The organism is Mesorhizobium sp. B2-4-17, assembly GCF_006441275.1.
Taxonomy (GTDB): Bacteria; Pseudomonadota; Alphaproteobacteria; order Rhizobiales; family Rhizobiaceae; genus Mesorhizobium.
Window position 1 is genome coordinate 110,370 of the sequence record NZ_VFUX01000008.1, and the last position, 54,009, is coordinate 164,378.

The 54,009-nt window shown below is 62.6% G+C and carries 41 protein-coding genes, 1 tRNA gene and 1 pseudogene (1 of these 43 cut by a window edge); 15 read left to right on the plus strand and 28 right to left on the minus strand.

Annotated features, from left to right (window positions below):
* The 4 genes from FJ548_RS08685 to FJ548_RS08700 all read left to right on the plus strand — a co-directional run.
* Positions 1-429, plus strand: the end of a protein-coding gene (locus FJ548_RS08685) for an ABC transporter ATP-binding protein (RefSeq protein WP_140766513.1). Its footprint begins 636 nt before the window's first position; only the last 429 of its 1,065 coding nucleotides appear in the window; its start codon lies off the left edge, out of view; it ends in the stop codon at positions 427-429.
* A 342-nt stretch (positions 430-771) separates the two neighbouring features.
* Positions 772-2,325 (plus strand): sodium:proton antiporter, encoded by a 1,554-nt coding sequence (locus tag FJ548_RS08690; protein ID WP_140609691.1) that lies wholly within the window; start codon positions 772-774, stop codon positions 2,323-2,325.
* A 189-nt stretch (positions 2,326-2,514) separates the two neighbouring features.
* Complete coding sequence (locus FJ548_RS08695) at positions 2,515-3,429, plus strand: endonuclease/exonuclease/phosphatase family protein (protein WP_140766514.1); 915 nt, start codon at positions 2,515-2,517, stop codon at positions 3,427-3,429.
* A gap of 1 nt (position 3,430) precedes the next feature.
* On the plus strand, positions 3,431-4,276 hold the full coding sequence (locus FJ548_RS08700) for an EamA family transporter (RefSeq protein WP_140609695.1): 846 nt from the start codon (positions 3,431-3,433) through the stop codon (positions 4,274-4,276).
* Between the two features lie 7 nt (positions 4,277-4,283).
* Here the strand turns inward: FJ548_RS08700 and FJ548_RS08705 are convergent, their stop codons facing one another.
* The 14 genes from FJ548_RS08705 to FJ548_RS08770 all read right to left on the minus strand — a co-directional run bounded on the left by FJ548_RS08705 (position 4,284) and on the right by FJ548_RS08770 (position 20,483).
* A complete protein-coding gene (locus tag FJ548_RS08705) occupies positions 4,284-5,501 on the minus strand; it encodes an MFS transporter (protein WP_181165584.1) in 1,218 nt (405 codons plus the stop codon).
* Positions 5,502-5,591: 90 nt separating this feature from the next.
* Positions 5,592-5,909, minus strand: coding sequence for a Dabb family protein (locus FJ548_RS08710; RefSeq protein ID WP_140777661.1), 318 nt, complete (start codon positions 5,907-5,909; stop codon positions 5,592-5,594).
* Between the two features lie 22 nt (positions 5,910-5,931).
* Positions 5,932-7,560, minus strand: a complete 1,629-nt coding sequence (locus tag FJ548_RS08715) for a choline dehydrogenase (RefSeq protein WP_140777662.1) — start codon at positions 7,558-7,560, stop codon at positions 5,932-5,934.
* Positions 7,561-7,572: 12 nt separating this feature from the next.
* Positions 7,573-8,334: a 3-ketoacyl-ACP reductase gene (locus tag FJ548_RS08720; RefSeq protein WP_140690512.1), complete on the minus strand. Its 762-nt coding sequence runs from the start codon at positions 8,332-8,334 to the stop codon at positions 7,573-7,575.
* A 267-nt stretch (positions 8,335-8,601) separates the two neighbouring features.
* Positions 8,602-10,113: a GMC family oxidoreductase gene (locus tag FJ548_RS08725; protein WP_140777663.1), complete on the minus strand. Its 1,512-nt coding sequence runs from the start codon at positions 10,111-10,113 to the stop codon at positions 8,602-8,604.
* 4 nt (positions 10,114-10,117) lie between these two features.
* On the minus strand, positions 10,118-11,233 hold the full coding sequence (locus tag FJ548_RS08730; protein WP_140609706.1) for an ABC transporter ATP-binding protein: 1,116 nt from the start codon (positions 11,231-11,233) through the stop codon (positions 10,118-10,120).
* 4 nt (positions 11,234-11,237) lie between these two features.
* Complete coding sequence (locus FJ548_RS08735; RefSeq protein ID WP_140690506.1) at positions 11,238-12,182, minus strand: carbohydrate ABC transporter permease; 945 nt, start codon at positions 12,180-12,182, stop codon at positions 11,238-11,240.
* Positions 12,179-13,135 carry a sugar ABC transporter permease gene (locus FJ548_RS08740; protein ID WP_140609710.1) on the minus strand — a complete coding sequence of 319 codons (957 nt, stop codon included), beginning with the start codon at positions 13,133-13,135 and terminating at the stop codon, positions 12,179-12,181. The genes FJ548_RS08735 and FJ548_RS08740 overlap by 4 nt, the downstream gene beginning before the upstream one ends.
* 69 nt (positions 13,136-13,204) lie before the next feature.
* A complete protein-coding gene (locus tag FJ548_RS08745) occupies positions 13,205-14,458 on the minus strand; it encodes an ABC transporter substrate-binding protein (protein WP_140690504.1) in 1,254 nt (417 codons plus the stop codon).
* A 59-nt stretch (positions 14,459-14,517) separates the two neighbouring features.
* Positions 14,518-16,029 carry an aldehyde dehydrogenase family protein gene (locus FJ548_RS08750; protein ID WP_140690501.1) on the minus strand — a complete coding sequence of 504 codons (1,512 nt, stop codon included), beginning with the start codon at positions 16,027-16,029 and terminating at the stop codon, positions 14,518-14,520.
* Between the two features lie 15 nt (positions 16,030-16,044).
* On the minus strand, positions 16,045-16,821 hold the full coding sequence (locus FJ548_RS08755) for an enoyl-CoA hydratase/isomerase family protein (protein ID WP_140690498.1): 777 nt from the start codon (positions 16,819-16,821) through the stop codon (positions 16,045-16,047).
* The gene (locus FJ548_RS08760; RefSeq protein WP_140690495.1) at positions 16,814-18,415 is read right to left on the minus strand and encodes an acyl CoA:acetate/3-ketoacid CoA transferase; all 1,602 of its coding nucleotides are present in this window, start codon (positions 18,413-18,415) and stop codon (positions 16,814-16,816) included. Before FJ548_RS08760 ends, FJ548_RS08755 begins: the two co-directional genes overlap by 8 nt.
* Positions 18,412-19,428, minus strand: a complete 1,017-nt coding sequence (locus FJ548_RS08765; protein ID WP_140690492.1) for a Gfo/Idh/MocA family oxidoreductase — start codon at positions 19,426-19,428, stop codon at positions 18,412-18,414. Before FJ548_RS08765 ends, FJ548_RS08760 begins: the two co-directional genes overlap by 4 nt.
* Entirely contained in the window at positions 19,425-20,483 is a 1,059-nt protein-coding gene (locus FJ548_RS08770) for a LacI family DNA-binding transcriptional regulator (protein ID WP_140766524.1), read from the minus strand. The genes FJ548_RS08765 and FJ548_RS08770 overlap by 4 nt, the downstream gene beginning before the upstream one ends.
* A gap of 234 nt (positions 20,484-20,717) precedes the next feature.
* On the opposite strand from FJ548_RS08770, the gene FJ548_RS08775 reads away from it, so the two are divergent.
* The gene (locus FJ548_RS08775) at positions 20,718-21,875 is read left to right on the plus strand and encodes a dihydrodipicolinate synthase family protein (RefSeq protein WP_140777664.1); all 1,158 of its coding nucleotides are present in this window, start codon (positions 20,718-20,720) and stop codon (positions 21,873-21,875) included.
* A gap of 1,439 nt (positions 21,876-23,314) precedes the next feature.
* Here FJ548_RS08775 and FJ548_RS30345 read toward each other — a convergent pair.
* Positions 23,315-23,758: a sterol desaturase family protein gene (locus tag FJ548_RS30345; protein ID WP_246678595.1), complete on the minus strand. Its 444-nt coding sequence runs from the start codon at positions 23,756-23,758 to the stop codon at positions 23,315-23,317.
* A gap of 61 nt (positions 23,759-23,819) precedes the next feature.
* Between FJ548_RS30345 and FJ548_RS30355 the strand changes: the two genes are divergently transcribed.
* The 3 genes and pseudogenes from FJ548_RS30355 to FJ548_RS08805 all read left to right on the plus strand — a co-directional run.
* Entirely contained in the window at positions 23,820-24,320 is a 501-nt protein-coding gene (locus FJ548_RS30355; protein WP_246678598.1) for a hypothetical protein, read from the plus strand.
* A gap of 874 nt (positions 24,321-25,194) precedes the next feature.
* A complete protein-coding gene (locus FJ548_RS08800; protein ID WP_140777666.1) occupies positions 25,195-27,087 on the plus strand; it encodes an adenylate/guanylate cyclase domain-containing protein in 1,893 nt (630 codons plus the stop codon).
* 176 nt (positions 27,088-27,263) lie between these two features.
* Positions 27,264-27,431, plus strand: a pseudogene (locus FJ548_RS08805) (helix-turn-helix transcriptional regulator); the annotation flags it as partial.
* Positions 27,432-27,476: 45 nt separating this feature from the next.
* Here FJ548_RS08805 and FJ548_RS08810 read toward each other — a convergent pair.
* The 3 genes from FJ548_RS08810 to FJ548_RS08820 all read right to left on the minus strand — a co-directional run bounded on the left by FJ548_RS08810 (position 27,477) and on the right by FJ548_RS08820 (position 28,445).
* Complete coding sequence (locus FJ548_RS08810; protein WP_140609728.1) at positions 27,477-27,677, minus strand: hypothetical protein; 201 nt, start codon at positions 27,675-27,677, stop codon at positions 27,477-27,479.
* Positions 27,678-27,891: 214 nt separating this feature from the next.
* Positions 27,892-27,966 (minus strand) — tRNA-Val (locus FJ548_RS08815).
* Between the two features lie 116 nt (positions 27,967-28,082).
* Positions 28,083-28,445: a response regulator gene (locus tag FJ548_RS08820; RefSeq protein WP_006199474.1), complete on the minus strand. Its 363-nt coding sequence runs from the start codon at positions 28,443-28,445 to the stop codon at positions 28,083-28,085.
* 163 nt (positions 28,446-28,608) lie between these two features.
* Between FJ548_RS08820 and FJ548_RS08825 the strand changes: the two genes are divergently transcribed.
* Complete coding sequence (locus FJ548_RS08825) at positions 28,609-29,550, plus strand: N-formylglutamate amidohydrolase (protein ID WP_140690481.1); 942 nt, start codon at positions 28,609-28,611, stop codon at positions 29,548-29,550.
* Positions 29,551-29,861: 311 nt separating this feature from the next.
* On the plus strand, positions 29,862-30,635 hold the full coding sequence (gene hisN / locus FJ548_RS08830) for a histidinol-phosphatase (protein ID WP_140777667.1): 774 nt from the start codon (positions 29,862-29,864) through the stop codon (positions 30,633-30,635).
* A gap of 76 nt (positions 30,636-30,711) precedes the next feature.
* Here the strand turns inward: hisN and FJ548_RS08835 are convergent, their stop codons facing one another.
* On the minus strand, positions 30,712-31,689 hold the full coding sequence (locus tag FJ548_RS08835) for an alpha/beta hydrolase (protein ID WP_140777668.1): 978 nt from the start codon (positions 31,687-31,689) through the stop codon (positions 30,712-30,714).
* 481 nt (positions 31,690-32,170) lie between these two features.
* Between FJ548_RS08835 and FJ548_RS08840 the strand changes: the two genes are divergently transcribed.
* A complete protein-coding gene (locus tag FJ548_RS08840; RefSeq protein ID WP_140690472.1) occupies positions 32,171-32,638 on the plus strand; it encodes an Hsp20 family protein in 468 nt (155 codons plus the stop codon).
* A 124-nt stretch (positions 32,639-32,762) separates the two neighbouring features.
* Here FJ548_RS08840 and FJ548_RS08845 read toward each other — a convergent pair whose 3' ends face one another.
* Complete coding sequence (locus tag FJ548_RS08845; protein ID WP_140777669.1) at positions 32,763-33,815, minus strand: low specificity L-threonine aldolase; 1,053 nt, start codon at positions 33,813-33,815, stop codon at positions 32,763-32,765.
* A 468-nt stretch (positions 33,816-34,283) separates the two neighbouring features.
* On the opposite strand from FJ548_RS08845, the gene gltB reads away from it, so the two are divergent.
* Together gltB and FJ548_RS08855 are read left to right on the plus strand one after the other, a co-directional pair.
* Positions 34,284-39,020 carry a glutamate synthase large subunit gene (gltB, locus tag FJ548_RS08850; RefSeq protein ID WP_140777670.1) on the plus strand — a complete coding sequence of 1,579 codons (4,737 nt, stop codon included), beginning with the start codon at positions 34,284-34,286 and terminating at the stop codon, positions 39,018-39,020.
* Between the two features lie 141 nt (positions 39,021-39,161).
* Complete coding sequence (locus FJ548_RS08855; protein ID WP_140609735.1) at positions 39,162-40,616, plus strand: glutamate synthase subunit beta; 1,455 nt, start codon at positions 39,162-39,164, stop codon at positions 40,614-40,616.
* A 66-nt stretch (positions 40,617-40,682) separates the two neighbouring features.
* On the opposite strand, the gene FJ548_RS08860 is transcribed toward FJ548_RS08855, so the two are convergent.
* Together FJ548_RS08860 and FJ548_RS08865 are read right to left on the minus strand one after the other, a co-directional pair.
* Entirely contained in the window at positions 40,683-41,918 is a 1,236-nt protein-coding gene (locus FJ548_RS08860; protein WP_140777671.1) for a DUF459 domain-containing protein, read from the minus strand.
* Positions 41,919-42,040: 122 nt separating this feature from the next.
* On the minus strand, positions 42,041-43,264 hold the full coding sequence (locus FJ548_RS08865; protein ID WP_140777672.1) for a lytic murein transglycosylase: 1,224 nt from the start codon (positions 43,262-43,264) through the stop codon (positions 42,041-42,043).
* 199 nt (positions 43,265-43,463) lie between these two features.
* On the opposite strand from FJ548_RS08865, the gene galU reads away from it, so the two are divergent.
* On the plus strand, positions 43,464-44,378 hold the full coding sequence (gene galU / locus FJ548_RS08870; protein WP_181165503.1) for a UTP--glucose-1-phosphate uridylyltransferase GalU: 915 nt from the start codon (positions 43,464-43,466) through the stop codon (positions 44,376-44,378).
* A 111-nt stretch (positions 44,379-44,489) separates the two neighbouring features.
* Here galU and FJ548_RS08875 read toward each other — a convergent pair whose 3' ends face one another.
* Complete coding sequence (locus FJ548_RS08875; protein WP_181168740.1) at positions 44,490-46,274, minus strand: outer membrane beta-barrel protein; 1,785 nt, start codon at positions 46,272-46,274, stop codon at positions 44,490-44,492.
* Positions 46,275-46,481: 207 nt separating this feature from the next.
* On the opposite strand from FJ548_RS08875, the gene FJ548_RS08880 reads away from it, so the two are divergent.
* Positions 46,482-47,483 carry a KpsF/GutQ family sugar-phosphate isomerase gene (locus tag FJ548_RS08880; protein WP_140777674.1) on the plus strand — a complete coding sequence of 334 codons (1,002 nt, stop codon included), beginning with the start codon at positions 46,482-46,484 and terminating at the stop codon, positions 47,481-47,483.
* A gap of 160 nt (positions 47,484-47,643) precedes the next feature.
* Here the strand turns inward: FJ548_RS08880 and FJ548_RS08885 are convergent, their stop codons facing one another.
* From FJ548_RS08885 to FJ548_RS08905, 5 genes are all read right to left on the minus strand, one after another.
* The gene (locus tag FJ548_RS08885) at positions 47,644-48,108 is read right to left on the minus strand and encodes an NfeD family protein (RefSeq protein WP_140607267.1); all 465 of its coding nucleotides are present in this window, start codon (positions 48,106-48,108) and stop codon (positions 47,644-47,646) included.
* Positions 48,109-48,132: 24 nt separating this feature from the next.
* On the minus strand, positions 48,133-49,083 hold the full coding sequence (locus FJ548_RS08890; protein ID WP_140607266.1) for an SPFH domain-containing protein: 951 nt from the start codon (positions 49,081-49,083) through the stop codon (positions 48,133-48,135).
* 120 nt (positions 49,084-49,203) lie between these two features.
* Positions 49,204-50,415 (minus strand): FAD-binding oxidoreductase, encoded by a 1,212-nt coding sequence (locus FJ548_RS08895; protein ID WP_140777675.1) that lies wholly within the window; start codon positions 50,413-50,415, stop codon positions 49,204-49,206.
* Positions 50,416-50,467: 52 nt separating this feature from the next.
* Positions 50,468-51,529: a ferrochelatase gene (gene hemH, locus FJ548_RS08900; protein ID WP_140690452.1), complete on the minus strand. Its 1,062-nt coding sequence runs from the start codon at positions 51,527-51,529 to the stop codon at positions 50,468-50,470.
* Between the two features lie 145 nt (positions 51,530-51,674).
* On the minus strand, positions 51,675-53,807 hold the full coding sequence (locus FJ548_RS08905) for a 5'-nucleotidase C-terminal domain-containing protein (protein WP_140777676.1): 2,133 nt from the start codon (positions 53,805-53,807) through the stop codon (positions 51,675-51,677).
* Positions 53,808-54,009 lie beyond the last annotated feature (202 nt).

A 54,009-nucleotide genomic window follows, 5' to 3' on the forward strand; every position in this document is an offset into this window, starting at 1 on the left:
AAGGCCGAGCAGGTTGCCACGCCGTTCGAGATCTACAACCGGCCGGCGACCAAGTTCGTCGCCAACTTCGTCGGCACGCTCAACGTTCTCGAGGGCAAGGTTACCGATGCAGCGTCAGGCAAGGTGCAGGTCAACACGCAGGAAGTCGAGTTGAAGGGCAAGCTCAACGGCTCGAAGTCCGGCGATACGCTGGCGCTGGCGCTGCGGCCAGAGGCAATTTCGCTCGGCCGTCAGCCCGGCCGCGATTCCAGCCTGTCCGGCGAGATTTCCGAAGTGCATTTCCTCGGTTCGGTAATCCGGGTCCGCGTCGGTATCGGCGGCAACACGGTGTCGCTCGACACGTTCAACAACTCGGCGACGCCGCCGCCCGCCGTTGGCGAGAAGGCTGAGATTTCGTTCTCGTCGGGCGATATGCTGGTGTTGCATTAGCTCGATGGTATGAGCCTAAGCGAACGGGGTTAGCCCCAGATTTCGGCGGCAGCGTCGTCGGATTTGCGATGCTGTTCAATCCAGCCGGGATTACGGCGGCAACGATGCCAACACATGGTTGGACGCATTCATTATTCCCGCCCCTCTCAGGCGTCGGCAAGCGGCATCCGGCAAGCGGCGTCAAGCCGATGCGATGAACCGGCTGGGATAATCTCCTGGACAGCGGGCAAGGCTCCATCCGCGGCGATTTCAGGCGCATTGCTGGAGGGCTTGAGTTTGATGGCCAATCCACCGCATGCTGCATGCATATCTGCGCCAGCAATCCCACGGATGTAACAGCCCATGGCTCTTTTCGAACTGACGCTAGTCCTGCTTTTGACGGCCGTTGCATTGACGGCGCTGTCGCGACGGCTGGAGATCCCCTATCCGTCCCTGCTGGCCCTAGCTGGGGTTGCTATTGCCTTCGTGCCTGGCACACCGACCATCGAAATCGATCCGGAACTGGCGCTTGCGCTGTTCATCGCGCCGGTGCTTCTGGATTCCGCCTATGACACCTCGCTGCGCGACCTGAAGCGCTACAGGCTGTCGTTGGTGATGCTGGCGCTCGGCGCTGTCGTCTTCACCACCGCCGTCGTCGCCTTCGTCGGCTGGAAGATGGCCGGTCTGCCGATCGCGGCGGCGATCGCGCTCGGCGCCATCGTTGCTCCGCCGGATGCGGTGGCGGCAAGCGCGGTTCTCGGACAATTCAAGGTGCCGCACCGCATCACCGCCATTCTCCAGGGCGAGAGCCTGCTCAACGACGCCACCGCGCTGCTGATCTACCGGCTGGCGGTTTCGGCGGCGCTCGGCTCGATCACGCTGAGCAACGCCGTTCCAACGATCCTGCTGTCGACCATCGGCAGCCTCGTGGCGGGTTATCTGCTTGGCCGCTTCTCGCTGTTGACGCTGTCCCGGATCGAGGATGCGGCAAGCAGCACCGTGGTGCAGTTCGCCGGGACGTTCGGGGTGTGGATCCTGGCGGACAGGCTCGGGCTGTCCGCCATCATCACCATTGTCGTCTACGCCATCACCATCGCGCGCAGGGCGCCGCGCCATATGTCGGCGAGACGCCGCGTCAGCACGTATTCGGTCTGGGAGTCGGCGGTGTTCGTGCTCAACGTGCTGGCTTTCGTGCTGATGGGCCTGCAGGCACGATCGATCGTCGGCCGTCTCTCCGGCGATGGGCAAGGCGAAGCTTTTCTCTTTGCAGCGACGGTGCTGGCCGTTGTCATCGTGGCACGCCTTTTCTGGGTGGCGAGTTACGTTGCGATCATCCGATGGTTTGCCCGCTTCGGCGGCGAAGAGCGGAGGAGCGATGCGCCGACGTTTCGCGGCTCCGTGCTCGTCGGTTGGTGCGGCATGCGGGGGCTGGTGACGCTGGTGGTGGCCATTGCGCTGCCGGCCGGCTTTCCCGGTCGCGATCCGATCGTGCTTGCCGCCTTCGCGGTGGTCCTGGGCACGCTGGTATTGCAAGGGATGAGCCTGAAGCCGCTGCTGCGTATACTCGACTTCGAACGGGACACGACGATAGACCGCGAAGTGGCCCAGGCTCGCGTCGCCGTCATGCAGGCCGCGCTAGATGTGTTGAGCCGCAAGACATCGGTCGCGGCGGCCGTGGTGCGCGAGCAGTATGAGGCCCAACGCGTGATCGCGCAAAACCCTGATGACGCACAGGCGGCAACCGAATACGACCGGCTGCGCCTCTACGCCATCGACCGCCAACGCGACACGCTGGAGGAATTGCGCAGCAACGGCACGATCGGCGACGAAGCCTATCATCGCCTGGAAGAAGAGATCGACTGGTCGGAACTGGCGGCGTCTCCGGCTGGCCGTTTCCAGCCGTTGACGACGGATTAGGACGGTTCATCGCCAGAGGTGTCACACGCCGTTTCCGGCGTGTGGAGGATATCGGAACGGTCCGGAATCGGTGCATGATCGCACAACGGGCGGGGAGGCTTCTGGCACAAGCCGCATCCCATTCTCCTGCACATTGCAACCAATCCGCCGAACCGCTACTGCCACGATGGAAATTAAGCCGGATAAGCAATGAAACTGGTCAGCTACAACATCCAGTACGGATTCGGCAGCGACGAGCGCTACGATCTTTCGCGCGCGGCACGCATCGTCGACGGCGCCGACATCATTGCCCTGCAGGAGGTGGAGCGGCACTGGCAACGCAGCAATTTCGACGACCAGCCGGAACTGCTTTCACGCCTGCTGCCAGACTATTACTGGGTCTACGGGCCGGCCTTCGACATGGATGCCAGCGAGCGGCGCGACGGGCGCCTGGTCAACCGGCGGCGGCAGTTCGGCACCATGGTGCTGTCGAAGCTGCCGATCGTGTGGTCGCGGCTGCATGCGCTGCCGATGCGCCGCACGCTGCGGCCGCTCAACACCCGCAATGCCGCGCTGGAATGCATGATCCGTACGCCGGCCGGCCCGGTGCGCGTGCTGTCGTTGCATCTCGCGCACATCGCGGCTGAAGAACGGCTGGAGCAGATCGACCACCTGCTCGCCGAACATCGCCGGGCGCCCACCGACGGCGGGCCGTGGAGCGGCGTCGATGACGAGCCTTCGCGCAACTGGACCAGCGGCGAAGCCGAGCCGGAAAATCCGCCGGCGGCGATCTGGATGGGCGATTTCAACATGGAGCCGGGCAGCGCCGAATATCGCCGCATCGTCGGCAGCACGCCCTACCATCGGGGTGCCGCCTATCTCGATGGTTTCGTCGATGCCGCCGCCGTGGCGATCGAAGCGGCGGCTGATTTCCACACGCATGAGAAGATCATCGACGGCAGGCTGGCAAAGCGCCGGCTCGACCATTGTTTCATCGGCGGCATGTTCGCCGAGCGGGTGCGTTCGGTCGAATCCGATATAGGCGAGGTGGCATCCGATCATTTCCCCGTCCGCGTCGACATCGATCTCGAAACGCCGCTTGGCTTGGGAGGTCGACAAGCCTGAAATGACGTTTTTCGTCTTCTTCGCGGTGCTTGCCGCGGCTGCCATGCACGCCATCTGGAATGCGCTGGTCAAGGTCCATCTCGATCGCTTTCTGTCGATCACGCTGATGACGCTCGGCATGGGTGCGGCCGCGCTCGTGGTGTTGCCCTTCGTCGAGGTGCCAAAGGCGGACGTCTGGCCCTACATCATCGCGTCGGTGATCTTCCACATGGGCTACCGCACCTTCCTGATCGGCGCCTACCAGGCCGGCGATTTCGCCCAGACCTACCCGCTGGCGCGCGGCACGGCACCTTTGCTGGCCGCGATCGGCGGCATGTTCGTCGTTGCCGAAGTGCCGGCACCGCTCGCCATTGTCGGCATCCTGCTCTTGTCGGCCGGTACGCTTGTGATGTCGTTTCGCGGCGGCGCGCATCTGGAAAAGCTCAACCTGCGCGCGGTCGGTTTTGCATTCGGCACTTCGCTGTTCATCGCCAGCTACACGCTGTCCGACGGCAGCGGCGCACGGCTGGCGGCAACCGCGCAAAGCTACGCCGCCTGGCTGTTCATCTGCGATGCGCTGGGAGCCCTGGTGCTGTGCCTCGTCTTCCGCGGGCCCAAGGCGCTTCCCGTTCTGGCGCGCGACTGGAAGACCGGGCTGTTCACCGGCGTGCTCAGCGGTGTGGCCTACTGGATCGTGATGTGGGCCATGACCAAGGCGCCGATCGCCTCGGTCGCGTCGCTGCGCGAGACCTCGATCCTGTTCGCCATGCTGATCTCGGTCTACGCGCTCGGCGAGAAGATGACGGGCTGGCGCGGGGCGGCCGCGCTCAGCATTGTTGCCGGGGTCATCGCACTCCGGCTGGGTTAAGCCTCACTCAACCTAGCACGGTCATCACCTGGCCGCGCCGTTCCGGACTGAAGCGGATGACGACGATGATGCAGACGGCGACCACGCCGGCAAAAAGCGCCAGCGCGTAGCCATAGCTGCTCCCCGGTGCCTCCGCGATTCCCGCCTGATACGGACCGCCATAGGACGCCGCGAGATTGCCGGCCTGATAGATGAAGCCGGGCAAGGTGGCGCGTACGGCGCCCGGCGAAAGTTCATTGAGGTGCACCGGGATGACGCCCCAGGCGCCCTGGACTGCGATCTGCATGACGAAGGCGCCCATGGCGAGCATGAACGGCGTGGAGCTATAGGCCCATAGTGGAATCGCCGGCAGGGCGATCAGGCAGGCCAGGGTGATGGCGTTGACGCGGCCGATCCTCTCGGACAGCGCGCCAAAAGCCAGGCCGCCAACGATGGCGCCGATATTGGCGACGATGGTGATCCAGCTCACCGTGTGCGGATCGAAGCCATGCTGCTTCTTCAGAAAGGTCGGGTAGAGATCCTGTGTGCCATGGCTGAAGAAGTTGAAGAACATCATCAGCACGACGGCATAGAGCGCGACGCCCCAATGCTTCTGCAGCGTTTCCAGCATGCCGGGCCTTACGGTCTTCTGCGCCTCGACGAAGGCCGGCGATTCCGGCACATGCGAGCGGATGAACAGGACAATCAGCGCCGGGGCAAAGGAGAGCAGGAACATGGCACGCCAGCCGATCGTGTAGCCACCGATCGTCTGCTGATAGAGCAGGCCATAGACTACCGCCGCCAGAAGGTAGCCTGCCGGATAGCCGCATTGCAGGATGCCCGAGACCATGCCGCGCGCGCTGGGTGGGATGGACTCCATGGCAAGCGAACTGCCGAGCCCCCATTCGCCGCCCATGGCGATGCCGAACAGAGCGCGCAGGGCCAGGAAGATGCCGAGATTGGGCGAGAAGGCGGCCAGCGCGCCGATCACCGAGTAGCTGACGATGTTGAGCATGAGGATGGGCTTGCGCCCGTATTTGTCGGCGAGCATGCCGAAGAAGAACGCGCCGATGAAGCGCGTCGCTAAAGTCAGGAACAGTGCCTTTGAGACCGCCGGGACGTCTGTGTGGAATTCACTTGCAATATCGGTGAGCAGGAATGTCAAAAGGAAGAAATCAAAAGCATCCAACGTCCAGCCCAGGAATGAAGCCAGGACGGTTTTCTTCTGCTCGGCATTGAGATTCAAGGCGTCCTCCTTTGGTTCCCCCAAAGGAACGATATGTCGCCTAGTAAGAAAAAGAGAACAGCGATCGGCCGGCTTTCGAAGAGCCGGCGGTCACTTTTTCGTAAGATCGAGGTCGAAGACCATCAATCCGTCGGTGCTGCCCTCAAGGGCAGCCACCAGCCGGGCGCCGGCGCGCTGATGCGCTTCATGCACCAGATAGGCGTCACGCGCGGCGGCATCTCGGAAATCGATGGTGAAGCCATGGGTGAAGCCGCGCGCGAAAGGCTCCGGGCTGACATTGGCGCTGAAGTGCACCGTGTCCATGCCGTCGATCACCTGCCGCAGCGCCTCCAAGCCGGCATGGATTGCCTTGCGTTCGCCGTCGGGGACATCGTCGCGAAACCTGGCGAAGACACAGTGCCTGATCATCGGACAGCCCCCTTCTGAGCCGCTATGCGGCGCGATTGCCGGAAAACACGGCCGGCGGCAGCGGCTCGCGGCCAAGGACCAGATCGGCGCCCTTTTCGCCGACCATGATGGTCGGCGCATTGGTGTTGGAGGAGGGCACACGCGGCATCACCGAAGCGTCGCAGACACGCAGGCCTTCGATGCCGCGCAGACGCAGGTCCGGCGTCACCACGGCCATCTCGTCATGGCCCATGCGGCAGGTGCCGACCGGGTGATGGTCGGTCTTGGAGCTGCGGCAGGCATAGTCGATCAGCTCGTCATCGCTGGCGAGCGACGGACCGGGCAGCACTTCGCGCAGCACGTAAGGGGCAAGGGCCTTCTGCCGCATGATCTCGCGCGCCAGCCGCAGCCCCTTGAGCGACATGGCGCGGTCGTAGGGATCGGACCAGTAGTTCGGGTCGATCAGCGGATGGTCGGCCGGGTCGCCGCTCTTCAGCCGCACAGTGCCGCGCGAGCGCGGCCGCAGGAAGGCCGAGTTCAAGGTGACGCCGGGGTTATTCAGTTTTTCGACGCCGGCCTCGATGCCGGATCCCAAGCCCAGATGGAACTGGATGTCGGGCGAGGCGGCGGTCGGGTCGGCGTACCAGAAGCCGCCGGTCTCGAACAGGCTTGAGGCCACCGGCCCCTTTTTCAAGAGCAGATATTGAAGGCCGGCCCATGCCGTGCGGTGCAGCTTGGCGTAGTTGTCGTAGGTGTGGTCGCCGGTGCATTCGGCGATGACGAACAGGTCGAGATGGTCCTGCATGTTGGAGCCGACGCCGGGCAGGTCATGCACCGGCGTGACGCCGACCGATTTGAGGTGGTCGGCCGGTCCGATGCCGGATTGCATCAGGAGCTTTGGCGAGCCGATGGCGCCGGACGAGACGATGACCTCGCGGTCGGCGCGCAGGATTGTCTTCTGGCCACCCGGTCTGTCGACGATCTCGACGCCGACGGCGCGATGTTTCTCGACGACGATGCGGGTGACGAGCACATCGGTCTTTACGGTCAGATTCTTGCGGTTGCGGATTGGCTTGAGATAGGCGACGGAGGCCGAGGAGCGCCGGGCGTCCTTCTGGGTCAGCTGGTAGTAACCGACGCCTTCTTGGGCAGCGCCGTTGAAGTCCGGGTTGAAGGGAATGCCCATCTGCTGGCCGGCGCGGAAATAGGCCTCGCAGATCGGCAGCGGCGAAATCGGGTTCGACACGCCGAGCGGGCCTTGGTCGCCGTGGAAATCGTTGGCGTAGCGCTGGTTGTTCTCGGCGCGCTTGAAATAGGGCAGCACGTCTCGATAGGCCCAGCCGGCAAGGCCTTCTTCCTTCTCCCAGGCGTCGTAGTCGCGGGCGTTGCCGCGCGTGTAGATCTGGGCATTGATGGAGGAGCCGCCGCCGACCACCTTGGCCTGCGTGTACCAGAACACACGGTCGTTCATGTGCCTCTGCGGCACGGTCGACCAGCCCCAGGAGGCGATGCCCTTGGTCATCTTGGCAAAGCCAGCCGGCATATGGATATAGGGATGCCAGTCCTTGCCGCCGGCCTCGAGCAGCAGCACCGAATTGGAGGGATCCTCGCTCAACCGGTTGGCCAGAACGCAGCCGGCCGGGCCGGCGCCCACGATGATGTAGTCGGTCATGACACTATCCACTTACAGCCGCGGAACGGAGAGCGCGCCGTCGACATTGATGATCGAGCCGGTCGAAAAGCCGAGCTTGCCGGCGGCTAACGTCGCCACCACGGCGCCGATGTCGGAGGCCTCGCCCCAACGCCTTGACGGCACCAGCCCGCCGTCGATCAAGGCGTCGTATTTGGCGGTCACGCCTGCCGTCATATCGGTGCGGATGATGCCCGGCCGGACCTCGAACACGCCGATATTTTCCGGGGCAAGCCTGAGCGCCAGGTTTTTCACCCACATGGAAAGGCCGGCCTTCGAGATGCAGTAGTCGGCGCGCTCCGGCGAGGCCATGTCGGCGCTGACCGAGGTGATGGTGGTGATCGATTTTGGGAGGTCGCCCGGTGTGGCCAGCATCGCCTTGGCCACGGCCTGGCTCAGGAACACGGTGCCGCGCAGATTGATGCCCAGTGCGCGGTCGAAATTCTCCGGCTTCAGCTCGAGAAGATCGCCGCGCACGACGGCACCGATGCCGGCATTGTTGACCAGGCAATCGATGCGGCCGAAGGCGCGCATTGCGGCATTGACCAACGCCGTATGGGCGGAAAGGTTGGCTATGTCACAGTTGACATAGGCGAATTTCGCCCCGCGTGCGGTGATATTTTCCGAAAGTCCGTCAGCCGGGCTGTCGGCCAGGTCCGCAACGAGAATGTCGAAGCCTGCGTCCGCAAGCGCCTCGGCGCACGCGAGGCCAATGCCACGCGCACCGCCGGTGACTATGGCGGCCGGGCGGGTCATGTGAGCCTTATCCCAAGAAGGTTGGTGCCGCCCCTCATCGCCCTGCCGGACGTTCGTCTTTCGAAAAGCCAAGCAATTGGCTTTTTCGTCCGCTGCGCGGACCACTCCTCACCTCCCCGTATAGACACGGGGAGAAGGAGGCCGTCGCCGCCGCTTTCGCCAATGGCAATCGCTGCAGAAAGAGCGCCGGGGTTGCGGCCAAGTCCCTTCTCCCCGTTCCTCACGGGGAGAAGGTGCCGGCAGGCGGATGAGGGCGGCGCAAACCTGTCATTGCTCGCTCGTGCGAATATGCTCCGCCACCCGCAGCGCCTGCGCCGCGATCGACAGCGCCGGGTTCACCGCCGCCGAGTTCGGCAAGAAACTGCCATCGACGACGAACAGGTTGCGATGGTCGAACGACCGGCAGAACGGATCGAGCGGCGAGGTCGCCGGGTTGTCACCCATCTTCACCGTGCCGCACTGATGCGAGGGGGTGCGCTTGTCGAAGGGGCGCGACAGCACGATCGGATAACCGCAGGCGCGGAAGTTTTCGCGCATCACTTTGGTCAGGCCGTCGAGAGACTGCATGTTGGAACGCCGCCACTGCATGACGATATCCTTGCCGTCGACCGTGATGCGGCTTTCGGGATCGGGCAGGTCCTCGCATATCAGGTACCAGTCGACGGCGTGGCCGGCCATGAAATCGAGCGCAAATTTCGGCGCGAGCTTGACATTGGCTCTCAGCATGTTGCCGTCGATCTTGCCGAGCAGTTGCACATTGCCGAGCGGTTTGCCGCCCTTGCCGTCGGACAGGTAGTAGTCGTTGAGCATCAACGTCTTCTGGTAGACGGCATCGTTGCGGCGGCGCGGGTCGATCGCCAGCATGGCGCTGGAATTGTGGTTCATGAAATTGCGGCCGACCTGGTCCGAACTGTTGGCGAGGCCCTTCCCGCTCCCTTTGCCGTTATTGGGCGAGGGTGAGCGCAGCAGGATGACCGCGGAGTTGACCGCGCCGGCGGAGAGGATGACCAGCTTCGGCGTGACCTTCCTTGCCTCGCCATTCTGCTGGTAGTGAACGGCCGATATGGTTTTGCCGTCAGGGGCTGTTTCGAGATATTCGACGTAGGCACCGGTCTCAAGCCGAATGTTGCTGTCCTCGAGTGCGGCCGCCAGTGGTGCCGTCTGGGCGTCCATCTTGCCCTGGCCGGTGTTCGGGAAAGCGTCCCAGCCGGTCCTGCCCTCCTTCAGCCATGTCTCGATATCGACGCCGAGCGGCAGCGACGCCGGGTGCAGGCCGAGGCTCTTGAGTTCGGCGCGGGCGCGCGCGATCGGCGCCTCGTCGGGCACCGGCCTGAAGGCATAGGGGATCGAGTGGAAGGGTTCGGTCGGGTCCTCGCCGAGCGTGCCGCGCACGCGAAACAGCTGCTCGGCCTTGGAATACCAGGGCTCGAATTCGTCATAGGAGAACGGCCATGCCGGCGAGACGCCGCCGAAGTGCTCCATGGCGGAAAAGTCTTCCTTGCGGTAGCGGATCAGCACCGCGCCGAAGAATTTCGAATTGCCGCCGACATAGTAGTAGTTGCCGGGGTTGAAAGCGGCGCCGCCGGCCTCGCGCCACATCTCCTTTGGCCGGTAATGGCCGTCGAGGAAGATGGCGCGCGTGTCGCGTGCATGCGGCGTTGCCGGCAGCGGCTCGCCGCGCTCCAGAATCAGGATCGAGGCGCCGCTGCCGGCCAGGCCGGAGGCGATCGTGGCGCCGCCGATGCCGGAGCCGATGATGACGATGTCCGGATTTGTCATGGTGTCAGCGGATGCGGTTCTCGGTCGCCGGATCGAAGAACACTGCCTTGGTAAGGTTGAAGGCGAGCGGCGTGCTGGTGCCCGGCTGGATGTTGGCGTCGGCCCGCAGCCGCGCCACGACGCCCTTGCCGCCGAGGTTGGTGACGGCGAAGGTATCGGAGCCGGCCGGCTCCACCACCTCGATATGGCAATCGGCGGTGGCAATCTGTGAAGCGTTGCGCTCGGCACCTTCCGGATCGGTGAGCGCCTCGGGGCGGACACCAAAGATGACAGGCTTGCCCTTGAAGGCCGCCAGCCCGACCGGCGCATTGGCCATCGGCAGAGCAATCGGCTGCCGCGCTTCGCGGTCGAGCATGACAGCCAGCCCGCTGCCATTGTCGCCAATGGTCGCCGGGATCAGGTTCATCGCCGGCGAGCCCATGAAGTCGGCGACGAAGACGTTGGCGGGGTTGTTATAGATTTCGGCCGGCGTGCCGAATTGCTGCACCTCGCCGTCGCGCATCACGGCAATCTTGGTCGCCAGTGTCATCGCCTCGATCTGGTCATGGGTGACGTAGACGATGGTGGTGCCGGTGGTGGCGTGAAGGCGCTTGATCTCGATGCGCATGTCGACGCGCAGCTTGGCGTCGAGGTTGGACAGCGGCTCGTCGAACAGGAACAGTTTGGGGTCGCGCACCAGCGCCCGGCCCATGGCAACGCGCTGGCGCTGGCCGCCCGAAAGTTGGCTTGGCTTGCGCTTCAGGAGATGACCGATCTGCAGCACCTTGGCCACCTTGTCGATCGCCTTCTGGCGTTCGTCCGCCGGCACGCCGCGCATTTCCATGCCGAAGGAGATGTTCCCGGCCACCGTCATATTCGGATACAACGCATAGCTCTGGAATACCATGGCGATATCGCGCTTGGAGGGATGCAGATCGTTGATTGCCCGACCGTCGACGCGGATCTCGCCCGAGGTGATCGTCTCCAGTCCGGCAATGGTGTTGAGCAACGTGGACTTGCCGCAGCCGGACGGGCCGACCAGCACCAGGAAGCCGCCTTTTTCCAGTTCCAGATTGATCCCTTTCAGGATCTCGACCTGGCCGAAACGCTTCCTCAGACCATCAATTTCAAGAAAAGCCATTGGATTATCCTTTGACCGCGCCCGCCATCAGGCCACGCACGAAATAGCGGCCGGCAAGCACATAGACGAGAAGGGTGGGGAGGGCCGCGATCATCGCGGCCGCCATGTTGACGTTGTATTCGACGACGCCGGTCGAGGTGTTGACGACATTGTTGAGCGCCACCGTCATCGGCATGGAGTCACCCGTGCCGGCATAGGCGGAAGCGAACAGGAAGTCGTTCCAGATGTTGGTGAACTGGTAGATCACGGTGACGACGAAGATCGGCATCGAGTTGGGCAGCATGATGCGCCGGAAGATCTGGAAGAAGGAGGCGCCGTCGACCTGGGCGGCTCTCACCAGTTCGGTCGGGAAGGCCTCGTAATAGTTGCGGAAGAACAGCGTGGTGAAGCCGATGCCGTAGACGACGTGGACGAAGACGAGGTTGACCGTCGAATTGCCGAGGCCGAAGCTGGTTCCGACCGAGTTCTGCAGTGACGCGCCGAAACGGCCGACGCTGCCGAGGATCGTCGCCATCGGCAGCAGCACCGACTGGAACGGGATGAAGCAGGCAAACAGCATCAGCCCGAACACCAGCGTGTGGCCGCGGAAGCGCCATTTGGTCAGCACGTAGCCATTCAAGGCGCCGAGCAAGGTCGAAATGATGACCGCAGGGACCACCATCTTGATGGAGTTCCAGAAATAGCCTTTGATGCCGGCGCAGGTGAGGCCGACGCAGGTCTCGCCCCAAGCCTTCAGCCACGGATCGAAGGTCGGTGCCTTGGGCAGCGAAAGCATGTTGCCGTTCTGGATCTCGTCCATGGTCTTGAACGAGGTAACCAGCATGACGAACAGCGGCATCAGGTAGAACAGCGCGAACAGCGCCAAAAGCGCGTAGATGACGACGCGGTTGATGGTCTTGACATTAACCCCGCTGGACGGCAGGCGGACGCGAGTGGCCGCGGTGCTCATCGCGACTTCTCCCTGAGTTCCGAATAGAGATAGGGCACGATGATGGCGACGATGGTCATCAGCATGATCACCGCACTGGCCGAGCCGACCGCCATCTCATTGCGCTTGAAGGTGTACTCATACATGAAGTTGGACGGCAGCCACGCCGATCCGCCGGGGCCGCCGCTGGTCAGCGCCACGACAAGATCGTAGGACTTGATGGCGAGGTGGGCGAGCACGATGAACGCCGACAGGAAGATCGGCCGCAGCAGCGGAATGACGATGCGGCGGTAGAGCTGGAAGGTTGTGGCGCCATCGATCTGCGCCGCCTTCATGATCTCGCCGTCGATGCCGCGCAGGCCGGCCAGGAACATGGCCATGATGAAGCCCGACGCCTGCCAGACGCCGGCGATGACCACGGTGTAGATGACGAAATCCTTGTTCTTGATCCAGTCGAAATGGAAGCTCGTCCAGCCCCATTGATGCAGGGTCTGCTCAAGACCGAGGCCCGGATCGAGGAACCATTTCCAGGCGACGCCGGTGACGATGAAGGACAGCGCCATCGGATACAGGTAGATCGGGCGCAACACGCCTTCGCCACGGATCTTCTGGTCGAGCAGGATGGCCAGGAACAGGCCGAGCGCCAGGCAGATCAGGATATAGAGAAAGCCGAATATGCCCATGTTGGTGATCGAGGTGTACCAGCTTGATGGCGGGTCGGTGTCGAAGGTCCAGCCCCACAGCCGCTGATAGGCGCGAGGCCCTGTTATGGCGTAGGACGGGAAGGTCTTGGAATTGGTGAAGGACAGATAGATCGTCCACAGGATGAAGCCGTAGACGAAGATGACAGTGATGGCGAAGCTCGGCGCCAGCACGATCTTCGGCAAGGCATCCTGCAGGCGCGAGCGCACTGAGGCACGCGGTCGGGCATGCTCCGGCGTCAGCTTGATCTGGCTTGTCGCAACTGTGCTCATGAGATTCCTCCCGTCAGCGTTCGGGAACCTTCCCCGCCGAAGCGGGGAAGGTGTTTTGACGCGTAACGCCTACTTGGCGTCGTCGATCGCCTTGACCAACTCGGTCACGGCCTCGTCCGAGGTCTTGATCTGGCCGTGGACGAATTTCGAGACCACATCCTTGTAGGCATTGGCGACGGCTGGAGGCGCGCCATAGCCCTGGGCCAGCGAGCCGAACAGCGTGCCGCCTTCATTGGCCTTCTTCAGGTCGGCGATGCCCTTCTTGCCGCAGGCGTCGAAGTCGGTGTCCGGCACGTCGGTGCGTGCGGGAACCGAACCCTTCACCACATTGAAGGCCGACTGGAAGCTCTTCGACAGGGTGGCGGTGGCCAATGCGACCTGGGCGGCCTTGCGGTCTTCCGGAACATTGAACATGCCGAACATGTCGGAGTTGTAGATCACCGAGCCGTCGGTGCCCGGGAAGCGATAGCACAGGAAGTCGGTGCCCGGGGTCTTCTTGGCGGCGTGGAACTCACCCTTGGCCCAGTCACCCATGACCTGCACAAGGGCATCGCCCTTGATGACCATGGCGGTGGCAAGGTTCCAATCGCGGCCCGAGAAGTTCGGGTCGACATAGGTGACCAGTTTGGCGAGGTTGTCGAACGACTTCTTCATCGTGTCGGACTTGAGCGAAGCGTCGTCGAGGTCGTTGAAGGCCTTCTTGTAGAAGTCAGGTCCGCCGGTCGAGAGCACGACCGAGTCGAACATGGTTGCTTCCTGCCAGTTCTGGCCGCCCAGCGCGAGCGGGATGACACCGGCAGCCTTGGCCTTATCGAGCAGCGCGACGAATTCGTCGAAGGTCTTCGGCTCGGTGCCGCCGATCTTGTCCATCACCGCCTTGTTGATCCACAGCCAGTTGACCGAGTGGACGTTGACCGGAGCCGCGACCCACTTGCCTTCATAGACCGAGAATTTCTGCAGCGCCGCCGGAACTGATTTGTCCCAGCCTTCCTTCTTGGCCGTCTCGGTCAGGTCGCCCATGACGCCGGCTGCGGCATAGTCGAGCACGGTGTAGCCGAGCATCTGCGAAGCGGTCGGGTAATTGCCGGCCGCGACCATCGCCTTCAGCGCGGTCATTGCGGCGTCGCCGCCGCCGCCGGCCACCGGCACGTCCTTCCAGGCATAGCCTTCCTTGGCCAGGTCCTGCTTGAGCACGTTCAGAGCAGCCGCTTCGCCGCCCGACGTCCACCAATGCAGCATCTGCACTTCCTTGACGTCCGCGGCATGCGCCGAAAACGCAAAGCTCGTCGCAAGAGCCGTTCCGATAAGCAGTTTGCGCAACATGTACTTCCTCCCTTGTTGCAGTCATAGGACCGACGGAAACCCGCCGGGTTCTTCCAAACTCAGCCGACCCACCATCCGGTGCGCTGGCCGCGATGAAACTGGATTGTCTTTTCCTCGGTATAGTCCTCGACGGCGCGTTTGCCGAGTTCGCGTCCAAGGCCGGACTGTTTATAGCCTCCAAAAGGCAGCTCGGGATAACCTTCCATGAATGTGTTCACCCAAACGGTTCCCGAACGCACCCCACGCGCCACCGACATGCATGTGTCGATGTTGGCGCTCCACACGCCTGCCGACAGACCATAGGGCGTGTTGTTGGCGATGTGCAACGCCTTTTCAATCGTTTCAAAAGTCAGCACCGAGAGCACGGGGCCGAAGACTTCCTCGCGTGCGATGGCCATGTCCTCGGTGACGCCGCGGATGATGGTGGGATCGAGATATTGACCGGCATTCGAAGCCAGTTGCTGGCCGCCGCTATAGACAGTGCTGCCCACGCTTGCCGCTGCCGTAACGTAATCCGTAACCTTGGCCAGATGGTCGGACGAGATCATCGCGCCGACCTTGGTGCTGTCGTCGAGCGGATCGCCGACAGTCACCCTGGCGGTGAGCGCCTTGACGGCGCTGAGAAAATCATCGGCGATCGCCTCGTGCACGATCAGTCGGCTGCCGGCATTGCAGCATTCGCCGGCATTGAAGAAGCCGCCGAACACCGCCGCGTCAGCCGCGGCCTCGAGATCGGCGTCGGGGAAGACGATCTGGCCGTTCTTGCCGCCGAGTTCCATCGAGACCTTCTTCAGCGATTGCGCGGCGGAAGCCATGGTCATCTTGCCAACGCGGGTCGAGCCGGTGAACGACACCATTTCGACCAGGGGGTGGCTGACCATCGGCGCGCCGACATCGGCGCCGAGGCCGGCGAGGATGTTGACGACGCCGGAGGGCAGGCCGGCCTCCATCAGGATGTCACCGAGGACGAAGGTGGAGGCCGATGTCATTTCGCTCGGCTTGACCACGGCGGTGCAACCGGCGGCCAGCGCGAAAGGAAGTTTCTGGCTGACGATCAGGAACGGGAAGTTCCATGGGGTGATGATCGAGACGACGCCGATCGGTTCGCGCACCACAACGCCCAGCATGGCGTCGCCGAGATTGGCATAGGATTCGCCATGCAGCGTGCGGGCAAGCGAGGCCGCATAACGCCAGATGTCGACAGCGCCGCCGATCTCGCCGCGCGCCTGGGCGACCGGCTTGCCGGATTCCAGGGCATCGAGCCGGGCGATGTCTTCCAGCCGCGCCTCGATCAGGTCTGCCGCCTTGAGCAGGATCGCGGCGCGTTCGGCTGCCTTCATGCGCGGCCAGGGACCGGTCTCGAACGCCTGGTGCGCGGCCTGCATCGCTGCTTCCACTTCGGCCGCGCCGGCTTGCGCATAGCGCGAGACGGTGAAGCCGTGGCCAGGGCTCTTGCGTTCCAGCATGCGGCCATCACGGGCATCGACATGTTTGCCATCGATCAGCAGCCGATAGGTTCTTGGCGCTGCGGACGCCTCGGCGGGCATGGCGATGTTGAGGGGGGCGTTCATCAGCTTCACTTTTCTCTATGATCTTGAAAATGCCGGCTTCTGCTTGGTCTTGAAAGCACCGACACCAGCCTTGAGGTCGCGGGTGAGCGCGATGAAGCCGCTGGCCAGTGCTTCGACGGCGGCAGCACTTTCCTCGCCTTCGGCGACCGCGATCATCAGCTTGGCCGCTTCCGTCGCCAAGGGGCCGCGCTCGGCGATCTTTCCGGCCCAGGCCTTGGCCTCCGCGAGCGCCTTGCCGGTTTCGACCATCCTGTCGACGACGCCAAGGGCGAGCGCTTCGGGCGCAAGGACGATCTCGCCACCAAGGGCCATGCGACGCACCGTCTGTGCGCCGAAGCGGCGCACGGCGCGTTGCGTGCCGGACCAGCCAGGCACGACGCCAATCGAGGTTTCTGGGAAGCCCAGTTTCACATGCGTCTCGGCGACGCGAAAATCACAAGCGACGGCCAGTTCCAGCCCGCCGCCCAGCGCGTGGCCGGACAGCACGGCGATGGTCGGTTGCCTGAGCCGCGCCAGCCGGTCGAAGACACGATGGCCATAGCGCACCCATTGCACCTGGAAATCGGCGGCGCTCATGGCACCCCAAGCCTCGATATCGCCGCCGGCACAAAAGCCCTTGCCTTCACCGCGGATGAGCACCACGCGCACGCCTTCGGCGATCTCCGCCTCATCAAGCGCGGTTTCCAGCGCCCGCAGCATCGGAATATCAAGCGCGTTGAATTTTTCAGGCCGGCGCAAGGTGACGATGCCGATGGCGCCTTCCGGCTCGAAGGTGACGAGGCGTTCAGCCATGCGCGCCTCCGAGCGAGGCGCCGCCGTTAAGCGACAGGCCGATCGGCTGGTCGTGATAGAGCGCGGATGGCGTCACCTTGAGGTCGTTGGCGACACCGAGCGGAATCTCGGCCTGCGCCAGCACGTCGCGCTCGAGGTCGATGCCCGGCGCCAGTTCCGTCACCATCAAGCCGTCGGGCGTCAGCTTCATCACGCAGCGCTCGGTAACATAGGTGATGTCCTGCCCTTGAGCGACCGCCCGCTTGCCCGAGAAGGAGATATGCTCGACCTCGCTGACGATTTTCTTGACCTTGCCCTCCTGGTCGATGCGGATGCCGCCGTCGGCCAATGAGAGTTTGGCGCCGGCATTGAAGAAGCCGGAGAAGACGATCTTCTTCGCCCGCGACGTGATGTCGACAAAACCGCCGGCGCCGGCGGTGACATGCGGCCGCGCCGACAGCTTCGATACGTTGACCGAGCCGTGGCGGTCGATCTGCAGGAAGGAGAGCAGCGAGGCGTCGAAACCGCCGGCCTGGAAATAGATGAACTGGTGCGGCGAGGGCATGATCGCCTCGGCGTTGGAGGCGCAGCCGAACTTGAAATCGAGCAGCGGCACGCCGCCGACCGCGCCCTGTTCGATCACCCAGGTGACCTTGCCGTGCTGGCCTTCTTCCAGAAGGATGCGCGGCACGTTGGCGGAGATGCCAAAGCCGATATTGACGGCCATGCCGTCGCGCAACTCCATGGCGACGCGGCGCGCGATCACCTTCTGGACGTTCATCTCGGCATTGCGGAAGGTCGACAGCGGCCGGAAGATCTCGCCGGAGATCGCCGGATCGTAAGGCGTCAGCGTGGTCTGCAACTGGTCCGGCGCCACGACGATGTGGTCGACCAGCACGCCCGGCACGCGCACATCGTGCGGCTTCAGCGTGCCGTTCTCGACGACGCGCTTGACCTGCGCGATGACGATGCCGCCATTGTTGCGGGCGGCGAGCGCCTGTTCGAGCCCGCCAAGATAGGCGCCCTCATGCTCGTAGGTGAGGTTGCCGCGCTCGTCCGCCGTGGTGGCGCGAATGATCGAAATGTTGGGCACGATCGAACGGAAATAGAGCCATTCCTCGCCGTCGAACTGCTGTACCGAAACAATCGGCTCGTTTGCCGCCGCGTTCATGGCGCAGCCCTGATGTCGCGGGTCGGCGAAGGTGTCGAGGCCAACCTTAGTCAGCACGCCCGGCCGCTTGGCGGCGGCTTCGCGGTGCATGTCGAACAGGATGCCGGACGGCACGTTGTAGGCGGCGACCGAATTGTCGCCGATCATCTTCCAGATCTGCGGCGGCTCGGCGGAGGAGGGGCCGGACGGATAGGAGCCGCACAGTGTGCGCTTCAACAGGCCCGGCTTGGCCAGATGATCGATGCCCTTGATGCCATACATGTCGCCGGCGGCGATCGGATGCAGCGTGGTGATCTCCTTCGGATGACCCTCGGCGTCGAAGCGCTCACCGATCGCGGCGAGCACGGCGTCCGGGCAGCCGAGACCGCTCGACGAGGACACGGAGACGACCATGCCGTCCTTGATCAAGCTGGCTGCCTGCGCCGCTGAAACGACCTTGCTCAATTCATGCTCCCGAGTTTGGGGTCGATCTTGACGGCCTTTCCGGAACTGGCCGATTGAAGTGCCGCCTCGGCTGATGCCAGCGACCAGACGCCGTCCTCTCCGGTGGCGGCAGGCTGGCCCTTGCCGCGGATCGCGGCATGGAATTGACGCACAGACCTGACGTAGAGATCCTCGCGGTCGAAGCTCAGTTGCTCCTCCCCCTTGGCGGTGCGCAGCAGCACCGAGCCGTCCGGCTTCTGGGTCATCACATTGCTGGCGATCAGCGAACCTTGCGAGCCGTGTACCTCAAAGCCGGTGCCGGCGAACCTGGTGGTGAAGCCTTCATGCGACTGGGCGATAAGGCCTGAGTTGAAGCGCCAGATGCACATGGCGCCGTCTTCCAATCCGCCGCCGGCCATGCCGGCCGACTGGGTGAAGGCCGAGACCTCGGCCGGATCGTCGCCAAGCACGAAGCGCAGCGTGTCGGCATCATGCACGGTGATGTCGAGCACCACCCCACCGCCGGCCTCGGGTTTGGTGATGCGCCAGCCCTGCAGGGTCTCCGGCAGATAGACGGAATGGAAGACCCGCGCGGCGATGGGCTTGCCGATGCGGCCGGCGGCGATCGCCTCACGCATGGCGCGATGGGCCCCTGCGTTGCGCAGATGATGGTTGGTGGCGAGCACGACACCCGCTGCCTTGGCCGCGGCGACCATGTTGCGCGCGTCGGCGCTGGTCAGCGCCAGCGGCTTTTCGCACAGCACATGCTTTCCCGCCTGGATGGCGGCGAGGGCCTGCTCGAGATGCAGTTCGTTGGTGGTCGAGATATAGACCGCGTCGATGCCGGATCCGAGCAGGGCATCGAGGCTCGACATGGCGGCTGGAATGTCATTTTCCCCGGCATAGGACGTGGCGCGTTCCGGGTTGGAACTCATCACCGCGACGATCTCGCCATCGGCTTGCGCGCGAATGGCATTGATCATGAATTGCCTGGCGATCGTGCTGGCGCCGATCAGTCCCCATTTGACGCTCATACGGTCACTCCTGTCCCTGCCGGCCTGTTTCGCGTGCGACGATCCGGGCCGCAGCTTTCCCTGACCACGAGATTGACCGCGCCTATATGATCCTCCGCACGGGTGGTGCGCGACTGGATCATCTTGATCATGACATGGGCGGCGCGTTCGCCGAGACCGGCTGAGTCCACCGCGACGCTGGTCAGCGCCGGCATATAATGTTCTGCCTCGGCCACGTCGTCGAAGCCGACGACGGCGAAATCCGCGCCGGGTTCAAGGCCGCGCTTGCGCAGCGCCAGCAGGGCACCAAAGGCGACAGCATCATTGAAGCAGAGTGCGGCGGTCGGCGGTTCAGCCATCGCAAGGGCAGTCTCCAGGCAGGCAATACCGCCACGACGGCTCGTCTCGCCCTCGATGACAAGGATATCACGGGCGCCTATGCCAAGCGTCTCGCAGGCCTCGCGAAAGCCGCCCAGGCGCTCATGGTAGACCACCAGGTCGGGCGAGCCGCCGAAGAAGACCAGCCGGCGATGCCCCTTGCCGATAAGATGGGCCGTGGCCAGGTAGGCGCCGCGATGATTGTCCGGAGCGATCACCGGGATACGGCTTTCTGGCAAGCGGCGCATGGCGAAGACGATCGGCACGCCCGCCGTCTCCAGCCGCCGGAACGCGCCCGGCGTGGTGCCGCGCGCCGGCGACACGATGAGGCCGGCGACGCCTTGTTCCATCAGCGACTTGAGCACCTCTTCCTGACGCACCGGATTCTCCGCGGTGTTGGCGATGAAGGGCACGATGCCGGCCGACTGGAAGACGCGCTCCATGCCGACCGCCAGTTCGGCGAAGAAGGGATTGGTGAGGTCGTTGATGACCATGCCGATGACATTGGAATGGGCCTTGCGCAGATTGGCGGCGCCTCGGTTGTAGACATAGCCGACATCCTCGATCGCCTTGCGAACCTTGACCGCGGTCTCAGGCCGGATCAGCCCGCTGCCCTGGAGCACGAGCGACACCGTCGATTTGGACACGCCCGCCTCGCGGGCGATGTCGAAGATCGTCGCCTTGGCCCGGCTGGCCATTCAGATGTCTCCTCCGGTTCAGGTCAAGTTTATTGGAACGTTCTAATCATTGCTCCAGCCGAGAGTCAATCGGGATTTTTCCTGGCGCGAAAAATCGGTAATTCGATGCTGCGGGGCGTGCGCTGAAAGGCATTGCGTGCTGCGATGCAGCATTTTAGGGAAGTCGCCTGCAATCCTAAAGGTTCTTGATTTATTGGAACGTTCCATTTATAGGCGCAATGAAGGGAGAAATCGATGGATATTGCCTTGCCTGGTGAGAGTGGTGGCCGCAGCACCCGTTACGCGCTTGTCGGCCAGCCGGTGCAGCCGGTGATGGGCGCGCGGTTTCCGCGCATCGCCTATGCCGCCGCGCATGTCGTCGTCGATCCCCTTGGAATGACCGATCCGTGGTCGCGGCCCGTGGTCGACTGGGACAGGACGATGGCGTTTCGTCATCATTTGTGGCGGCTCGGTTTCAGCATTGCCGAGGCGATGGACACGTCGCAGCGCGGCATGGGCTTCGATTGGGCAAGCGCGCAGGAGTTGATCCGCCGCTCGATCGCCGAGGCCCGCACCGTTGCCGGCGCCGATCTTGCATCGGGTGCCGGTACCGACCATCTGGCGCCGGGGTCGGCCAGGACGCTGGATGACGTGATCGGCGCTTATGAAGAGCAGTTTGCCTTCATCGAAGGGCAGGGCGGCAAGGCGATCATGATGGCCAGCCGCGCGCTCGCTGCAGTGGCGAAGGGGCCGGACGACTACGCCGCCGTCTATGACCGTATTCTGAGCCAGGCCTCCGGCAAGGTCATTCTGCACTGGCTGGGTGAGATGTTCGATCCGGCCTTGAAGGGCTATTGGGGCAGCGACGATTTCGAGACTGCGCTCGATACGGTGGTGGCCATCATCGAACGCTATGCCGGCAAGGTCGAAGGCATCAAGATATCGTTGCTCGATGCAGGCAAGGAGGTTGCACTGCGCGATCGGCTGCCGGACGACGTCGTGATGTTCACCGGCGACGACTTCAACTATCCCGAACTGATCGCCGGCGACGGCAAGAGGCACTCGCACGCGCTGCTTGGCATTTTCGATGCCATCGCGCCGGTCGCCAACGCGGCCTTGGCAAAACTCGCCGAGGGCGATAGGGCCGGCTATGACGCGCTGATGGCGCCGACGGTGCCGCTATCGCGGAAAATCTTCGAGGCGCCGACCGAATATTACAAGGCCGGCATCGTCTTCATGGCCTGGCTGAACGGTCACCAGAATCATTTCACGATGGTCGGCGGCATGCAGTCGGCGCGCGGCATCCGCCACTATGCCGATATTTTCCGCCTTGCCGACCAGGCAGGATTGCTGGCCGATCCGGACCTTGCCATATCCAGGATGAACAGCCTGTGCGCCGTCGCAGGCGTCTGAGCTGAACGAAATGGACCAGAAGAATCCCCCAAGCGGGGATTTGCGAGATGGAGTGGCGTTGGGGCCGGCTGAGGACGTCTCTAGCCATGCATCTGACCCGCGACAATTGCCGGACTGTCCCGGTTTCGTGCATGTCGCCAAAGACGCTTGGTGATTCAGGCGCGCCGCGCCGATCCGGGCATGATGCGGCTTCTGCCGGAATGGCCGCACCTTAGCGCCCTTGTCGACTTTGGACGGTTGGCCGCTTCGATGATGCGCAAGGCTTCTTCTGTGGTAATTCCGCACTTACGGTCCTAGTAGGCGGCTTCCGTTTGAATCTCGTCATCCAACGGTAGTGCAATAATCGCCTGCTTTGCCTTCCTGCCCATGTCACGAATCATGCGACATTTCTGATATGGACTATGAAAGTAGGGGTGGTCCATCAGATTTCAAATCTGAGAGGCGGATTTACTTACCGATGATCCAATCCACCAAGCCGGGCTCAACCCGCTCGCAGTGGCAAAACTCGTAAACCAGGCTCTGAGCTAGATTACGCCATTGACACTCCGGTGCCTTCATTTCCAAGACCAAATCTCGAAAAACAGACCGGAGAATGTCTGCATCGAACGCTGATACCGAGGGGTGCTCAACCTCCCATCGCGCCTCGTCTATCTTGCGTTGGCGAAACCGCTTGAGAAGCTCGCGTGATGCCGCGATTGCACGCCGGGTTTGAGCTATATCGGCGCGTAGTGAGGCAATGTCAGCCCTAGCGCGGTGCTGCGACAGAAAGATGGCGTCAATCGTCACCCGCGCCATGTCTGTATCGCCTAGAGGCACCGCCACCTCCCTTATGCCTAAGGAAGTATTTACTCCTTCAGCGGGGGGACATCAAAGGGATTCAACCGTCGGTTTGGTACAAAGCTAAGTCGGAAAGATGCGATCGCCGGGCAGACGAGCATTTGCTTTATCCCTCCCCGGGCGAGGGAGGAGTGTGCGGATAATACGCCCCATTCCCCATGTGCCATCAATCTCATTGTGGGTGCCGCTGATGGGCATAGCGTGAACCGGCGCCCCGCCCGCGACGTGTACCGCGCAAGATCGGATGGCAGCAGCCGGGGATAGCCGGGAAAAGGTGATAATCGGCGGGAAGAGCCGCCAGAAGCCCGGAAACCAAGGGGTTTGACGGGAGACGGCGGGGCCGGAAAGCCAGAAAGCCAGAAACCGGCCGCGCAACTTCATTTGGCACCAAACCGGCCGGCTGGCTGAGCCCGCGCAAGATCGGATGGCACTAAAACATTGAGGGCATATGGACCTGTTGGGCGTCATAACGCGAACTTTTGCCAGCAGCCTGCTGAAAATCGGCAGCCTCAATCCCTATTTTGGCGGCTACGATCTCAATGGTTGGGTAGACGAAATCCGCTTCACCAACGGTGTGGCGCGCTACGGGTCGGATGGCGGCTTCACAGTTCCGACTGCGGCCTATCCGAGGTCGTAACCGGCTTGGCAGGCGATCCCGCCTTGTGCGGCGTCAACGGATAGCCGATCTGGCCAAAGAAGTTCGTGGGAATCGGGTCGTCAACGCCGTACTTGGCCGGCATCGATGCGCCGGGAATGCGGAACGTGCCGAATATGAGGTCGATGATTGAAAGCTGGCCGGCGAAATTCTTGTCATAGGCTGATCGCTCGCCGGCGTGGTGCCAGTGATGAAACTGAGGACTGGCGATCAGCCATTTGAGGGGGCCGAAGCTGATGCGAAGGTTGGCATGGATCAGCATGGCGTGCCCTGCATAGATGAGGAAATAGATGCCGAGCGCCTCGCCGTCGAAGCCGAGGAGAAACACCGGCACCAGCGCGGCTGCCTTTGTGAGGATCTGATCGATCGGATGGACGTGAAAGGCCAGCAAGGTAGTCCATCTCCTCGACGCCATGATGGATGGAATGGAAGCGCCAGAGGATCGGCACAGCGTGAAACGCACGATGTGCGGCATACACGCCAAGATCGGTCATGACGACGATCTCGATGACCTGAAGCCATGTCGCCTGCTGGGCCACGGCCTCCGTCAGGCCTGTCGGAACGAGCAGAGCGGCGGCGCTGATGACCGGCACAAAGAGCACGCCGCCGATGAAATTGACCGCGATGCCATTGAAGACGTAATAGGAAAGGTCGTTGAAAACCCCCTTTCGAAATATCTTTTGCTGCGGTCGAAGGGCAAGGATCCTCTCCAGTGGAATGAAGATCAGCGCCCAAATCAACAGCGGTTTGAGCCCAAAGACGTCCACCTTCTACTCCCCGGTAAATCCGGCGCCAGTGAAGCACCGGGCCGCGCGGCACGCAAGCGCAGTGCCGGGGACCGGCATTTAGACCAGCGCGTAAGCGTACTTGTTGGTCCACGCCTCGTCTCTTTGCCGCCTCAGCTCATACTCGGGGACCAGCACCGGATTTTCGACCGTGGTTTGCTTTGGTAAAAAGTAGTCACGTGCCTGCTGGGCGCCCCATAGAGCTACCAGCGCGACGGACATCAATCCGCAGATTTGCGCGAACGATAACCGTTCCATCGGCTTCCCCTTTTGTCGGCCATGTCTGCCTATGACGATGATCTAATACTGCCAAGAAAGGATGAATGGCCTCAGCGGCACGGTAGAGACCAAGGACGATCGCAGTGTTCGAGCTGGACGGGCGTTCGTCGATGCGATCGTCCAGGCACGTTAAAAGGCCATTAGAGGGTATGCAATCTGTTGCCAATGAAGTTACGCACAGGTGCCAAGCGATCTTGCGCGCTACACGTCCCGCCCGCGACGCCGCGTCATCGAGCGGCATTTCTGTGCCGTTTCTGTGCCAGCCGACTAAGGGAAACGGCTAAGTTATTGAAAGGATGGTGGGCGTGACAAGGATTGAACTTGTGACCCCTGCAATGTTCAATGCACCCCTACAAGGGGGTTGACAGGGGGCACCTTGGAGACGCGGAGCGGGACCCATCGCAAATCGCTACCAGAAATTCCCGGAACCCAAAGGAAGGAACTCAAAGCGTACTGTTTGGATCAGAAGCGATTGATGCTGCTGCCCGTACGCCAACATTCTCGGTATTGCCCATCAACCATAACGATTAGATGCCCGGACTGATTTAGACCGGACTCCGCAGTGATGAAAACCTGACGCTAAGACCCGCGCGGCGCCAATCGCCTTATGATCCGTCCGCAAGAATTACCCAATAACCGGGCATGCCGGGGACATGGCCAGTCCGTCGATCCTGACCCACAACAGAAGTCGGGCCGAATAGGCTCGCGGCCAGAGTACCTATACAATTATATGCGCTCGGCTTCCTGAAGGTATTCACCCCACATGGCCGAAATTCGCGCCCAACGCCGCCTTGCCGCGATCCTGGCCGCCGATGTCGTGGGTTATTCGCGCCTGATGGAACACGACGAGGCGGGCACATTGGCCGCACTCAAGGCACGTCGGAACGAGGTGCTATCTCCCACGGTTGCCCAACACCATGGCCGCGTCGTCAAGGTAATGGGGGACGGTGTTCTGGTAGAATTTGGCAGTGCCGTGGATGCCGTACAGTGTGCGGTCGAACTGCAGAAAGGTTTCAATAATGCCAATCTGGGCGCACCAGAGACGAGTCGCATCATCCTCCGAATAGGTGTCAATCTGGGCGATGTGATCGTCGAAGGCTCCGATATTTATGGCGACGGCGTAAACGTAGCAGCGCGGTTGGAGGGTTTGGCTGAGCCCGGTGGTATCTACGTCTCCTCCACCGTGCACGAACATGTTACCAGCAAGCTAGCATTGGCGTTCGACGATCTCGGCGAACACACGCTCAAAAACATCGTGAAGCCAGTGCGGGTCTACTGCGTTGGAATGAACGTGAGCGGCAAAAGTGGGGAACACTTGGCTGTGACTCTGCCCGACAAACCGTCGATCGCCGTCCTACCCTTCGCCAATATGAGCGGTGATCCCGAGCAGGAGTATTTTTCCGACGGCATCACCGAGGACATTATCACCGACCTTTCGCAAGTGTCCGGACTCTCCGTCGTCGCGCGCAATACAGTCTTTACCTTCAAGGGCAAGGCGGTATTGATCGAGGAGGTGGCGAAGAAGCTGAACGTCGCCTACGTCCTGGAAGGAAGTGTACGCAAGGCTGGAGGGCGAGTGCGTATCACGGCTCAGCTAATCAATGGTCGTGGCGGTGATCATGTCTGGGCCGAGCGATATGATCGGACGCTGGACGATATCTTCAACCTGCAAGACGAGATTTCCAAAACTATTGTCGATGTGCTCAAAGTGAAGCTGTTGCCGGAAGAATTGAAGACTATTACAAACCGCTCGACCGACAACCCAGAGGCATACGAGGCATTGCTGATGGGTAGGTCTTTCCTCTACAGCGGAGTTGAGACCAGGCTCATGAAGGCGGCGCAACGACTGTTTGCCAAAGCCATTGAAATCGACCCAAATTATGCGCGTGCCTATGCCGCTTTGGCTGATTGTGAGGTTCATCTATTGATAGCCAACGATCCCGACGCCAGCTACGAGGCAATCCTTGCCAACAGCACACGGGCGCTGGAACTTGAGCCAGGTCTCGCCGATGCCCACGCATCACGTGGTGGGGCCCTGTTCATCATTGGCCGGTATGCGGAGGCGGAGGCGGAGTTCGAGCGAGCCTTGGCGTTGGACGCCAGTTCTTTCGAGGCTCATTTCTTTTACGGACGGAACTGTCTTGTTCGGGGTCAATACGAAAAAGCTCTCACTCTGTTCCAGCGTGCCGCATCGTTGTCGCCCGATGACTATCGGGTTTGGACCCATCTAGAGATGGTCTATGTTTCACTTGGCCGTAGTGACGACGCCAAGGAAGCAGCACGACAAGGTGTGCTGCGAGTAGAGAAGGAAATCAAAGCGCATCCCGACAATTCCAGCGCGCTATGCTTCGGCGCCATCATGCTGGCGGAAATTGGCGAAGCCGATCGTGCGCTGTCCTGGGCATCTCGTGCTGAAATGTTCGCTGGAGATAGTATTCAAATTCAGTACAATCTAGGCTGCTATTACGCAAAGCTGGGCAAGTCGGATAAAGCAATCGATTGCCTTGAACGTCAGCTCACGGCATCGCACGCGTACCTCCTTATTCGTTTGCCTTGGATGCAGCAGGATAGCGACCTCGACCCGATCCGCACTCATCCCCGATTTGTCGCGCTGGTCGATCGGATGAAGGCCCAAATAGCTGCGACTGAGGCTTGAGTATCAGTAGGTTGCGAGGCCAATGAAGCATTCACGTGGAATATAAAACCCAGAAAATGAGTTGGTTGAAGGCAAGTCGGGTCATGGCCCTTCGCGTCTGATTGGGCGCTCAAACATTTCGCCTGCAATGACGGGGTAGGCCGACACTCCGTCCGCATGTAGGGCGCCAGGCCGCTGGCATGACTCAAGCCGAAGTGGCTAGGGCAATGGGACGACATCAGCCATTCGTCGCAAACATCGAAAACGGTGATCGGCGCGTCGATCTAGTAGAACTGATCGATATGGCCGCGATCATCGGCTTTGACGTTCACGCGATCATCGACGAGCTGAAAAGGGCCTCGTAAGGGCCGATAAGCCTTGTAGCTCGGCCTAGCCAAGCGGTCCCGTAGCTAATGCTCTATGCATGTGTTTTGGGCCTGTTTGCAGATCGGATGACGCAGAAAGGCATTCAACACGATGGTTTCGACGTCACCCCCTTTCTTTGTTGGCACCACTTCATTGCGGTAATGGATGACCAGATCGGACAGGGTAGTTGTCTGTAATGCCTTTCGGCTTGGTGCAAGCTCTTGCCTGTCAGCCTGGGTCTCCATCAGCCTTGCCCATTCCCTCGCGTCAGACAGGCGATGGAACGTCTTGGTCAGGGAATAGCCCTGCCTGCGAATGCGGGCCTGATATTGTCTCGGTGTTTGCGGATCGAAGCCATTAATTAGCGCTTTCCTGGAGCCAAAGTGGAGCCAGTAGCCAATTGATGGTTCTTCGGAGGACAGCCTAGGCTTGTTTATTCAACGAAACCAAGGGGTTGGATGGTGGGCGTGACAAGGATTGAACTTGTGACCCCTGCAATGTCAATGCAGTGCTCTCCCGCTGAGCTACACGCCCATCCGACGACGCGCATACACCATTTTTGATCCGGCGCGTCAATAGCAGGAAAAAGGAAAGACGGCGTCGTCTCGCCGCACCGGCAAACAAGTGCCGATGCCTCAGCGGAAGGCGGCTCAGGCCGCCTGCAGCATCTTCTCGACCTCGTTGACGAGATCGCGCAGGTGGAAGGGCTTCGACAGCACCTTGGCGTCTTTCGGCGCCTTGGAATCCGGGTTCAGCGCGACGGCGGCGAAACCGGTGATGAACATGACCTTGAGGTCGGGATCGATCTCCGTGGCGCGGCGTGCCAGTTCGATACCGTCCATCTCCGGCATGACGATGTCGGTCAAGAGCAGCGAGAACGGTTCCTCGCGCAGACGCTCATAGGCGCTGGCGCCGTTGTCGAAATCGCTAACCTGATAACCGGCGCGTTCCAGCGCCTTGACGAGGAAACGACGCATATCGTCGTCGTCTTCCGCCAGAAGAATGCGTGCCATGATATCCCGTCCGAATCACCCGCCCGAGACTGCCGTGGGGCAGGCCCGTTAACCATCCTCTATATGAGGAGGCGAGGGTAAACATCAAGTGAACGCGCAGAGGGATGACCCCATATTTGCCGGGCGGCGCGACCGCTGAAATGCTGGACACGCGGCCTGCAAGGTGGCAGTTTCGTGTCATGATGCACTGGTGTTTTCGGGTACATTCAAATTGAAGACGGCAGCCGAGGATTTTTCGGTCTTTCCACCCTTCGAAATCCGGTCGGGCGCCGAGCAGCGCGTCCCTTTCCTCTTCAACTCACCGCATAGCGGCCGCTACTACCCGGAACGCTTCCTTGCCATGGCAAAGCTCGATCGCAACGCCATCCGCCGTTCGGAGGATTGCTATGTCGACGAGTTGTTCGGCGGCGCCGTGGCGCTGGGCGCGCCGATGCTGGCGGCGAATTTCCCGCGCGCCTATCTCGACGTCAATCGCGAGCCATGGGAACTCGACCCGCGCATGTTCGCCGAGCCGGTGCCGTCCTTCTGCAACATCCGGTCGGCGCGGGTCGCGGGCGGACTTGGCACCGTGCCGAAGCTGGTCGGCGAGGGCCTCGATATCTATTCGGGCCGCCTGCCGCTGGCCGAAGCCGTTGCCCGCATCGAGGCCGTCTACAAGCCTTATCACGAAACGCTGAAGCGGCTTTTGACCAGGACCCATGCCCGCTTCGGCTTTTCCGTGCTGATCGATTGCCATTCGATGCCAGCGAGCATCCGTGTCGGCGAGAGCGGCGTGCGGCCCGACTTCATCATCGGCGACCGTTTCGGCATCTCGGCCACCGCCGCCCTGACCGAAACCGCGATCGGCCTGCTGACCGCCATGGGCTATACCGTCGCCCACAACAAGCCTTATGCCGGCGGCTTCATCACGGAACATTATGGCCGCCCGGCGCGTCATCTGCATGCGCTGCAGATCGAGATCAATCGCGGGCTCTACATGAATGAGCGGACATTCGAGAAGGTCGCCGGCTTTGACGCGCTGGCCGACGATCTGACGCGATTTTCATCGGATCTGATGGCGATGCCCGACCATCACTTCATCGACCTGCCGCTGGCCGCGGAATGAGACTTGCAGCCGGATCGCGGCTTAAAAAAAGACCGCATCGTTTTCACGATACGGTCGAAGTCTAGGGAGGAAACGCCCAAGGAGGGCATGGACAGGAAAACCTGTCCATCATCAAGGGTATTGTGCGGTGCACAAATGTCAAGCGACCTTCAGGCTTTTTTAATTCAGAGTGATGTGGAAATTGCGTTTCGATGATGCCCATGTGACATTTGGGCAACAGTGAACGCAGGAATAATCGATAAACACCCTTGTTTTGGCGGAAAAGTCGCGGCAGAGCCGGGTTAGAGCATGCCGCAAGGCGGGAGAATCAGTTGGACATCAGCGTCGATTTCATGCGCCGTATCGCGCAAGCGGCAGCGGCCGAGACTTTGCCGAGGTTCCGCAGCCAGGGGGCGGTCGCCAACAAGGAAAAGGGCAGTTTCGATCCGGTCACGGAAGCCGACCGTGAGGCCGAGCGCGCCATCCGGGCGCTGATCTTGGCGCAGTATCCCGACCATGGCATTCTTGGCGAGGAGCACGGCAGCGAGAACACCGCCAGCAGGCACGTCTGGGTGATCGATCCGATCGACGGGACACGGGCCTTCATCTCCGGCCTGCCGGTATGGGGGACGTTGGTCGGGCTGACGGTCGACGGCGACGCCGTGGCCGGCATGATGTCGCAGCCCTTCACCGGCGAACTGTTCTACGCCAATGCCGCCGGCTCGCACTATGAGGGGCCGGGCGGGCCGCGCAAGCTTTCGACCCGCAAGACGACCAGCCTGGCGGATGCGACGCTGTTCACCACCACACCGGCGCTGTTCACGGGCGACGCGCGCACGCGCTATGACGCATTCGAGAAGCAGGTGCAACTTGCCCGCTACGGCACCGATTGCTATGCCTTCGCCATGGTCGCCTCGGGAAGCGTCGACATCGTTGCCGATCCCGGATTGAAGCCCTACGACATCGTGGCGCTGATCCCGATCATAGAGAAGGCGGGTGGCGTCGTCACCACTTTCGACGGCGGGCCGGCGGAAAAGGGCGGCGATGTGCTGGCGGCGGCGACGCCGGAGCTTCACGCCGCCGCCATGGCCGCCTTGCGCGGCTGATTGGCTTCCTTGTTGGTGCCGCCGGATGATCCGAGGCGTATCGTTCAGTCCTCGCGGAGGCAGGCTGCGGTGCCGCTCAGGCCGTTGGGTCGTCCGAACCGGGAATGAAGGCGTCGAAGGCGGCGAGGAATTGTTCGCGGTATAAGTCGACTTCCTGCAGGATTTCGTGCTTGGCGCCGTCGATCATCAGCAGCGAACCGAGCCTCAGACTTCTGGCGTATGCCTCCACGGCCTTGGTCGAGACGACCTGGTCGGCGCCGGCGGCGATGATCAGCAAGGGCACCTGGATGCGGGCCATGAAGCCGGGGTCGCTGATGGCTTCCGATGCCTTCGCAGCTGCTTGCAGCCAGCGGATCGTCGGGCCGCCAAGCGCCAGTTGCGGGAACGCCTCGTAGATCCCTGTGTTGCGGCGATAGCGCTCTGGATCGGACGTCACCTTGTTGGTTTCGAAGGGCGCCGTTACCTTGGGCCGCGGACCCCAGGCGGCGTAGAGCCGGCCAAGACCCAGCAAACAAAAGAACGAACAGACGCGGCGGACGGTCGATATCGAGACCGGCAGATCCGGCAGCGTCAGGAACGGCGCGATCAGCACCATGCGGCGCACGCGGTTCACCATGGACGGCGCCGCAAGCAGCGTGATCACGGCGCCCGCGGAATGGGCGAGGATATAATACGGCCCGCGGCAATCGGGCAGCACGATCTCCTCGAAGAACTGCTCCAGATCGGCCGTATAGTTGCGAAAGGATCTGACATAGCCACGCTGGCGATCACGGATCAGCCGGTCGGAACCGCCTTGGCCGCGCCAATCGAAGGTGGCGACCCCAAAGCCTCGCGCCGCAAGGTCGCGGATGGTCTCGAAATATTTCTCAATGCATTCGTTGCGGCCGGACAGCAGCACCACGGTGCCCCGCATCGGACGCGCCACCGCCGCGAACAGGCCGTAGCGTATCTTCTTGCGATCGCGCGTGGTGAAGAAGCCACCGGTGGCGTTTTCCGGCCGCGGATTGTCCGGCGTTGCGTGAAAGAGGGGGGTGTCGTCGAAAATGTCCGTCATGCGGCGCTTTGTGCTCGGCGTCTTCGCGCCAGCCTGTCGCGGCTGGCCTCGTCAAGGTGATAGACGCCAATACATCAAAAGCAAAGCAAATCCAGGTTACGCAGGACCCCAAAGGGGGAAGGCCGGAAGCCGCTCGAGAGCGTGCTTCCGGCCCCTGTCGATCCGGGAGGAAGGGACGTTGACACCCGGTTCGGCTTCGTTGCGGTACCTGCCATTCAAATTCGGCGCCGCCAGTCTCGATCTTGAAATCACCTTAGCGGCGACTATCTGAACGCGCGCCGAAGCGCCGGTTCATCTGCCGTTCATCAGGCGCAAAGGGCCCGCTTTTTTCTAACGGGCAAAAATCTTGAAATGCCTTGGGACGCTTCCCAAATGTCTGGAGCGGTCGCCAAGATTGGGGCCGCTGGTCCATCCGGGACGCCAAACCAAGGGTTCCGTACCGGCCATACGCAAACCATGTTGCTCAACAGGAGAACACATCATGCGTCACGTTGACTTTTCCCCGCTTTACCGTTCGACCGTCGGCTTCGACCGTCTCTTCACGATGCTCGATTCACTTGCGCAGCCCGATGGCGCGCAGACTTATCCGCCCTACAACATCGAGCGCACCGGCGAGGATTCCTACCGGATTTCGATGGCTGTTGCCGGATTCTCGGATGAGGAAATCTCCATCGAGGCTCACCGCAACGTGCTGACCGTGAAAGGCGAGCGCAAGGACGAGGGTACCGGTGAAGGATCCGAACTGCTTTATCGCGGCATTGCCTCCAGGGCCTTCGAGCGCCGCTTCCAGCTTGCCGACCATGTCGACGTCGTCGGCGCCACGCTGAAGAACGGCCTTCTCTTCGTGGACCTGAAGCGCAATATTCCGGAGGAGTTGAAGCCGCGCAGGATCGCGATCACTTCGGCTCCGGCCAACGCCAAGCAGATCGAGGCCAAGACTGCTGCCTAATATCGGTGGTAACGCAATTCCGGACGGAAAACCGCTTCACATTTTTCCTGGAATTGCTCCGAACTCTCCTCCCGAGACGGAGCGGCGCCGAAAGGGCGCCGCTTTTTTATTCCGGGAGATTGATTTATCCGGCGATCAACTGGCCGAAGCGATCGACTTCCGCAGACGTCGTGGCAAAGCTGGTCACGAAGCGATAGAGCAGCTCGTCCTCGCCGATATGGCCGTCGAAGCCGTGCGGCTTATGCCAGTCGTAGAAGACCGCGCCCGCCGCCTGCAATTTGTCGGCCTCGGCCTTCTTGATCACGGCGAACACCTCGTTGGCCTGCGGCAGCCAGGCCAGCTTCGCCGTTTGCGAATCCTCGATCGCCGCGGCCAGGCGCGCCGCCATGGCGTTGGCATGCCTGGCGGTGTCGAGCCACAGTCCGTCCTTGAAATAGGCTTCGAACTGCGCCGCGACGAAGCGCGACTTCGAAAACAGCTGCGCGGCACGCTTGCGCAGGAAGGACAATTCCTTGGCGCGATCAAGGTCGAACAGCACGACCGCCTCGGCACACCAGCAGCCATTCTTGGTGCCGCCAAAGGACAGGATGTCGACGCCGCGTTTCCAGGTCATCTCGGCCGGCGTGGTGTCGAGCGCGGCCAGCGCATTGGCAAAGCGGGCGCCGTCCATATGCAGCGGCACGGAATGCTGCCTGGCGATGGATGAGATCGCGGCGATATCGTTCAGGCCATAAACGGTGCCGACCTCCGTCGACTGGGTGATCGAAACAGCCATCGGCCGGCCCCAATGGACCACCTCGCCGGCGAAACGGCCGATCGCCCTTTCCAGATTGTGCGGGTCCATCCTACCCAGGGAGCCATCGACGGCATGCAGCCGCGAACCGCCCGAAAAATATTCCGGCGCGCCGCACTCGTCTTCGATGACATGCGATTCGCGGTGGGCGAAAGAAATGCCGCCGGGCTTGTTGAAGGTGGTCAGCGACAACGAATTGGCGGCCGTGCCGGTCGCCACGAAGAACACGGCGACCTCGCGTTCGAAAATCTCGCTGAAACGCTGGTAGACCGCCTGGTCGAGCGCGCCGTCGCCATAGGCCGTGGCGAAGCCGCCTGAAGCGGCCGACAGGCCGGCAGCGATATCGGGATGGGCGCCTGCCCAATTGTCGGAAGCGAAGAACATGCATCTGCCTGTGTTGGGGAAATCAGCGTCGAGTTGACCGGTTTCGGGAGCCGACCGCAAGGGGCCAGAGACTGGAAAACCATTAAACCCAGCCAGGCCGACTGGCGGGGATTGGCGACCGAAGCTTACGTTTCCTGGAGGCTTCACGTAATTTTATGTCGCGGAAGCTCCAAGTTTTTTGTGAATCGGTCTTGTGTGCATCGGGGAATTCTGCCATAAAAATTTAGGACAGTAGTGCTGTCTTATTTTGTCGCACAAAACTGGCCGGATTGGCGTAACATATTGGCCTCTCCGGCTGTTGCCGCGAGCGACAGGTGGACGGCCGGACGCTGGCCTGTACGAATGCGAACCATGCGGCATGCCGTCTGGTTCGGCAAGGATTTCGCAAGACGTGCCGCAAGGATCAGGGTGAGCCAAGCGCTTGCCGAGGCAAACCAGCGCCTGCAGGGCTGAAATGGAGACAGGACGATGACGGATATGACGCTCTCTGCGACGAACGGCCAGGCCGCGCAGACGAAAGCGGCTGCCGTCAAAAATATCTCCCGAACCGACATTGGCCGAACCACCAACGGTCTTGCCGCCCAGGGTCTTTACGATCCGCGCAACGAGCATGACGCCTGTGGCGTCGGATTCATCGTCAACATGAAGGGCGTGAAGTCGCACCAGATCGTCGAGGACGGCCTTGCCGTGCTCGAGAACCTGACGCATCGCGGCGCCGTCGGCGCCGATCCTCTGGTCGGCGACGGCGCCGGCGTGCTGGTGCAACTGCCTGACCAGTTCTTCCGCGAGGAGATGGCGGCCCAAGGCATCGAACTGCCAGCGGCCGGCCAGTACGGTGTCGGACACTGGTTCATGCCGCAGGACGCGGCCCTTCGCGCCCATATCGAGGACATCATCGCCGAATCGGCGCAATCCGAGGGGCTGCCGCTCATCGGCTTCCGCGACGTGCCCGTCGACAACTCGTCGCTATCGAAGGCGCCTGACATCGCGGCGTCCGAGCCATTCCATAGGCAAGTCTTCATCGGCCGTACAGCGGACATTCCCGACGACGAGGAATACGAGGCCCGGCTTTACCTGCTGCGCAAGGTCATTTCGGGCCGCATCTACGCCGAGAACGACAATAAGGATATTGGCGCCTATTGCGTGTCGCTGTCGGCACGCACCATCGTCTACAAGGGCATGTTCCTGGCCTATCAGGTCGGCGCCTACTACAGGGACCTGACCGATCCGCGCTTCGAAACGGCGCTGATCCTCGTTCACCAGCGTTTTTCGACCAACACCTTCCCGTCGTGGAAGCTGGCACATCCCTACCGCATGGTCGCGCACAATGGCGAGATCAACACGGTGCGCGGCAACAACAACTGGATGGCGGCCAGACAGGCATCGGTCGATTCCGAACTGTTCGGCAACAACATCTCGAAGCTCTGGCCGATCTCCTATGAAGGACAGTCGGACACCGCGTGCTTCGACAATGCGCTCGAGTTCCTGTTCCAGGGCGGCTACAGCCTCAGTCACGCCATGATGATGCTGATCCCGGAGGCCTGGGCCGGCAACAAGCTCATGGACGCCGACCGCAAGGCTTTCTACGAATACCATGCCGCATTGATGGAGCCATGGGACGGGCCGGCGGCGGTGGCCTTCACCGATGGCCGCCAGATCGGCGCCACGCTCGACCGTAACGGATTGCGCCCCGCACGCTACATCGTCACCGACGATGACCGCGTCATCATGGCCTCGGAAGCCGGCGTGCTGCCGGTGCCGGAGGAGAAGATCGTCCAGAAGTGGCGGCTGCAGCCCGGCCGCATGCTTTTGATCGACCTTGCCAAGGGCCGCATCGTCCCCGACGAGGAGATCAAGTCCGAGATCGCGACCAAGCACCCCTACAAGACCTGGCTCGCCAACACGCAGCTCATCCTGGAAGATTTGAAGCCGGTCGAGCCGCGCGCGCTGCGCAAGGATGTCAGCCTGCTCGATCGCCAGCAGGCGTTCGGTTACACCCAGGAAGACACCAAGCTGCTGATGTCGCCGATGGCCACCACCGGCCAGGAAGCGGTGGGATCGATGGGCACGGACACGCCGATCTCGGCGATGTCGGACAAGTCGAAGCTGCTCTACACCTATTTCAAGCAGAACTTCGCCCAGGTGACCAATCCGCCGATCGACCCGATCCGCGAGGAACTGGTGATGAGCCTGGTGTCCTTCATCGGGCCACGGCCGAACATCTTCGACCTGGTCGGCAATTCGCGCCGCAAGCGGCTCGAAGTGCGCCAGCCGATCCTGACCAATGGCGATCTGGAAAAGATCCGTTCCATCGGCCACACCGAGGACCGTTTCGACACCAAGACGATCGACATCACCTACGGGTCGAGCGAAGGCGCGGCCGGCATGCAGGGCGCCATCGACCGCCTGTGCGAACGGGCGGAAGCGGCTGTCGCCGGCGGCTACAACATCATCATCCTGTCCGACCGCCAGGTCGGGCCGGACCGCATCGCCATTCCGGCATTGCTGGCGACGGCCGCGGTGCACCACCACCTGATCCGCAAGGGGCTGCGCACCGCAGTCGGTCTCGTCGTGGAATCCGGCGAACCGCGCGAAGTGCATCATTTCTGCTGCCTGGCCGGCTATGGCGCCGAGGCGATCAATCCCTATCTCGCCTTTGACACGCTGCTCGACATGCACAAGCGCGGCGAGCTGCCGGAAGAAGTCGACGAATACGAGGTCGTGTCGCGCTACATCAAGTCGATCGGCAAGGGCATCCTCAAGGTGATGTCCAAGATGGGCATTTCGACCTACCAGTCCTATTGCGGCGCGCAGATCTTCGACGCCATCGGGCTGAAATCGGACTTCGTGCGGCAGTATTTCACCGGTACGGCGACCCTGATCGAAGGCGTCGGGCTGGACGAGATTTCGGCCGAGACGCTCAGCCGTCACGCCGATGGTTTCGGCAACGATCCGGTGCTGCGCAACAGCCTGGAGGTCGGCGGCGAATATATGTTCCGCATGCGCGGCGAGGCGCATATGTGGTCGCCCGACGCGGTGGCCACCCTGCAGCATGCCGTGCGCCAGGGTTCATGGGAGACGTTCAAGGACTATTCGGCGCAGATCGACAGCGAGACGGCGCGCGCGCAGACCATCCGTGGCATGTTCAAGATCAAGTTGGCCGACGAGACGGGGCGCAAGAAGCCCGCGCTGGACGACGTCATGCCGGCGGCCGAGATCGTCAAGCGCTTCTCCACCGGAGCGATGTCGTTCGGCTCGATCTCCAGGGAGGCGCACACCACACTGGCGCGTGCCATGAACCAGATCGGCGGCAAGTCGAACACCGGCGAGGGCGGCGAAGAGGCGGATCGCTACCTACCGCTGCCCGGCGGCGGCAAGAACCCGGAGCGCTCGGCGATCAAGCAGGTCGCTTCCGGCCGGTTCGGCGTGACCGCGGAGTATCTGGTCAACTCGGATGTGATGCAGATCAAGGTCGCACAGGGCGCCAAGCCCGGCGAGGGCGGGCAATTGCCCGGCCACAAGGTCGACGCGACCATCGCCAAGGTCCGGCATTCGACGCCGGGCGTCGGCCTGATCTCGCCGCCGCCGCACCACGACATCTATTCGATCGAGGACCTGGCGCAGCTGATCTACGATCTGAAGAACGTCAATCCGGCGGCTGACGTGTCGGTCAAGCTGGTGTCGGAGGTCGGCGTCGGCACGGTCGCGGCGGGCGTCGCCAAGGCGCGTGCCGATCACATCACCATCTCCGGCTATGATGGCGGCACGGGAGCGTCGCCACTGACCTCGCTCAAGCATGCCGGCAGCCCGTGGGAAATGGGCCTCGCCGAGACGCACCAGACGCTGGTGCTGAACGGTCTGCGTTCGCGCGTGGCCCTGCAGGTCGACGGTGGCCTGCGCACCGGGCGCGACGTCATCATCGGCGCGCTGCTCGGCGCCGACGAGTTCGGCTTCTCGACCGCGCCTTTGATCGCGGCGGGCTGCATCATGATGCGCAAGTGCCATCTCAACACCTGCCCGGTCGGCGTGGCAACGCAGGACCCGGTGCTGCGCAAGCGCTTCAAGGGCACGCCCGAGCACGTCATCAACTTCTTCTTCTATGTGGCGGAAGAGGTGAGGGGGCTGCTCGCCGAAATGGGCTACACCCATCTCGACCAGATCATCGGCGACAGCGACCTTCTGGAAAAGCGCGACGTGATCCAGCATTGGAAGGCGCGCGGGCTCGACTTCTCGAAGATGTTCTACAAGCCCGATGCGCCGCATGAGGCGGTGCACTGGACCGAACGGCAGAAGCACCCGATCGATGACGTGCTCGACCGCAAGCTGATCGAACTCGCCAAGCCGGCGCTGGAGGCCAAGCAGCCGGTCAAGATCGAAGTGGATATCCGCAATGTCGACCGTTCGACCGGCGCCATGCTGTCGGGTGAAGTCGCCAAGCGTTTCAAGCACAAGGGCCTGCGCGAGGACACGATCCAGGTGAAGCTGACCGGCACCGCCGGCCAGTCGTTCGGCGCCTTCCTGGCGCGCGGCGTGTCGTTCGATCTCGTCGGCGCCGGCAACGACTATGTCGGCAAGGGCCTGTCGGGCGGACGCATCGTCATCCGCCCGCCCGAAGAGGCCAAGATCGTCGCGGCCGACTCCATCATTGTCGGCAATACGGTGCTCTATGGCGCGACCGAGGGCGAGGCCTATTTCGCCGGCGTCGCCGGCGAGCGTTTCGCGGTGCGCAATTCGGGTGTCGCGGCGGTTGTCGAAGGCGTCGGCGACCATGGCTGCGAATACATGACCGGCGGCGTCGTCGTCGTCATCGGCAAGACCGGCCGCAACTTCGCCGCCGGCATGTCGGGCGGCGTCGCCTATGTGTTGGATGAGGCCGGCGATTTCGCCGAGCGCTGCAACATGGCCATGGTCGAACTGGAGCCGGTTCCGGAAGAAGACGACCTGATGGAGAAGCTGCTCCACCATGGCGGCGACCTCGACCACAAGGGGCGCGTCGACGTCTCCGGCGACATGACCAGCCATGACGAGGAGCGGCTCTATCAGCTGATCTCGAACCACGTCCACTTTACGGGCTCGGTGCGCGGCCGCGAGATCCTCGACGACTGGGCGACGTTCCGGCCGAAATTCCGCAAGATCATGCCGGTCGAATACCGCCGCGCGCTGATCGAGATGGAACGCATGCGCATGGGCGTCGCGGCCGAATAGACTTTTGCAATTGCCGGGGAGCCCAGGCTTCCCGGCCACCTTCATCGACAGTTTGACCTCGGGCGCAAGGTTGCCATGGCTGCCTCAAGAGGTTAACGGGTGCGGCGAAAACCGCACCATCTGGACAGCAGGAACTGGACTATGGGCAAGGTAACAGGCTTTCTCGAAATCGACCGGCAGGTGCACAAGTACCAGCCTGCCTCCGACCGCATCCGGCATTTCCGTGAATTCACGCTGCCGATGTCGGACAAGGAGGTCGAGAAACAGGCCGCGCGCTGCATGGATTGCGGCATTCCGTACTGTCACGGACCGACCGGCTGCCCGATCCACAACCAGATCCCCGATTGGAACGACCTCGTCTACAACAGGGATTGGGACAACGCGATCCGCAACCTGCATTCGACGAACAATTTCCCGGAGTTCACCGGCCGCATCTGCCCTGCGCCCTGCGAGGAAGCCTGCACGCTGAACCTCGAGGACATTCCGGTCGCCATCAAGACGGTGGAACAGGCGATCGCCGACAAGGCCTATGAGACCGGCCATATCAGGCCCTATCCGCCGGAGAAGAAGACCGGCAAGCGGGTCGCCATCATCGGCTCCGGCCCCGCCGGCATGGCGGCCGCCCAGCAGTTGGGCCGGGCCGGCCACGACGTGCATGTCTATGAGCGCGAAAGCCGGCCGGGCGGGCTGATGCGCTATGGCATTCCCGACTTCAAGATCGAGAAGCACTATATCGACCGGCGTATCGAACAGATGCAGGGCGAGGGCGTGACCTTCCATTGCGGTGTCAATGTCGGTGTCGACAAGCCCGTCGCCGAACTGCTGGCCGAGCATGACGCCGTGCTCTATTGCGGCGGATCGGAAACGCCGCGCGCGGCCAATATTCCGGGCGACGATCTCGGCGGCGTGCACGACGCCATGCCCTATCTGGTGCAGCAGAACCGCCGCGTCGGCGGCGAGCCGATCCAGTCGGTTGCGTGGCCGTCGCATCCGATCATCGCCGGCGGCCAGCATGTCGTTGTCGTCGGTGGCGGCGATACCGCCTCCGACTGCGTCGGCACCGCTTTTCGTCAGGGCGCGGTGCGCGTCACCCAGCTCGACATCCGCCCGCAGCCGCCCGAGAAGGAAGACAAGCTCGCGGTCTGGCCCTACTGGGCGACCAAGATGCGCACCTCGTCCTCGCAGGCCGAGGGCGCCGAGCGCGAGTTCCAGGTGGCGACGCTCGAATTCATCGGCGAGGAAGGCCAACTCACGGGCGTCAAGTGCTGCGAGGTCGACGAGAAGCGCAAGCCGATCCCCGGCACCGAATTCGTCATCCGCGCCGATCTCGCCTTCATCGCCATCGGCTTTGCCGGCCCGGCGGCGGCCGGCGTAGCGAAGGAGCTGGAGGGTGAGATGAAGATCGTCACCGACAGCCGCCGCTCCAGGAATGTCGAAGCCAATGACCGCGACTACAGGACCAGTGTCGACCGGCTCTACGCGGCTGGCGACGTGCGCCGTGGCCAGTCGCTGGTCGTCTGGGCAATCCGCGAAGGCCGTCAGGCGGCGCGCTCGATCGACGAAGCGCTGATGGGGTCGAGCGTCCTGCCTCGCTGAGGCGTCTGCTTCGAATGGAAAAGGCGCCGATCCGGCGCCTTTTTTCGTCCACGAAACCCAAACTGCCTAACGATTGATCGCTGTCGTCGTATCGGTGGCGGCCGCCGTGGCCGGCGGATTTGTCCGTGGCGGCCAGGAGAAATCATCGGCGCGCCCCGGCGAAGCCTCCGGCGCCTTGCCCTCGATCATCAGTCTTTCACCGGGGAGAGCCGGATCGGCTTTCGGCTGAGGAGCCGCGCCGAGCAGTTCGGTGCCGCCGTCGAACGCCGGGTCGCTGAGCAGCATCGGTGGCGTGCGGTCTATCACGATTGGCACGGCCGCTGGGCCAGGTGCCTCGACGGGCGCGCCCGCCGGTGCGGCGGCAGGGGCGACGCCGCCGGGCGCGGCCAGGCCCAGGATCTTCATCAGCGGTTTTTCAGTATAGAAGGCGAGCTTGCGTTTGCCGGCCTTCGACACGTTGATGCCGTCATCGGCACGCAGCCGCACGGGCTGGCCGTTCATGTCAGGACCGCTGGTGACGAAGGCACCGTTCTCGTCGACGAATCCGTCCCAGACGTCGACGAATTCGCCGCCATGATTTTCGGCCGCCTTGCGGTAAATGTCGTTGAAGGCCAGCATGTCCGAGGTCATCTTCGGCAGCCGGAAAGCCGGCATGCCGACCCACAGGAAGGGCACCTTGGCCGTGGCGATGGCCGTGCCGAATGAATCGGTGCGGCGCTCGTATTCCTTGGTCCAGTTCTCCGACCGAGGCTGCTCGCGCACGTCCCCCACCTTCATCTGCTGGCGGTCGTTGGAGCCGAGCATGACGACAATGGCGGAAGGTTTTTCGGTCTCGATCAGCGATTTGATCTGTTCAGGCCAGTTGTAGAAATCATCGCGCACGAAGCCGGATGAACCATTGCTGCGCGTAACGATCCTGACAGCGGCATTGTCGGTAAAGGCGGCGTCCAGGCCCTCGGCGAGGCCCGCCGCCATGAAGTCGCCGACCACCAGCACGGTGCGGGCGTCCGGCGCTTTTTCGACCACAGGGGTTTCAGGCTCCGTGGGCGGGCGAGGCGCGCGCGGTTTCTTGGCTTTGGGCTTTGGCCTTGCCTTCTCGATATCCAGTGGTGGCTCGACCCATTCGCTGCGGCGCGGGAACAGCAGGTCGCGCAACGACCAGCCACGGTTTTGCTGCGGTTGCTCCTGTGCCAGGGCCGGCGTGCGGAAGGCGCCGGCGGCGCCGATCGTCAGCAGAACGATCGCCAGAATCAGGATCGGCGTGCGACGAACAAGGATCGCGATACGCGCAGCCGAAACCAATCACTCCTCCATCCCCTTGCGCCTGGTCCCGCAAACCGGAGCCGGTTTTGGGGCGTGGCGCAAGTTCAAAGTGCCATGGCACCAGGTGCCAGCGCCAAAAAAACGCGGCGCCGCGGCCGGCTCTATTTCTGCCTGAGCCATTTGAGCACTTCCATGCTCGGATAGCCGTCCTGGGTCAAGCCGACCTTTGCCTGATAGGCCATGATGGCGGTCTTGGAACCGTCCCCGATCTTGCCGTCGAATTTGCCGTCGTAAAGCCCGTGCTGCGAAAGCCGCTTCTGCAACTCCTGTCTTTCCTCGAAGGTAAGCTTGGTGAAAGGCCGCTTCCAATCCTGGACCAGGCCGCTGCCACCGGCGATCTCGTCGGCCAGAAGGCCGACGGCGAGGGCATATTTGTCGGCGTTGTTGTAGGCCTTGATGACCGAAAAATTCCTGATCATCAGGAAGGCCGGCCCGCCACGGCCATCCGGCACCTTCAGTGTCGCCTTGTCCGTGAGGTTCCTGAACGGCTTGCCGCTGGCCCTGACGACGCCGAGCGTCTCCCACTGCGCCAGCGTTTTCGCTCCGCCGGGCAATTTGCCGGCCGGCAGCGTGACTTCGTAGCCCCAGGTCTTGCCGGCTTGCCAGCCGTTCTTCTTCAACAGATTGGCGGCGGTCGCCAGCGCATCGGGGATGGAATTCCAGATGTCGCGCTTGCCGTTGCCGTCCATGTCTACGGCATAGTGCTGGTAGCTGGTGGGGATGAACTGGGTCTGGCCCATGGCGCCGGCCCATGAGCCCATCAAATGGCTTTCATCGATGTCGCCGGTCTGCAGGATTTTCAGTGCCGCGATCAACTGCGTGCGGGCAAATTTCGACCGTTTCGGGTCGCCATAGCCCAAAGTCGCCAGCGAGCGGATGACATTGCGCATGATGTCGTCGCGCTTCAGGATCTCGCCATAGTTCGATTCCATCGACCATATCGCCAGGAGGACGTAGCGGTCGACACCAAACCTCGCCTCGATCCTGTCCAGCCACGGCTTCCACTTTTTCGCCATCGCCTGGCCGTTGGCCACCGACTGGTCATGCACGCGGTTGTCGAAATAGTCCCAGGCGGGTGCGGTGAATTCCGGCTGCGTGCGCGCCTTTTCCAGCACCACCGGATCGGGCTCGTTGATGCCCCGGAAAGCCTGGTCATAGATGGACCCGGAAACGCCGCCCGCCACAGCGGTGGCACGGAAACTGGCGACCCACTGCCGGAAACCGCCGTCGGCGAAGGCTGGCCCGGCGGGCATCAGCAGAGCAAGCGAGAGGCTGGCCGCCGTCATGACGCTGGTGAAACGTTTTGCGGCATTGCGAACGGACATGTTTTCCTCCTTCTCTATCTCAGGAAAGACCATTCATCGCCGAACCGGGTTAGGAATTGGTTTACCATAGGCGTCGTCTGGAACGAAAAGACACCTGATGCTTTACCGGTGGAAGCTCCCCTCGGTTGTGCAGGTAATCCTCAATTCCGGCGTGAAAATGTCGACTGACGGGATTGCGGAGCCGGCCATCACATGGATAATTGAAAGCATGAAGAGAGTTCGCAAGGCAGTTTTCCCGGTCGCCGGCCTCGGTACGCGGTTTCTCCCAGCCACCAAGGCTGTTCCCAAGGAGATGCTGACCGTCGTCGACAGGCCGGTCATCCAGTATGTTGTCGATGAGGCCCGGGAAGCCGGCATCGAGCATTTCATCTTCGTGACCGGCCGCAACAAGGCGGTCATCGAGGATCATTTCGATATCCAGTTCGAGCTCTATGACACGCTGGCCCAGCGCGGCAAGGACGAGCAACTTGCCCGCTTGCAGCGGCTGCAGCCGGCGCCCGGCCAAACCAGCTTCACCCGCCAGCAGGTGCCGCTCGGCCTTGGCCATGCGGTCTGGTGCGCGCGCGAACTGGTCGGCGACGAGCCGTTCGCGCTGCTGTTGCCCGACATGATCATGCAGTCGGAAAAGAGCTGCATGAAGTCGATGGTCGAGCTCTACGAGGAAACCGGCAACAACATCATCGCCGTGCAGGAATGTGACCCGGCGGAGACCCACAAATACGGCATTGTCGGCCGCGGCGAGGATAAGCATCACGGCTTCCGCATCACCGAGATGGTGGAGAAGCCGAAGACCGGCACCGCGCCGTCCAACCTTTACATCAACGGCCGCTACATCCTGCAGCCGGAGATTTTCAAGATTCTCGAAGGCCAGGAAAAGGGCGCCGGCAACGAAATCCAGCTCACCGACGCGATGCTGAAGCTGGAGAAGCAGCAGTCCTTCTATGGCTATCACTATCAGGGCCGCACTTTCGACTGCGGCTCGCCGGAAGGTTTTGTGGAGGCCAATGTCGCTTTCGCGCTGTGGCGCAGCGACATGAACCATAGCATGGCCGGTGTCATCCGCACACTTCTCGACGAGATGAAGCCCTCGGAGCGGCGCGGCGCTGCTTTCTAGGTCGCGGGGCGAGTTTGGCCGACCGCAGGCCCCGCGCCTTCGTCATCCTCGGGTCTGCGCCGCGTCGCTTCGCTCCTTGGCACGCCCCAGGATGATGAATCTCAGACGTCCTCAGCGTTGCACTTTCACGCCGAGATAGATGCTGTTGGCGGTGTAGTCGCGGCCGGGCAGGTTACTGGTCAGCTTTTCGGTTCTCACCCGGCTGGTGAGGCCGGCATAGCGGTTCAGCCACCAGGTCAGGCCGGCCTCGGCGCTCAGGATCCTGTCATGGCCATCGATGCCGATATAGTCTCGCCAATCGAGGCCGAGTGCCGCATTGCCGGTAAGGTTGGCGCGGATCTGCCGCTCGGCCGTCAGGCGGCCGGAGTAGAGGATATCGCCGCTTTCCCCAGCGGTGGTCGTGGTCTCGACGGTGGTCTTGCCGGTCAGGCCAATCGTGGTTCCGCGCTCCGGCGACCATTTGAGATCGGCGTTGACGGTCGCGCCTGAGATGGGCTCCAGGCTGTTGTCGTCGATCGCTTCCCTCAGCCACCCGGCCGAGAATTCACCCGACAGCTTCTCACCCATGTCGAGTTGCAAGCCGGCACGAGCGCCGAAGCGCGTCGAGGAGCGCTCGAAGCCTTCATTGTCGATGCGCTGATCATAGAGGCGACGGCCGAGCTCGACTTCCGTGAACGGGGTGAGGGCCGGGGAGATTTCGTAGCCGGTGCGCAGGGTCGCCGTGTAGAGCGTCGAGTCCTGATCCTTCTGCGACAGCGAGGTGCCGTCCGAAAGTTTCGCGTCGCCATAGAAGTCGTGCGAGACCGCGCCGGTCAACGTGTACTGCATCTTGCCGACGGCCTTCTCGATGCCGAGGCTGCCGTCGATCGTCTGTCGCAGCGGCTGGGTGCTGACGCCGGCAATGGCGTTGGGTGATGAGGCCGTTTCCGGCACGGCTTCGTAGCCGAGCTTGGCGATGGCGCGCAGTTCATTGTCGAGGTCCATGTTGAACTGGCCTTCGATGCGGCCTTGCCCATCGTGAACCGGGTAACCCGACACGGTCTCGCGGAACAGGCCGTAGCCGTCGACGGTGGCGGAGTTTTCGCGCCAGTCGGAAACCGCTGAAAAGCGCAGCGCCGTCTCCGACAGCAGCGCCGATGTGCCGGCACTGCTCGAATCGCCATTGGTCGTGGCGGTCAGGCCCTGTTCGATCGTCGGCCGGATGGTGAAGGACCCCCATCTGACGCCGGTAGCGGCGAACGGATCGTCCTCGGCCTTCTTGTTCAGGCCTTCGATGGCGGCGGTGCGCTCGGCGCCGGGGTCGAGCTTCTGCCGCTCGGCGCTGTCGATGGTGAGGGCGCGCCGGTTGGCCGCTTCCTGGTCCGTCGCGGCGGTGTCGCTGCCATCGGTCACGGCCCCGGTGGTGTCAGTGGTCGCGGCGGTTGTCTTCTTTTTCTTCGCCTTGTCGGCCGCCTTGGCGTCGGCCTTGGTCTTGTCCTGATCCGCCGCGGTCCGCCCGCCAGTCGATGGGCGGCGGCGGGGCTTGGGCGTCGTCGGATCGGCGGTGGACGTGTCGTCGTACGCCTGCGGCGGATCGAAAATGCTGGCTGTGGCGGCGTCGGTGCCCGTGTCGTCAGGGACGGCGCCGGCGCTGGCCGGCAAATAGGTACGCGGCTGCGTGTCGTCTTGCGCGGCATCGGCCGGTTGTTGCTGGCCCTGGGCAGCGAGGACCAACTGCCTTGCCTTGCGTTGCTGATCGGACAGGATCGCCGATTCGGGAACCTCGCCACGCAGCTCCGTTTCCTGGGCATGGAGCGGAGCCGGGCGCAGCAAGGCGAGCATGCTGGTCGCCAGCAACAAGGCACATGCCGCCTTGCCCTGTCGTCCTTTTGGTTTTTCTGGCTGGGCCCCGGACATCGCCACCACTGCTTGCGCGGCGCCCGCGCGCCATACTTACCGAACCGTAAATGGGGATGGTTAACGGAGGGTTGAGGTAGCGGTTGTTCGGGCGGCTAAAGCGCCGCTGTTCGTAGACTCGCGCGTTGCGCGCGAGGCCTCTGCGGTCTGGGTGTCACCGCCATTTCTGTTGGACAGGCGGACGGCAAAGCGCTAATCGCATCATCCATGCATGCGAGATCCCTCGATAAGAAGCCCCTGGACAGGCAAGCGTCGATCGATTCGGCGCTGAGAACGGTGGCAACCGAGCAGGCGGGAATCGCCGCTCTGGCCGAAGCGCTCGAGAACGGACTGGCCGCGCCTTTCGCGCAGGCCGTAGACATGATCTCGAAGATCGATGGCCGACTGATCGTCACCGGTATCGGCAAAAGCGGCCATATCGGCTCCAAGATCGCGGCGACGCTGGCTTCGACCGGCACGCCGGCCTTCTTCGTACATCCCGTCGAGGCCAACCATGGCGATCTCGGCATGATCGCCAAGGACGACGCGATCATCGCCATATCATGGTCGGGCGAGAGCAAGGAGATGATGGGCATCGTCACCTATTCCAGGCGGTTCTCCATCCCGCTCATCGCTATCACCTCCGGCGAGACATCGGCGCTGGCGCGCGCGGCCGACATCGTGCTGCTTTTGCCGCGTACGCCCGAGGCCTGTCCGCACGGATTGGCGCCGACGACGTCGACGTTGCTGCAACTGGTCACAGGCGATGCACTGGCGATCGCGCTGCTCGAGGCGCGCGGTTTCACGCCGGATCATTTCCGCACCTTCCACCCCGGCGGCCAGCTCGGCGCCAACCTGACCATGGTCTCCGAGATCATGCGGGTCGGCGAGCAGATGCCGCTCGCTGTACTCGGTACAAAGATGCCGGAGGCGGTGATGACGCTGTCGCAAAAGAAGGTCGGCTGCGTCCTGATCGTCGACGCGAACGGCGAGCTGGCCGGGATCATCACCGACGGTGACGTCGCGCGCAACCTGCATCGCAACCTGGCCGATGTCATCGTGGACGAGGTGATGACCCGCACGCCCAAGACGGTCGATCCGCAGACGCTTGCCGGGACGGCGATCGCGCTGCTCAACGAGCACAATATCGGTGCGCTGGTGGTGACCAGGAACAACATGCCGCTGGGCGTGGTTCATTTCCACGACCTACTGCGCATCGGCGCAGCTTAAGGTATTGATATTCAGGTGATGCCGGCCTGCGAAAGACGGCTTTCTGCGCTTCCGGTGCTCACGTACTTAAGTACGCTCCGCTCCGGTTCTCGAAAGCCATCCTTCTCGACTCGGCCTAACCTGAATCTCAACACCTTAGGGCGTTGGCGCTGTCTGAAACTCAGACCTGCTCCACCGTCAATTCCAGATCGGTATCGGCGGCGGCGGTGACGCGCACCTGCGTGCCGGCCGGCAGATCCGGGCCGGAAACCCGCCACAACGTATCGCCGAGCTTGATGCGGCCGCGGCCGTCCCGGATCGGTTCGGCGAGCGTCGCCATCTTGCCGATCAATTGCGCGCCGCGACGGTTGAGTAGTGGCTGGTCGCTCGGCTGGTCGCGGCCGCCCATCAGTTTCTTGCCGATGAAAGCCGAAACCAGCGACAGCACGAGGAAGACGAGCACCTGGACCTGCCAACTCCAGATGGCGGCATTCCAGATCAGCAGCGATGCCGCGCCAACGATCAAGGCGGCGATGCCGATCCACAGCATGAAGAAGCCCGGCGCGATGACCTCCACCACCAGCAGCACGAAGCCCAGAACCATCCAGTTCCACGGGCCGAGTTCGGAAATAATGCGGTCGATCATGATCTTGACCCACTCACAATGACATCAGTTATCACTTGGCTTGACGACCGGCGGGCGTGAAACCTGCCGTTGCGTGCCAGCCGGGCCATCGCCCTTGAAGACTTCCCGGGCGATCTCGCCGATGCCGCCCAGCGAGCCGATCAGCGACGACGCCTCGAAAGGCATCAGCACGATCTTGCTGTTGGTGGCGGAGCCGATCTTGCCGAGCGCCTCGGTGTATTTCTGGGCGACGAAGTAATTCAACGCCTGCACGTCGCCCTTGGCGATGGCTTCCGACACCACTTGCGTGGCGCGGGCTTCGGCCTCGGCGGAGCGTTCGCGCGCCTCGGCGTCGCGGAACGCGGCTTCCTTGCGGCCTTCGGCCTCGAGGATCTGCGACTGCTTGAGGCCCTCGGCGGCGAGGATCTGCGCGCGCTTGTTGCGCTCGGCCGTCATCTGGCGGCCCATCGATTCGATCAGGTTGGCCGGCGGATTGATGTCCTTGATCTCGACGCGGGTGATCTTGATGCCCCACGGATGCGCGGCTTCGTCGACGACACGCAGCAGGCGCTCGTTGATGGCGTCCCGGTTGGACAGCAGCTCGTCGAGGTCCATCGAGCCCATGACGGTACGGATGTTGGTCATCGTCAGGTTGAGGATGGCGTTCTGCAGGCCGGCGACCTGATAGGCGGCCTGCGCCGCATTGAGTATCTGATAGAAGGCGATGCCGTCAACGCCGACTATGGCGTTGTCGCGGGTGATGATTTCCTGGCTCGGAACGTCGAGCACCTGCTCCATCATGTTCATCTTGGCGCCGATGCGATCGACGAAGGGCGTGATCAGGTTGAGGCCCGGGCTCAGTGTCTTTGTGTAACGGCCAAAGCGTTCGACGGTATAGTTGTAGCCTTGTGGAATTGTCTTGATGCCCTTGAACAGCACCAGCACGACAAGCGCGACCAAAACAACGACCGCAATATCGAAACCACTGAAATCCATTTGGCTCTCCCTCAGAGGCAGGCCGCGAGAGCCATTCCCGCGCAGCCGGCTTCACCAAAGACTTAAGTGTGTTTCAGCAACGTTACAATCAGGTGATGAGGGATTGTTTGCGGGCTGCGCTCAACGGTTGAAGGCAAACAGTCCTGCATCCGTGTCGTCCAGCCCGCCGATCGAGGCGGAGACGATCTCGGAAGCGATGCGCGAGAAGGTGATGCCGTTGCCGCCATAGCCCATCACCGCATGAATGCGCGGGTGCCTCGGAATGGCGCCGATATAGGGCAGGCCGGTGGTCGTGGTGCCGAAGGAGCCGGTCCAGGCAAATTCAGGCCTGACGTCGAGATGCGGAAACAGCTGGCTAAGTTTTGCGGCGATGCGCGCGCTCTTGTCGGCGATCTGCTCGTCACGCCGTGTTTCGTCGACGAAATCCTCGTCCTCGCCGCCGCAGATGACCCTGCCGTCGGCCGTCGTCCTGACATAGAGGTATGGGTCGGACGCTTCCCAGACGAAGGTTGCCCGGGGCCAGAGCTTTCGCGGTTGCGGGCAGGTCGCGATCGCCCAGGTCGAGATGATCCGGTGGGCCGCCGCCGGCACGATGTCGATCAGTTCATAGCCGGTGGCCAGCACCATTTGCCGTGCCGTGATGGTCGGGCCGTCTTTCGTGGCCACGACCACCTTGTTGGCGCCGTCCTCGATCCTTGTCGCTTCGACGGGAGCGTGGAAGCGCGCCTTGCGTTCCAGTGCCTTGAGAAACAGCCCGGCCGTCAGTTTGCATGGATCGAGCGCGATGTTGCCGTGGCTGTGGATGGCGCCATCGCGATCGATGCCAAATGTCTGCGCCAACGGTGCTGATGTGAGGTAGGTCGCGTCGATGCCGGCCTCCCGCCGCGCCTGGGCTTCGCCCCGGAGTTGCGAAGGGCCGAGCATGGTGCCGGCCAGATAGAGCGATTGGCTGCGGCTCAGAGCGCAGTTGATGCCGAGTTCGGCGATGCGGGCGGCAAGATTGGAAACGGCGAGCCGTGAGCGCCGCCAGGCCTGCTGGGCGGAGGCCTTGCCGATCATCTTCGATAGAGTTGAAAGCGGCTGGTCGATTTCGAACTGCACCAGTGCGGTGGTTGCCGCAGTCGAACCTTTCAGCGGTCCGCGCCGGTCAATGCAGATGACGGAGTGGCCGTCCGCCGTCAGCGCTTCGGCCATCATGGCGCCGCTGATGCCCATGCCGACGATGAGCACATCCGCTTTGGCGTCGCGGGTCAGCGCTGAAGCCGGCACGCTGGGTGCCCGATAGGCGGACCAGACAGGCCGGCCAGTTCTGAGGTCGAGTTTGCGGGGCATCGAATTCTCCGGAAGCGCGGCTCAACGCTGCGGAGGGGCCGTTGTTCCGGTCTCAGACCCAGCCGGACAGTTCGCGCCGCACCATCGCCTCGATCACCGCCATGCCTTCGGCGCTGTCGTTGAGGCAAGGGATATGGGCGAAATTCTTGCCGCCGGCGTGGTGGAAGGTCTCGGCGGCCTCGCGGCCGATTTCATCCAGCGTCTCGATGCAGTCGACGGAAAAGCCAGGATTGACGATAGCGATCGACTTGACGCCGTCCTTGCCCAGTTTCTCCACGGTCTGGTCGGTATAGGGCTGCAGCCATTCCTGGGCGCCGAAGCGGGACTGGAAGGTGGTGATCAGCCTGCTCTCGCTCCAGCCGAGCTTCTCGCGCAGCAGCCGCGTCGTTTCCAGGCAATGCGCCTGATAGGGGTCGCCCTTGTCAGAATAAGGTTTCGGGATGCCGTGATAGGAGGTGATGACGACGTCCGGTTCGAAATCGAGTGTTGCCAGATGCCGTTCGATCGAGGAGGCGAGCGCCTCGATGTAGACAGGCTCGGCATAATAGGGCGGCACGCTGCGGATGGCCGGTGCCGCCCGCATCTTCATCAAGGCGCGAAACAACTGGTCATTGGCGGTCGCCGTCGTCGTCGCCGAATATTGCGGATAGAGCGGAAAGGTCAGGATGCGGTCGCAGCCTTGCACGAGCAGATTTTGGGCGACGCTCGCAGTCGAGGGGTTGCCATAGCGCATCGCCCAATCGACGACGACATCGGGAAGGTCGCGCAGTGCCTCGGCCAGCTTTTCGGATTGGGCGCGCGTGTAGGTGCGCAGCGGCGACTCGTTCTTCTCCTGGTTCCAGATCCGAGCATAATTGGCGCCTGATTTCGTCGGCCGCGTGGTGAGCACCAGGCCGTAGAGGATCGGATACCAGACCGCCCTGTTGAGCTCGATGACGCGCGGATCGGACAGGAATTCCCTGAGATAGCGCCACATCGGCTTGAAGCCGGTGCCGTCGGGCGTGCCAAGATTGATCAGCATGACGCCGACCTTGCCCGCTCCGGCAGGCGCGTGACCCGCCGTCAGGCCAACCGGCTTGGCGGCTTTGGGATCGACAGCGGTGGTTAGCGTCATAAGGGTTCTCCGGACACGGCGTGAAACTAGCGATGGCACGCCGGTTTTCAATGCCGCGTCTGGCCGCACCTTATCGCGTTTCCAGCCGAAAACAGAACACCCGCCCGGTTTCCCGCGCGGGTGTTTGTGAGAAGGCGAAGTGACGTTACTTTGCCGGGATGGTCAGCGTGGCGCCGGGCATAAGCCGATGCGGCCTTTGACCCTGGTTGGCTTCATAGATGACTTTCCATTTGGTCGCGTCGCCATAGGCCTTTTTGGCCAGATCCCAATAGGTGTCGCCGGTTACGATGACATGGCTGCTCCCGGAAGGTGCGGCCTCGGCCGGCTTTGCCGGTTCTGATGATATGGGTGCTGCCGGTGCGGATTCGACAGGAGCTGTCGCGGCCGGGGCGGGCTCGACCGGCTTTGCCGGTTCGGCAGGCGCCGGGGTTGCGGGGGCAGCAGCCGGCGTAGCGGGCTGGGGCGGTGCTCCTTCCGTCGATATGGCCGGCGGCGTGTTGGCGATATTGCCTGAATTGCTGGGCAACTCCGGCATCGCAGGCGCGGCGTCGGCGGGTTTCGCCGGTTCTGCCGGCTTGGTGGCATCCGCAGGGGCCGGGGCCGCCGGAGCCGCCTCGGCCGGCTTGGCTGGTGTGGTTGCTGGAGCAGCGGGAACTGCCGCTGTCGTCGCGGCGATCTCGGTGATGCGGCCGTCGAGCTTGGGCGTATACGGTCGGTGGGCGCCGAGATAATCGGCGACAACCGTTTCGAGGCCGGGGCCGTAATCATAGGCGTTCCTGGCCTTGTCGGCGAAGACCTTGTAGCCGTCGCCGCCCTGGCGCACGTAGTTGTTGGTGGCGACCAGATAGTCCTTGTCGGGATTGATCGGCTTCCAGGCGCCGTTCTCCATCACTTCCACCGACTTGACGCGGCCGGCATTGGGCGCGACCGACTTGTCGAAGGAATATTTGAGACCCGCCACCTGGGGGAAGCGCCCGGCGCCGTCCTCGATCTGGCTGAGGCCGTTCTCCAGCCCGGCGACAAGGTCCTTGCCGGAAATCTGGAAGGTCGCCAGCGTGTTCTGGAACGGCAGAACGGTGAGCACTTCACCCATGGTGATGGTGCCTTTGTCGATCGAGGCGCGCAGGCCACCGCCATTGGAGATCGCTATCTCGACGCCCTGTCCCTTGACGCGGTCCAGGATGGCGTCGGAGACGAGATTGCCCATCGCGCATTCGCGCGCGCGGCAACTCTCGCGGCTGCCGTCGATGACATCGGTGGTCTCGGCCACTTCCTTGTTCTTCAAAGCCTCGATCGGCGCGCCGAGTTCCTTGATGCGGGCGAGTACGGCGGGATCCGGCGTGATCGACTTGTCGAGATAGATCGGATCGCCGCTGGCCGATTTGACCACGCCATTGTCGTCGAACACGACCTTGAACTCGCCGAGATATTTCGAATAGGACGCCGCCTGCACCACCGGCACCTTGTAGCCGCCAGGATTGTCGACCATCGTCGGATAGGGGCCTGCCGCCTTCGGATCGGTGTTGGACAAAAGCGTATGGCTGTGGCCGCCGACAACGACATCGATGCCAGGTATCTTGGCAATGACGTCGCGCTCCCTGTTGTAGCCGATATGGGTGATGGCGATGATCTTGTTGATGCCTTGCGCCTGCAGTTTCTCGACCTCCGCCGTGATCGACTTGACGTCGTTTTCTATTGCGATGTTCGGGCCGGGGGAAGCGAGTTCGGGCGTGTCGTTGGTGACGGCGCCGATGATGCCGATCTTCTGGCCGCCGACTTCAACGACGATCGATGGCTTGACGCGGTCGCCGAGCTTGGACTGCGCGTTGGCTTTCACATTGGCGCCAAGCACGGGGAATTTGATCATGTCGAGGAACGGCGCCAGCGCCGCTTCGCCGTCGTCGAACTCGTGGTTGCCGAGCGCCATGGCGTCGAACTTCATGTCGTTGAGGAACTCGCCTTCGACCTTGCCCTTGTAGGTCGTATAGAACAGTGAGCCCTGGAAATTGTCGCCGGCGCTGAGCAACAGCATGTTCTGGCCCTGGAGCTTCTTGCGTTCCTGGGCGATCGCGGTGATCAGCCGGCCCGCGCCGCCGATGCACTCGCCCTTGGTTTCTTCGTCGGCCGAGCAGGTCGTTTCATATTTGTTGTTGCCTTCGATGCGGCTGTGCCAGTCGTTGATGTGCAGGATGTTCAGTGTGTAGTCGGCAAAGGATGTGCCGGCCGACAGGCCAAGCGTCGATGCCGAAAGGGCGGCAATGGCGGCAAGCTTCTTCATCTTCGTCTCCCGACAGGCTGATCAGAGGCGTTTAACGCGCTTGCTTGACTGGGATATAACAGCCAGCGTTTTGACCATGTTCCCATCGTGTTCCGGCTGAGGCAAGCGCAAAACCCGGGGTATTTGCAAGCGCAAAACCCGGGGTATTTGCAAGCGCAAAACCCGGGGTATTTGCAAGCGCAAAACCCGGGGTATTTGCAAG

What these genes read in the sequence shown, in the direction of transcription:
- FJ548_RS08690 (WP_140609691.1), top strand. Translation starts at nt 772, where the DNA reads ATGGCTCTTTTCGAACTGACGCTAGTCCTGCTTTTGACGGCCGTTGCA.
- FJ548_RS08695 (WP_140766514.1), top strand. Translation starts at nt 2,515, where the DNA reads ATGAAACTGGTCAGCTACAACATCCAGTACGGATTCGGCAGCGACGAG.
- FJ548_RS08700 (WP_140609695.1), top strand. Translation starts at nt 3,431, where the DNA reads ATGACGTTTTTCGTCTTCTTCGCGGTGCTTGCCGCGGCTGCCATGCAC.
- FJ548_RS08710 (WP_140777661.1), bottom strand. Translation starts at nt 5,909, where the DNA reads ATGATCAGGCACTGTGTCTTCGCCAGGTTTCGCGACGATGTCCCCGAC.
- FJ548_RS08715 (WP_140777662.1), bottom strand. Translation starts at nt 7,560, where the DNA reads ATGACCGACTACATCATCGTGGGCGCCGGCCCGGCCGGCTGCGTTCTG.
- FJ548_RS08720 (WP_140690512.1), bottom strand. Translation starts at nt 8,334, where the DNA reads ATGACCCGCCCGGCCGCCATAGTCACCGGCGGTGCGCGTGGCATTGGC.
- FJ548_RS08725 (WP_140777663.1), bottom strand. Translation starts at nt 10,113, where the DNA reads ATGACAAATCCGGACATCGTCATCATCGGCTCCGGCATCGGCGGCGCC.
- FJ548_RS08730 (WP_140609706.1), bottom strand. Translation starts at nt 11,233, where the DNA reads ATGGCTTTTCTTGAAATTGATGGTCTGAGGAAGCGTTTCGGCCAGGTC.
- FJ548_RS08735 (WP_140690506.1), bottom strand. Translation starts at nt 12,182, where the DNA reads ATGAGCACCGCGGCCACTCGCGTCCGCCTGCCGTCCAGCGGGGTTAAT.
- FJ548_RS08740 (WP_140609710.1), bottom strand. Translation starts at nt 13,135, where the DNA reads ATGAGCACAGTTGCGACAAGCCAGATCAAGCTGACGCCGGAGCATGCC.
- FJ548_RS08745 (WP_140690504.1), bottom strand. Translation starts at nt 14,458, where the DNA reads ATGTTGCGCAAACTGCTTATCGGAACGGCTCTTGCGACGAGCTTTGCG.
- FJ548_RS08750 (WP_140690501.1), bottom strand. Translation starts at nt 16,029, where the DNA reads ATGAACGCCCCCCTCAACATCGCCATGCCCGCCGAGGCGTCCGCAGCG.
- FJ548_RS08755 (WP_140690498.1), bottom strand. Translation starts at nt 16,821, where the DNA reads ATGGCTGAACGCCTCGTCACCTTCGAGCCGGAAGGCGCCATCGGCATC.
- FJ548_RS08765 (WP_140690492.1), bottom strand. Translation starts at nt 19,428, where the DNA reads ATGAGCGTCAAATGGGGACTGATCGGCGCCAGCACGATCGCCAGGCAA.
- FJ548_RS08770 (WP_140766524.1), bottom strand. Translation starts at nt 20,483, where the DNA reads ATGGCCAGCCGGGCCAAGGCGACGATCTTCGACATCGCCCGCGAGGCG.
- FJ548_RS08775 (WP_140777664.1), top strand. Translation starts at nt 20,718, where the DNA reads ATGGATATTGCCTTGCCTGGTGAGAGTGGTGGCCGCAGCACCCGTTAC.
- FJ548_RS08800 (WP_140777666.1), top strand. Translation starts at nt 25,195, where the DNA reads ATGGCCGAAATTCGCGCCCAACGCCGCCTTGCCGCGATCCTGGCCGCC.
- FJ548_RS08810 (WP_140609728.1), bottom strand. Translation starts at nt 27,677, where the DNA reads ATGGAGACCCAGGCTGACAGGCAAGAGCTTGCACCAAGCCGAAAGGCA.
- FJ548_RS08820 (WP_006199474.1), bottom strand. Translation starts at nt 28,445, where the DNA reads ATGGCACGCATTCTTCTGGCGGAAGACGACGACGATATGCGTCGTTTC.
- FJ548_RS08835 (WP_140777668.1), bottom strand. Translation starts at nt 31,689, where the DNA reads ATGACGGACATTTTCGACGACACCCCCCTCTTTCACGCAACGCCGGAC.
- FJ548_RS08840 (WP_140690472.1), top strand. Translation starts at nt 32,171, where the DNA reads ATGCGTCACGTTGACTTTTCCCCGCTTTACCGTTCGACCGTCGGCTTC.
- FJ548_RS08845 (WP_140777669.1), bottom strand. Translation starts at nt 33,815, where the DNA reads ATGTTCTTCGCTTCCGACAATTGGGCAGGCGCCCATCCCGATATCGCT.
- gltB (WP_140777670.1), top strand. Translation starts at nt 34,284, where the DNA reads ATGACGGATATGACGCTCTCTGCGACGAACGGCCAGGCCGCGCAGACG.
- FJ548_RS08855 (WP_140609735.1), top strand. Translation starts at nt 39,162, where the DNA reads ATGGGCAAGGTAACAGGCTTTCTCGAAATCGACCGGCAGGTGCACAAG.
- FJ548_RS08865 (WP_140777672.1), bottom strand. Translation starts at nt 43,264, where the DNA reads ATGTCCGTTCGCAATGCCGCAAAACGTTTCACCAGCGTCATGACGGCG.
- FJ548_RS08875 (WP_181168740.1), bottom strand. Translation starts at nt 46,274, where the DNA reads ATGTCCGGGGCCCAGCCAGAAAAACCAAAAGGACGACAGGGCAAGGCG.
- FJ548_RS08880 (WP_140777674.1), top strand. Translation starts at nt 46,482, where the DNA reads ATGCATGCGAGATCCCTCGATAAGAAGCCCCTGGACAGGCAAGCGTCG.
- FJ548_RS08885 (WP_140607267.1), bottom strand. Translation starts at nt 48,108, where the DNA reads ATGATCGACCGCATTATTTCCGAACTCGGCCCGTGGAACTGGATGGTT.
- FJ548_RS08890 (WP_140607266.1), bottom strand. Translation starts at nt 49,083, where the DNA reads ATGGATTTCAGTGGTTTCGATATTGCGGTCGTTGTTTTGGTCGCGCTT.
- FJ548_RS08895 (WP_140777675.1), bottom strand. Translation starts at nt 50,415, where the DNA reads ATGCCCCGCAAACTCGACCTCAGAACTGGCCGGCCTGTCTGGTCCGCC.
- hemH (WP_140690452.1), bottom strand. Translation starts at nt 51,529, where the DNA reads ATGACGCTAACCACCGCTGTCGATCCCAAAGCCGCCAAGCCGGTTGGC.
- FJ548_RS08905 (WP_140777676.1), bottom strand. Translation starts at nt 53,807, where the DNA reads ATGAAGAAGCTTGCCGCCATTGCCGCCCTTTCGGCATCGACGCTTGGC.